The sequence below is a fragment of the Salinimicrobium terrae DSM 17865 genome (genome assembly GCF_000424665.1).
GTDB classification, from domain to species: Bacteria; Bacteroidota; Bacteroidia; order Flavobacteriales; family Flavobacteriaceae; genus Salinimicrobium; species Salinimicrobium terrae.
Window position 1 is genome coordinate 1 of the sequence record NZ_KE384223.1, and the last position, 57671, is coordinate 57671.

Consider the following 57671-nt stretch of genomic DNA (forward strand, 5'->3'; position numbering starts at 1 on the left):
AGCATCTTAAGTTTGATTTCTTAACTTTTACTAACTAATCAGAAAGAACAAAAGAGAGGAGTAAGGTTATGTTAAGCATAGGAATATTAAATCCGTAAACATTGAAAACCCCCTCTCTTTTCTACTTCAATTTCGTTCAGTTCTATGAGACTTTGATCTCGTTTTTAAGATGTTGAAAGCAAAGTAGGCGTCCTTTCCAAATCAAGTATCTATGAATAAATGTAACCAAATTTATGGAGTAGACATCAGTAAGAATGTATTTGATGTTGTGGACTCTAAAGGAAATCATTCTCAGTTCAAGAATGATGCTAAGGGATTCAAAGCTTTTCAGAAAGCACTTCCTGGTGATGCCTTAGTTGTAATGGAGGCTACAGGGTATTATCACTACCGGCTGGCTCAATTCCTTTATGAACAAGGTGTAATGGTCTCCGTTGTAAATCCGCTGTCAGTTAAGAGATTTATTCAAATGAAATTATCTAAGGTAAAAACAGATAAATCTGATGCTAAAGCTATCTGTGAATATGCCACGGTAAATGAGGTTCCATTATATACTGCAAGAGACAAGAACCAGGCAGAATGCCTACAGCTCCTGCGCCTGATCGATACTTACTTAAAACAAAGCACAGCTATCAAGAATAAGCTGCATGGAGAGAAAACCCTGGGAAAACCATCTAAAACAGTATATCATTCTTTAAACCGCTCTCTAAAAGCCGTGCAGAAAGAAATCCAGATCCTAGAGGACCGCCTATTGGAGATCGTTAAAGAAGAACAACAGAAACAGTTAACTCTACTTAAAAGCATTCCGGGTTTAGGCAAAAAAACTGCTATTATGTTAATCGTTTTGACTGATGGTTTTTCCAACTTTGAAAACGCCAGCCAACTCTGTAGCTACACCGGAATTACTCCTACACTACGCCAATCAGGAAGCAGCGTGAGGGGTCGAAGCCGAATAACCAAAATAGGCAATACAAAGCTCAGAAACCTTTTGTTTATGTGCAGTTTTTCAGCTAGTAAACACAACAAAGCCTGCAGGGAGATCTATGAAAGAATTATAGCAAAAGGGAAAAGTAAAAAACTGGCTCTAATCGCTGTATGTAATAAATTACTCAAGCAGGCATTTGCAATTGCAAAATCAGGTTTGCCTTACCAGGAAAATTTTGTTTCGAAATTAGCTTAGAGAACCTTGTTTTTTAACTCAGTTCTTTGTTTTTATATGCCGGGGTGTGTAGTTTTTTCAGTAAAAAATAACCAATTATTGAAGCCAGAACTGTTGCAATAATATCTTTCAAATCGAAAGTTCTGGCTGGAATGAATTTTTGTAAAATTTCATATCCAATGACAAATCCGGCCACCGTTAGACACCATTTGAAAAACTCTTCAGGATTATATTTTTTTTCAATAAAGTAGAAAATTTGCATTGCTATTATCGGGAAAAAATTTGGGCTATTTGCAGAGAATCCATAGTCATTAATATTATTTTCAGATATATAAGCCCTGTAAGATAAATTTTCAAATGTAATGGTCAGGATAGTTAATAGAACGAACGCAATCCAATACCATTTTACATCTTCATAAGGTCTCGGCGACCAACTGCCAAACATTCCGTGGAAAGCCATATTTTTAATTTTGGTCGGGTTTTTAGTGATCCTTAATTTTTATAAAAAATCATATTTGACTTTTATAAGACTGTCCTTTTTTTCTTCCAGTTCTAATGGCGGTAATCCAATTGAGATTCGGTTACTATCGACTTTCTTGAGGTCATCTATCATATTAGCATAACCGCCGTCTTGTGCCCCGTATGTCCCATAAATTTGTGGTTCTTCATTATAGAGATAGTACTGGTCGATCATTGTTCCCAAAGTTCGGGGCGGGGCTGTTCCTTCTTTCACAAACTCCTTTACTTTTGGCACAAAGTAGTTCATGCGGACACTGTCATCGGTGTGCAGCAAAAGCAGCCCCACATCTACCTGGTATTCCATGGTACGTGGTCCTACAATTTCGTCTGTTGGATAGCCCATACTTTCGAAAATTTCGATGAGTCTTTCTTCATGTAATTTATCAATGCTATCCTGTTTTGACGAATGGCCACTATTCTGAAATCTATACATTTGGTCGGCACTTCGCATTGCAATGAGTTCATCACGTAGCTCCAAATCGGCATTCTCGATATACTCCTGTCGCAGGCTGTCATATTCCGCAATGAACTTTTTTCCCTGATCTGAAAGCAGAAATTCCTGAAAGCTGAAGTTGTTTTCGAAGCTGTTTAATTCCTCTCCTTGCAGAATTAATTTTTTGGCGTATTCGTAGGTAATATCATATTTTTTAAGCACTGCCGAACTCTCGGTAAAATTGCTTAATTCGTTATAAGTTGCGGTATTTTTAGCTTCACAGGAATTAAAAGCATCCTGGTATAGATCAAATGCCTTGTTATAATTCCCCGTCATATATTCTATGTCGGCCTTATAGATTGTAGGGTAGTAATCGGTAATGTAATTGCAGGCAGTCTCTTTCTCTGTCGCACACCCCCACATGACTAATGACAGAATAGGTAAAATTTTTTTTCATAATACGTTTTTAATGTGGCAATCCGGTTATACTGAGATGCTCACATCTAAATAATTAGCAATAATAAAGATTTATCTACCGGCCAATATAGGGGAAAGAGCAGCAGGATCTTCCTGCTAATATATAGTTAATTTCTTACGGGCTGCACGGGAAGCCATAAAAATGCCTAATTCAAAAGATGGAGGCTTAAAAATGTCATTTATGAGAAGTAAAATATCCTTCTGAATATTTGTTCCTGCCCTATTAATGAAGGTGATAATTCTGGGAACCATACCTCCCGTTGAAGGTCCGCTTTGGTTTTATTGGTTTTTGATTACCGTATTAGGCTATCGATCTTATGAATAGCTTCGTCAGGATGTTCCTTTAAAGTCATTATATGTTTTGTGTCAGTAATCCAGAACTCTTTCGGTTCTTTAGCTGCTTCGAACAAATTTTCTCCTTGTATAAACGAAACATCACGATCAGATCGGCTATGAATAATTAATTTTGGAGTATTGTAAATTTCTTTAATATCCCCAACAGCAACATATTTCTGATTAAAATCCTCCGGATTCTTCTTTGCTTTTTCCTTCAAAAAGTCCACCGGGGCATAATCGATTGCCATCTGTTGAGCAGACATAATACTTCCATCTAAAACGAGCGCATCTACATAATTCTCGTTGTCTTTCGTTATTTTGACAGCTAGTTGTCCACCAAGAGAGGTGCCGTAAACAATAGTTTTCAAACTATCAGCTTGGGTTTTCTTTTTGAAATCGACAAAAGCCATCTCTGTATCTTTTAAAACTCCTTTATAATTCGGTTTTCCTGTTGAATTCCCATATCCTCGCCAGTCCGCTGCATAAACTCTATATCCATTTTCCACAAGTGGCTTAATAAGGCCTTTATACTTACTTACATTTCCACCTGCACCATGAATAAAAAAAATGTTTCCTTTTGGCTCTTCCGTTGTCGGCTGGAAGAAGTATGTGTAAATATCCAGGGAATCTTCTACCTTGATAACGGACTCAGAATATTTTAAATCATGCATGTCTTCCATTTCTTTCACCGGGAAATAATAAAGCTTTGATTCATCATTCTCAACTATGGCTTTTATCATTGGATCAGTTTGATAAAAATAAAATCCTGTACCAGCTGAGAATAAGACCAGAATGAGAATTATTATCCCAACAACTTTTAATGCTTTTTTCATTTTTGGGTGTTAATTTGTATAGTAGCCAACATAATGTATAAAAAAGATGTGAGCTGCTGAACTTTCCCGACGTCTTGGGAGTCCGCAGGACAATCCAGCGAAACTAGCCAGCATTATGTTGGAATTAAAGACTGAACTAAACAATTTTTTTACTGTTAGCAATAATATCACATCATTAAAATTAAGATTACCATCATCGGAATGAAAATTAAATAAAAAACGTGGATACTCGGAACATCCGTTTCTTCATTGCGTACAATAGTGCCCTTTTCTGAAAGAACTAGAAGAATTTTAAATAATTTAAAACGGGATTTTAAAGTATAGGTTTTACAGTTTATATTGAATAAATGTTTGCCGCCCAAAGGAGATTTGTTTACGGAAACAATATTTCCGTTGAGAAATAAGGTCTCTTTTCCCGTTAAGTCTTTGTGGAATTCTAACAAATAGCCATCAATTTTTAGGTCTGTATATATCATGAATTTTATTGTCAACGTCTCAAATAACGCAAGTTGCGACTTAGAAACTCAAATTTTTCGTTTAAAAATCATTTTAATGGAAGTAAAAAATGCCATTTTTGAGAAATATTTCGCCAGTTACATAATTATTGTTGGGTGTAAATTAATATTCTACCTCTACATTAATCGATTGTGCCCCCTGCACTTCCTCCCATTTTCCCTGACTACTTTTTCTCATAAAAGCATCCCCTTTAGTTAATATTGCGCCCAAAAATAATTCGAAGGGTTTAATTGAACCTGGGATGATTTCGACTCCAACAAAGAAATCTTCTTCAAGATAAACAGAATGTTTTGTAAGGTCAATGTTTACCCAACCCTGTTTAATAAGATTACGTTGAATAATATCTTCGAAGATTATTTTATCGCCGGGTCGGTCGTCTAAATTTTCGTAAAAATTTATTCTTATAAAAGCACTATCTGTCTCAAATCCCCGTCTTAAATAAAAATTCACATCCTTAACCCAAACTGTTTTATTATTTGGAATTTTAATTTGTTTTGCACTTTCGACGATGTCCATTTCTTTTGAGGCTGTACTGGCCCATACCAGTGGATTATAACTTTTAACCCCAATTTTTCTGTTTTTTTTCTTTTTGTTACTAACTACAACCTCAGATAAATTATTTTCATTTGGTTTAAGTTGAATGAGTAAGTCTTCCGAATCTTTAATGGGAATTTTTACAGTTTTGTAAACTACATGACTAATTGTGAGACTGTCACCTGTAAACTCTTTTGAAAATTTAATACTGAATTTTCCATCGAGATTAGAAACTGTCCCCTTATTTTTATTGACTACACCCATGTTCGCAAATTCAACTGGACTTTTTGTTTCTGAGTCGACAAGTAATCCGCTCATTACAATTTCTTGCGAAAAGGTTATAATACCTATTAATTGAAACAGGATAAAAGTGGAGATGGTTTTTTTCATTTTTAATTTTATTTCCGCACAACGCCCCGTGTAAATCAACGAGCACTGGCTTTTGAATTGTATCTTATTTAGTTATGGTTTTAAATGGAAAATATACTGTCATTCTTTATCCAGATGCATAATCGTCAGAACAAATCAGGCGTTGCAAGTGAGCACGGAATTTAGATTTGAGACTGGTTTAAGCATTGGTTTTATAAATTGTCAGGCCCTTTTTTTGTCTTATTGCAACCCTTAGACTATCCTTTCCCGTTTTAGCACCTTCAGCGCCGGGATAACCAGTTTTTGATCTGTAACTGTATAGGGGAAAGAGCAGCAGGATCTTCCTGCTAATATATAGTTAATTTCTTACAGGTTGTAAGGGGAGACATAAAAATGCCTAATTCAAAAGATGGAGGCTTAGAAATGCCATTTTTGGGAGGTAATGGTAAAGGTTCTATAATTTTCTAAACTATTCCCAATGCCAGCAGGACAGAGAACAACAGGAGCATTATCCCAACTACCCGGTGAAGGATTTCTATAGTTATCTTTTTCAGGATGCTATTGCCAATAACTGCACCTGCGAAAGCCGAGAGCGTAGCAGCAATTAGGAGCGGGTAATCGATCTCCGATTTTATTTCAAGGATTTCTGCGGAATACACTGTGAGCCGCGAGATGTCGATAAGGATTGAAATTGCAATTCCCGTTCCTATAAAGACTTCTTTGGTAAGGCCGGCCCTGATGAGGAAAGCAGTCCGTAAAGCTCCCTGGTGTCCTGATAGTCCGCCGAAGAAGCCGCTCAGGAGCCCGCCCAGGGGCAGGTATTTGGGATCGAAATTCAGCTTCATTAGTCTCGGTACAATATCGAACAATGCAAAGACGAACAGCAGGAAGGCGATGATCAGTTTTAGCGGAGTAATATAAAAAGTAGTCCCTGCGAGGGAATAGCTGATCAAAGCCTCAGTTTCAGACAGCAGGGTAAGCAGGTAAGCTCCGGCAAAAGCAGCAAGAATAGCCGGAATTCCAAACTTCAGGATTACTTTTTTATCGGCTTTTCTACCAATGAGGCTGAGCTTGAAAATATTGTTCAGGAAATGCACAATGGCCACCAGGGCGATGGAGATATCGAGGGGAAAGAACAAAGCAAAAACCGGTAAAAGAATGGTCCCGAGCCCGAAGCCGGAGAAGAACGTCAGCCCCGACGCCAGCAGGGCAAACAGGCAAATGATAATGTATTCCAGCATAAAATTTCAGCGTGTTCTACGACTACTGCAATCTAAGGAGTAGATTTCTGGCTAATGTAATTTTTAAATTAAATCTTTGGATGAAATGAAAAAGCCCCTCGCGGAAGAGGAGCTCAAAAATGCCATTTTTGGGAGATTCAGAAATTATACCTTCGCTGTTCAACAAAAAACCACCTCTTTCAAAGGTTGCTTTTATAGAAATGGAGCTCTTCTTTATAGATTTTCGACTGTTTCGTATTGCAGTTGAATTATTGATGGGTCTGCATTGGTTATTTCCTGTACGGCATTATTATAATCCTCGGCAGAATTTATCACCACTCCATTCCGGTGTTCTTTTAGGGTCGAGAAGAACTTTGCTTCAAACCATACTTTATCAAGAATTTCCTGCTCTTCCGCAGTGATGCCGCTGGCACCGTGAAGCAGTGACTCCATATGCCTGCGGGCTATATTTTTTATTTCATTGGCTGCTTCGTCATTGGTAGGCAGGTTGCGAATTGCCCCAATTACAAAAAAGGTCTTTCCATACCCCACTTTTTTGATGTACTCATTGCCGTATTTCAGCTTGTACAGCTCCGGATCCTCATGGTAAACTTTGGCCAGGGAATCCCGTACTTCCCAATTGTTGGAAAAGGATTCGAAACCGTCCTCGTGCTTGCCCCCACCGATCAACACGCCGTTTTCGGTCACCGGATATTGCTCAATAACCGACTGGTACAAATCGGTGCTTACAGCAAACCTTGTGGCAAAATAATACCCGGGATTGTAGAATTCATCGAACAGACGATAAGGATACATAAATTCAATAGGATCCGCATCGTGCTGCCAGGAAAGGCTTTGAGAAGACGAGTGGTTAAGTTTGTTATAGGAGGTTTCAATAGCACTAAAAGGATTGGCTACCGGCACATCATTACCCGCGTAAATTCCTGCGCCAACCTGCTCCCGGTAGGGATAATTTTCATTCAGAATGATTTTTCCGTTACTGGTAATGATTACATTCCGGGTTCCGGCTGCAGAATTGTAGGTCGTGATGCTGGTGTGGCTATCATCAGCCGAAGTAAACTCTACCGAACTCAGCTCCCCATCAATGTAGTTGTGAATTGCCGTGCCTTTTTCGCTATATACTTTTTTTATCGAGGAAAGTCCGTTCGTATATTCTGTTTCAAACCATAATTCTCCGTCAGGATTGTAATATTTAGACCAGAGAGGTTTATTATCCTCACTGCGGCTTACTTCCATATACAGATGCTGCTGCGGATAATTTGCATATATTTTTGCCGACTTAATGTAGCCGTTTTCGTAGTATTCGAATTCTTCTGTAGGCTCTCCGGAAAGCTGATACCGACCTTGTTTTATCCAGCCATTCTGGTGCATACTGATGAGTTCAAAACTTGAAGTAGACTCTATAGAATAGTTGGTTTGGGGAACATTCTCTTCTTTTTCGCAAGAAGACAATAGTACTGTAATTAACAGAAGCAGAATTAAAAAAGGATTTTTGAGCACTGTACAGGTGTTTTAGCAATTCTCAGTGGATTCGGCCGTAGTCGTATCCGACTTTATTGCGGTTTGGTTATAATGTGAATTTATTCCATTGTTCAGGTGTTCTTTAAAACTCCTTAGTAAGTTATTTTCCTCATTTCTGATTATGTTCAGGTAAACAAAAATTGTTAGGGGAAAAATTATTAGAGTGATTAAGAATATTTGGAATTCTGTTTTCATTATTATTTGAAGAACCAGAACCATCAACGGTAAAACAATCGATAGAATAGCCAGGAAATACTTGCTTCTTGTTTTCAATTGAATTTTTGTTTTTGACTCCTCTATTTCAGTCACTTTTCCATAAAATATAATGTCACTTTTGGTGTTTGGATGTTGCACGTCAAACAGCAAGTTGGTCCCGATGGAAAAATTCATACTTATCACAAAACTATTGTCAGTCAACCATTTGAGATGGAATTTTCTCTCTCCGCGATCCATTATTTTTTTTAAATCTGTGGGTTTGATTTCTACACCGAGATTTTCAATTCTGGATTCATAAAGCGACCGAAATTTCATTTTATATTCTGAAAGTAGCAGCAGGTTCTTCCAGCTAAATTAATTTTTATTTTTTAAAGCTTTTACAGGAGGCTAAAAATATACCCATTCAAAACAAGAGGCTTCTAAAATGTCATTCCGATAGGGATTCCGTTGAAAATTACCCGGATAGGGGAACGGGTTAAAATTCTCAATTCTGCCTCATTCCTTATTCGTAACATAATATTGGACATTTACAAGTTTATAGGAGTCGATACTTACGACATCCAGGGATTCCTGCTGATCATAAGTCAGGATACAACTTGAATTGGCAGCAATTTCATAACAGGGTACTGAGGCATTGTTAGAAAAACTACTTTTTGTTTGAAGTCCGTCTACATCCATAGTTAGCATCGGTACTCCCGAAACAGCGTGATCATTAGGATTGGTTAGCTTGATTTCAAATTGCAACCTGGAGGTATTGTTTCCAGTATCAGGTGTAAACTCAAACTTCAAAACTTCGTATGAAAAATCTTCTAGTTTGGGCGGTTCAATTTGTGTAGGTTCTGTGGGTTCGGGAGTGTTACAGGAAACTTTTTGGGTGACGTCATAGCTGTAAGATTGACCGTTCACGTAATAAAATTGAGGGATAGTAATGGTTTTCATGCAATCCTCATCACTGTCATCTGAAGAGCATCCAAACAATAAAACTGCAGTTAAAAACAGTACAGGAAATTTCAATATTTTCTTCATTTATGAGGTGTGTTAATTACAATTATCCAAAAATAACCTTGCGGCGGGTGAAGTTTACTCAGGTGTAGGGAAAATAAAATTATTAAAAAACCTGGCATCTTCGGCATATTTTTTTTACCATATCTGAAATTTTTTTGGAAGATTTTTTTGATTAAAGAAATGGAAAAAAATAATTTAAGCTTGTCTGCAAACAATCACTCTTAGTAGATAAAAAAGCCCCTCCAAAAGAAGGGGCTTAAAAATGTCATTTTTGAAAGGCCTTACCAGATCTTCACCCGGTTTTCAGGTTCTACGTACATTGGGTCACCGGGTTGAATATCGAATGCGGTGTAAAAAGCGTCGATGTTCTGTAACGGTACGTAAGCACGATATTGTCCCGGAGAATGCGGATCTGTTTTGATCTTATTTCTCAAGGCTTCTTCTCTCATCTTCGTTCTCCAAACGGTAGCCCAGCTCATAAAGAACCGCTGCTCTGGAGTGAAACCGTCAATCTCACCAGGGTTTCCATGTTCATCAAGGTGAATTTGAAGTCCGTCATAAGCGGCACTTACTCCTCCAAGATCTCCGATGTTCTCTCCTAAAGTGAATTTTCCGTTAATGTAAACTGAGTCAAGTACTTCGATAGCGCTGTACTGATCGGCCAGTCTTCCGCCAAGGGTTTCGAACTGCTCTAAATCCTTTTCACTCCACCAGTTGTTCAGGTTTCCGTCGGCATCAAAACGTGAACCGCTGTCATCAAATCCGTGAGAGATTTCGTGACCAATTACGGCTCCAATTCCGCCGTAATTCACAGCAGCATCGGCTTTATAATCGTAAAATGGCGGCTGAAGAATAGCTGCGGGGAATACGATCTCGTTATAAAGCGGATTGTAATAAGCGTTCACGATTTGTGGGGCCATAAACCATTCGCTCTTGTCTACAGGTTTTCCAAGTTCTGCTATGCTTTCCTCTACATTCCATTTTGCGGCATTAAGCATGTTCTGGAAATAAGAACCACCATCTGCAGGTTCTTTGATATCTACGCTGCTGTAGTCTTTCCACTCATCGGGATATCCTACTTTAATCTTTGTAGTTGCTAATTTCTGCTTCGCTTTCACCTTGGTGCTGTCGCTCATCCAGGTAAGCATTTCAATTCGGTTTTCGAATGCCTGTACCACGTTTTCGATCATTTCTTCAGCTTTCTGCTTGGCTTCAGCAGGGAAATGTTCTTCTACATACAATTTACCCAGGGCTTCCCCAATTGTACTGTTGATTGTTGCAAGGGCGCGCTCATTCCGTGGTAATTGTTTTTGTGCACCGCGAAGGGTTTTTTCATAAAAATCCCAGTTCGCATCCTCGATCTCGGTAGTAAGCATTCCTGCCGCATCATTGAAAAGTGACCATCGCAAATACTCTTTCCACTCCTCTACATTCTGAGAAGCGAAAGTCTCCTGAACCGTTTCCATATAACGCGGCTGACTCACAATGATCGTATCCACATTGGGAGCACCAACAGATTCAAAATACCTGTTCCAGTCAACTGCAGGAACTTTATTCTGAAGTTCGGCAACGGTCATTGGATTATAGGTATTACGGGCATCACGACGCTCAACTTTGTCCAGCATTGGCTGCGCAAGGGTGGTCTCGAATTCAAGAATAGTCTGCGCTTTTTCTGCTGCCTCTTCTTCAGAATCTCCAAGAAACTGGAGCATCCTGGTCACATGTGCAACATACTTTTCACGTTTCTCTTCTGAATCTGCATCTTCAGCAACGTAATAATCCCTGTCTGGCAGGCCAAGACCACCAGGTCCAAGATAAGCAGCATTCATGTTGGAATTTTTGGCATCGGCACCTACGCCAAAGCTGAAAAATCCGCCGCCGCCATACATTTGCATCTCCTGAAGATATTCCTGAACATCTTCTTTGGTTTCTATTGCTGCGATCTTGTCGAGGTAAGGACGAATAGGTTCGATTCCCTGCTCGTTACGCGCCACAGTGTCCATAATAGTTTTGTACAGATATACAGCTTTTGCCTGATCGCTGTTCCCGTCCAGGCTGTCGCTGTTTGCCGCAGCTTCAAGAAGCGCAAGGGCATCGGCATCTGTTTTTTCGCGGAGTTCATTAAAACTTCCCCATGTTGTTTTGTCTTCGGGAATCTCATTAGTGTCCAGCCAGCGGCCGTTCACATACCTGAAGAAATCTTCCCCGGGGGCCACAGTAGTGTCCATATAGGCAAGATTGATCCCGCGTGGTTCTTCGGCTTCAACTTCCTTGTCATTCTTACACCCGGTGAAAACCGCTGTTGCTAAAAGAGAAAGAAGAAAACCTTTACTAATTCTGTTCATATATTTGTTAAATTTTAATTGTGGCGAAAATTAGTGAAAAGGAATGACTTTACCACCTAAGCCACAGTTGCTTATTTAGATTTTAAATGAGAAATAAATTCCTTGTCAAAATCTGCTTTTAGAGAGGTGACTGCATCTACGTTTGCATTGGGAATGGCAATGGAAAGCACGTAGTGTTTTATTTTCCAGTTTCCGTCCTCCTTTACCACTACGCCACTCCCGCGGCAAATGCCCATTTGGGTGTCCAGCAGTTCGTCATACCACGCGATATCTCCCTCTTTGGAAAAGAAAATATTACGGTCCAAAGTTGAAAAGCTCCAGGCTTTCCCACGGTCAAAATAAGGTTTTGCCCACTCCATGAATTCCTGTTTGTTCCAGTTCTCGGTAGGGTCTGTTCCAATAAAAACCGATTCATCTGCCATTAAGCTGAAGTATTCATCATAATTAGCTTCGGCGGCGGCTTTATGCCACTCTTCGAGAAGACGGTTTACGCGAGGCTCTTCAGCCTGACCGAAGGCGAAGCCCCCGACAAGAAGCAGGAGGGCCAAAAAAGGGATTTTTTGCATGTGTTTTGATTTTTAGGAAAGATAAGGAATTTTGAAAGTCGTTAGTTGGGAGCCTGTAGTTGTTAGTCAATAGTCTGTAGTTGATAGACCGGTGACGGTGCATGTTTATTGTTCAGCATATAATCATTGGGCTAAAGCCCTTTTCTTTTGACAAACCCTTTATCCCCCACCTGAAGGTGTGGCAATTCATCTTCCTTTCCACCTTTAAAGGATATTCTAAGGATACGACGAACATAAAATTACCTTCGGTTTTAGCCGGAGGATTGATAAAGTAACCAAAAAGGCTTTTAGGTCAAACTGAGCCAACTTGGAACTTCAAATCTTGTAAGCTCTCTTATTACAAAATTTGACCTTTGGAAATTAAAATCCTATAGTTATTCCTCACCTGTATCCAGTGCGACGAAGCTTTTGATCGCAGCATTGGGTTCAATAATGTTGTGGCCGCTCCAAAATTCGGGGTTGTAGGCCTCAAATTTCTGGTACTCGAAATCTTCGGCTTCAGTAAGTTTTTCAAAAGAATCGGCCGGTATGGTCTCGCTCTCAAAAACTACCAGTTGCAGCTTATTTACCTGGCTAATCCTGAAGTTTAAATCCAGGTCCAGCTCATTTTGCTTGTTGCGGCCGGGCACGTGCTTATTTTTCTCAATAATAGTCAAAGGGCGATTGATTCCAACCGATTCTCCTGTTTCGCGCTCCATATAGCTCAGATTGTATTTCCCCGCTTCGTCCTTTACAAAGAACATTTTGCCACGATAGACATCATCGGCCGTGCTTATACCAAAAAGACCGAATTTGCTAATTGGCTTTGTATTCTCATATTCCAGCCGGTGTACCCCGTAATCTGTAGTACTCACGTAAATTTTTCCTTTAAAATCAGATCGCCATCTGGGGGTGAAATCGATCACATAAACTGTTTCATTGTTTATCCAGGCATAGCCACTGAGTTGATATTTATATTTATTGGTCTTTTCAAAAAGGTTAAAAGTGAGATCTTCTTTCCAGAACATGCCATCCATTAGTCTCTTTACCCTTGAGTTCGAACCTTTTTGCAGGTTCTTTTTACTTTCGGCGAATTCTTTTTCTTTTTGTTCGGGAGTTTTTTCTTTCTTCTTCTCTTCTTTTACCACAAATTCCTCTTTCAATTCATCTTCATCGATCTTCACGCCAATAATTCCCGAACGCACCTTAAGATAGGAGCGGTCTTTAAGGGTATTCATAAAAAGGGAACTTAAGTGTTCTGTGAGTTGATCAAGAGATTGAGTGCTTTGTGGATTGTGAAGATTGGCGGCTTTAATGATGCGCAGTTGCTGGCTGTCGAAATTCCCATACATATCGGCCAGGACTTCTTTATAAGAATCTGAAACTTTTGGGACCCTAACAGTAATTTGGTTCATAAGTGCCTGGTCAATTCCCGCGATAGTACTTTTATCTACCTCAATATCAAATTTGCGTATGTAGCTAAAATCTGATTCTCTTAAAAAGATTCTCTTTTTGCTGTGATTGAAATTGTAATTGTTATTTATTTCCTCCTTTACTTTTTTGATGATCTCTTTTGCTGAAAGATTTTTATTTGAAAGGAATACCTCGGGCAACTCGATTGAAGCAGGTTTCAGGAAAATTATTCCTTCTGAAATTTCTGTGGGTGCGATCTGAATTAGTTCATATCCCAGGGAAGAAATCTTTATCAATTTCGGAAGTTTTTCTTTTTCGGGATTATAGCTGAAGTAGCCTTCTTCATTGGTAACGAGTCCGCGGTTTTCAGCAAAGATTACATTTGCGTAAGGAATGGGTTGTTTTGTGGATGCATCCAATACCCGCGCTTTTATTTCCTGGGCTTGTAAAAAATCTGCCTGTAGGAGAAGAAAAAAGAAAAGAAAGATTCTCATCATGAATGTTTAGTTTTTAAGACGAACTTCTTTTAAAATTGTTACACTATTTCTTCTATTGGTCAAGGATTAACAAAAAACTAACGCAAACGACTTTGTCACTGCTGGTTACAATGATTAACTTTAAAAATAAACTACACCAGCTATGTCTAGATCTATATGGAATTCTGTTGCGCCTAAAACCAATTTTCCCACCTTAAAAGAATCTCTCGTGGTAGATGTTGCCATTGTGGGAGGAGGTATAACCGGGATCACCAGCGCCTATTTACAGGCAAAATCCGGAAAAAAAGTAGCCGTGCTGGAAGCAGGGGAGGTGAGTGGCGGAACTTCGGGATATTCCACCGGGAATTTGTATTCCATGATCGATAAGCGTCTCCACCATATACAAAGCAAGTGGGACAAGGAAACCGCAGGAGCCGTTGCCCGTTCCAGGACCGCTGCTGTAAATCTGGTGGAAGAGCTGGTGAAGGAGCACAATATCGACTGTGATTTTAAACGGGTCCCGTGGTATCTCTTTAGCGAGAGCAACAAAAAGGATGAGACCATTGAGAAGGAAATTGCCGCGGCAAAAGATTATATGCTGCAGGTGGAAGAGGTGGATTACCTGCCATTGCCAATGCCGGTTAGCAAGGCGATAAAAGTTGAAAATCAGGCGCAGTTCAATCCTTCAGCATTTGTAAGGGGACTGGCGCAGAAGGTAGATAGTACCAACTGCCGCATTTTTGAAAACTCTCCTGTGTATCACATAGAGAAGGAAGAGGAACTTACGTTATCCACACCGCAGGGAACAGTGACTGCCAAAAAGGTCATTTTAGCGACTCATTCCCCAAAAGGAATTTATGCAGTACAAACTGCTATTTATCCATACCGGGAATACGCCATGGCCGCAAAACTGAAGTCCGGAGATTTTCCTGACGGAATCTTCTGGGATACCGAAGCCGACTTTCATACTTCCATGAGGACCTATAGAAGTAACGGGGAGAATTACGTACTTATGCTGGGAGGGCACCACAAGGTAGGACAGGAAGATGACTATTCCAGGTTCTATGACAAGCTGGAGAAGAACATCAGGAAGTATTTTGATGTTTCTTCCATAGATTACAAATGGAGTGCTCAGCATTACAAACCCGCCGACGGATTACCTTATATTGGTGAAAGTATTGATGAAAATATCTATTTCGCCACCGGATTTTCTACAGATGGATTGACTTACGGAGTTCTCTCGGCTATGATCTTCAACGATCTGTTCAACAACAGAGAGAATGAATGGGCAGAGTTATATAAGGCCAAAAGATTTAAACCGGTTAAATCTGCCAAAGAATACATCAAAGGAAGTTTAAATGTTGCCAAACAATACCTCAAAAATATTTCCGGAACTGCAGATGACGAGGCTTACAGTGAAATCCCTGCGGGGGAAGGAAAGGTGATAGATCACGGAACAGAGAAATGGGCAGTATATCGCGACCAAAGCGGAGTTGTTCACTGCAGGTCGGCACTTTGTACCCACTTGCAATGTGTGGTAGACTGGAATGACGCCGAAAAATCCTGGGATTGTCCCTGCCACGGAAGCAGGTTTGAACCCACGGGGGAAGTGATCGAAGGACCAGCATTTAGTCCGCTTGCGCCTAAAGATCCTGCTTCGAGGAATAAAGAGTGACCGGTGAGCAGTCATGGCTTATCAGGAGTGGGCAGTGTTCAGTCTTTAGTAGGCAGGCGTTTAAGAGTGTTAGCAGTGGAAAACCGTAAACAGTAAACAGACGCTTTATTTAAATCTCCCTCTCCCTGAAGAGCGGTATTGTTCCGGTACTGTCCGGCTGGAGGGATTCTTCAAATTCCTCATCCAGTTCCGTTTCAAAATTCTCCGGAGTTTTAAGAAAGAGTTCGTTTAGCTGTAGTTTAAAATTATCAAATTCTACAATAAGATCATTAGCGATTTTAAAGATCTCGTCCGGGTTTTTCTGTTTTTTGGTGGAGAGCTGGTGCAGCACCTGAGACTTTGTATAAAGAACATTAGTACGTGCTTCCACGGCCTTACTGCGAAGGGTATCCGGGAGCGTGGTTTGAAGATTCTCCATGATCTGTACAAGATTGTTAGAAGAATTCATGATGTCCAGTCCTGTACTATTTTCCAGGTTTTGGATTTCATTTTGTGCAGTAGCATAAGCCAGCCATTCTCCTGCGACCTGTCTTGCTTCGGGCAATAGATTAACTGTACGGTTACTGTTATTTTCCAATCGGTCTGAAAATGATCTTTCAGTTTGTACAGCAGGAACCTTTGCCTCCTGTTTTTCTGTACAGGAAAAGAAAGTGATAAATGAAATTAACAAAAAAATTCTTCTCATTTTCTAAAGGTATGCTTTTAGGGCATTTTAATATCAGTAATGATCATGTTTTAAGACTGCGGAATTCCTCATCTTTCCCGAATTGAATATCTTTGCTTTTACTTAGAAACAGAACATTTATGGCTTCAAAGATATTGATAATTGGTGCATGCGGACAAATAGGAACCGAATTAACTATGGCCCTTCGGGAGAAACGGGGGCAGGAGAATGTAATTGCCTGTGACATTCGGGAAGGAAACAGGGAATTAATGGCTTCAGGACCTTTTGAAATTGCCGATGCTACTAATTACAACCAGATCGAAGACCTGGTGATACAGTACGAGATCGATCAAGTATATCTCATGGCAGCCATGCTCAGCGCCACTGCCGAGAAGTTTCCTATGAAAGGCTGGGCCCTAAATATGGATTCTTTGTTCCACGTTCTAAACCTTGCAAAAGAGGGAAAAGTGAGTAAAGTTTTCTGGCCTTCGAGTATAGCCGTCTTTGGGCCTACAACTCCAAAGCAGGACACGCCGCAAACTACGGTTATGGAACCAACAACGGTGTATGGAATAAGTAAACAGGCAGGAGAACGCTGGTGTGAATATTATCACAGGAAGTTTGGGGTAGATGTACGCAGCATACGTTACCCTGGCTTAATAAGTTACAAGACGTTGCCGGGTGGTGGAACCACAGACTACGCGGTGGAGATCTATCATGAAGCTTTAAAAAATGGAAAATACACATCCTTCCTTAAAGAAGATACGGAGCTGCCAATGATGTTTATGGATGATGCTATAAGAGCTACGATATCTTTAATGGATGCTCCTTCAGAAAAGGTGAAGATTCGGTCCTCTTATAATCTTTCTGCTCTTAACTTTACTCCTAAGACCCTTGCAGCTTCTATTAGAAAGTATATTCCTGAGTTTACAATCTCTTTTGAACCCGATTTCCGGCAGGCTATAGCAGATTCCTGGCCGTCCAGTATTGACGACTCCAGAGCAAGGGAAGACTGGGGCTGGAAACATGAATTTGATCTGGAGAAAATGACTCTGGAAATGCTTGAAGGCATCAAGGAGGTCCATCATGTATAAATATAAAAAGTCCTGCACATCGTGCAGGACTTTTTGATTGAACTAAAAACTAATATGATTAGTTGATCACGCGCACTCTAGTTGCGGTCAATCCTTTTCTTCCTTCTTCTTCGACGTATTCAACTTTATCACCTTCGTTAAGTGTTTCACCATTTAACCCGGTAACGTGTACGAAGATGTCTCTTCCTGTGTCGTCGTTGGTAATGAATCCGTAACCTTTTGATTCATTGAAAAATTTAACTGTACCTTCCATTGTAAAAAAATAATTATTATTAAAGTACAAACATAATCTAATAATTGAAAAAGGGTGTAATCAAATTGTTATTTATTTCTAAAAATTTTAAAACGTGGCAGTTACTTCCTTTTCTGTTCCTTCATTTTATCTAAATTTTCCTTGGAAAGAGTGTAATCTTTTAATTTTTTTCCCCGCCAGCGCAATACCAGGAACATAGGCAAAAGAATGAATACACTAGCCAAAACCGTGAGGCCAATTATCCTGTTTCCTAAAACTTCGTCACTTTGCACCTGCATTACATAGAATCCTATAAGAAATGATATTCCAATTAGAATGGCTACTATCTGGGTAAGAGTTGCTAGGGTTTTCATATTGTTACTTCTATTAATTTTTGTCTGTAGGCGGTCAGTAATTTTGATTTGGACACGAATCCTACGTATTTATCCTCTTTTACAACCGGTAAGTTCCAGGCTGTACTTTGCTGAAATTTGTTCATCACATCACTCATCCTGTCCCTGTCAAGATAGATAATTTCTGGCGCAACCTGCATAATTTCACCCACTTTTACTTCGTCGTACAGGTTCTGCTGAAACATAATAGGGCGCAGGTCGTCCAACAAAATAATTCCTTTAAAACATTTTTCATCATCAATCACAGGAAAAATATTTCGTGAGGACTTAATCACCCCCTCCTTAATAACATCCCCCAGGGTCATATTAATGTTTAGCGGAATAAAGTTTTTTTCTATTACCTGATTTATATTAAGAAGCGTCAATACAGCCTGATCCTTGTTATGGGTGATCAATTCTCCACGTGAGGCCAAATCCAGGGTATAGACCGAATTTGACTGGAATTGATTGGTAATTGCAAAAGATATTGCAGCAGTGATCATAAGCGGAACAAAAAGGTCATAACCACGGGTAAGTTCGGCAATAAGGAAAATCGCAGTTAGAGGGGCATGCATGATCCCCGCCATTAGCCCCGCCATTCCCACAAGGGTAAAGTTGCTCAACGAAAGCGGAGTTTTCAAAAATCCTAAATGGTTAATAATAAGTGCAAAGCAATGTCCCATCGCGCTCCCCATGAAAAGTACAGGTGCAAAGATCCCTCCAACACCCCCGGCACCAAGAGTGAAAGCCGTGGCAATGATCTTGAAAATTACCAGACCTGCCAGTAGCGCAATGACTACCCAGATATTGTCCAGGTATTCATTAAAAAGATTGCTTCCCAAAGCCTCGAGGTAATTTCCTTCCAGTAAGTTATTAATCACATCATAACCTTCCCCGTATAGCGGAGGAATGAAATACACAAGAATTCCAAGGCCGGCACCGCCAACCATAAGCCTGAAAAAAGTGTTACCCATTTTTTCAAACTTCCCGGTAAGTCGAAAATAAATTTTTGTAAAATAAATCGAACATAAAGATGCTACTACTCCCAGTAGAATATAAAAGGGAACTTCAGAGATATCAAACTCATCGGTTAAAGTATAGTGCAGAATGATGTCATTTCCGAAGAAAAAATAGGAGGTCAAAATAGCCGATACCGATGCCAGTAACAACGGGATCATTGACACCAGAGTAAGATCAAGTGCAAAGATCTCTATAGCAAAAATTATAGCAGCGATTGGGGCTTTAAAAAGTGATGACATTGCCCCTGCAGCGGCACAACCAATCAACAGCGTCCTTGTTGCCTGGTTCATTTTAAAAAGCCGGGAGAGGTTGGAACTTATAGCAGCTCCCGTAGCTACAGTTGGTGCCTCTAATCCAACCGAACCTCCAAATCCTACTGTTACAGGAGCGGTAAGGAGAGAGGCATAAGATTGAAATCTCTGCATGAGTCCTTTTCTCTGAGCAATAGCGTACAAGGTGGTAGGTATGCCATTCCCGATTTTATTCCTTATCCCAAACCTGATGATGAGCAGCGTGAGTGCCAGACCCATGAGTGGGAAAATAAAGTAAAAGGCATCATGATAATTGACAATGAGCTCCCCCTCAAGAAGTAATTGAATAAAGGCGGTAAGGTTTTTTATAACTACAGCCACGAGGCCGGCGAGGAAACCAATTACCGCAGCCAGCACCATTAAAAACTGGCGGTGAGAGACATATTTGGTCCTCCATACCAGGAACTTGAGTAAAAACGGATTTCTCTTTATGCCCGGCATAGGTGTGGATAAAATAATCCTGCAGCCGTAGGATTATAAATTAGCAGTAATTTCTAAATTTAATTCTTTAAGCTGATCCTTTCCAATTTTCGCAGGAGCATCGATCATTACATCTCTTCCGGAATTATTTTTGGGAAATGCAATGTAATCGCGAATGGTTTCCTGGCCTCCTAAAATAGCTACCAGCCTGTCGAACCCAAAGGCTATTCCTCCGTGTGGAGGTGCTCCATATTGAAAAGCATCCATTAAGAATCCGAATTGTGCTTTAGCTTCTTCGGGAGTGAATCCCAGGTGGTCGAACATCATCGCCTGCGTACTTTTGTCGTGAATCCTGATCGAACCTCCTCCTATTTCATTGCCATTCAATACAAGGTCGTATGCGTTTGCACGCACATTTCCTGGATCTGTATCCAGTAATTTAATGTCTTCAGGTTTTGGAGAGGTAAAGGGGTGGTGCATTGCATGGAAGCGTTTTGTTTCTTCATCCCACTCTAAAAGGGGAAAATCAACTACCCATAACGGAGCAAATTCGTCAGCTTTTCTAAGGCCCAGTTCATTCCCAAGGTGCATACGTAATGCACTGAGCTGAGTCCTTGTTTTATTCGCATCACCCGCCATTACCAGAATAAGATCCCCGGCTTTAGCTCCTGTTCTTTCTGCCCATGCTTTAAGATCTTCTTCAGAATAGAATTTATCTACAGAAGATTTTAAAGATCCATCATCATTGTATTTTGCCCAGACGAGTCCGTTAGCACCGATTTGTGGACGTTTTACCCACTCGATCAATTTATCAATCTCTTTTCTAGTATAAGAAGCAGCTCCGGGAACAGCAATTCCCACTACCAGCTCCTGGCTGTCGAATACATTAAAGCCTTTGTTCTTTGCGAGGTCGTTAAGCTCCCCGAATTTCATTCCAAAACGGATATCCGGTTTGTCATTTCCGTATTTCTTCATTGCCTCGTCATAAGTCATACGGGGAAATTCGGTCACGTCTACACCTTTTATTGCCTTGATGAGGTGACGGGTGAAATTTTCAAAAGTATTGAGGATATCCTCCTGTTCTACAAATGCCATTTCACAATCGATCTGGGTAAATTCCGGTTGGCGGTCGGCCCTCAGATCTTCATCCCTAAAACACTTTACGATCTGGAAATATTTGTCCATTCCACCCACCATGAGCAGCTGCTTAAAAGTTTGCGGCGATTGGGGTAAAGCATAGAATTGTCCCTCGTTCATTCGGCTTGGTACCACGAAGTCACGTGCTCCTTCAGGCGTAGATTTGATCAAAACCGGAGTCTCCACTTCAATAAAGCCTTTTTCAGAAAGGAATTTCCGCACCTCCATGGCAACCTTGCTCCGGAAGATCAATTTATTCTTCACTGGATTCCGGCGAATATCAAGATATCGGTATTTCATACGCAGGTCTTCGCCACCGTCGGTTTCATCTTCTATTGTGAACGGAGGAAGCTGTGCGGAGTTCAAAACTTTTAATTCGGTTACCAGGATCTCCACATCCCCGGTGGGCATGTTAGGATTCTTGGATTCCCGCTCTATCACTTCTCCTGTAACCTGAATCACAAATTCACGACCCAGTTGAGAAGCTTTATCTATCATCTCCTTTGGAGTACGTTCTTCATCAAAAATGAGCTGTGTGAGGCCATACCGGTCCCGCAGGTCCACCCATACCATAAAACCTTTATCCCGAATTTTTTGCACCCATCCGGAAAGGATGACTTCTTTTCCTTTGTCTTCCAATCTTAATTCCCCGCAGGTATGGCTTCTGTACATAGTCTTCTTGATCTTTTAAGAGGAGCAAAAATAAGAAGTTATCACGGGATTGAGGAAGGATTGGAAAAAGTTAATGGTTAAAAGTTGATAGAATGTTGGGTCGAAATAAATTTTTTGCCACGATGGCACGAATCTTTTTGTGTTTTAAGCTTTTGGCTATTAGCTGTTGGCCGTTGGCTGAACCCGATTGCCGGCCATTAAATCTTTCCGGCTGATTATGGCAGATCTTTTTTTCCCGAGGGATGTGAGCACAGATTTGTAATCTGTGCCGATTCCTAATATTTGTCGTCCCTATGGATATCTGCGGGAAAGATTTTTCTGCCAGGAATCCACAAATATATTTTAACCAAGCTTACGTCCCCACGGGACAATTATTTAAGGTTGGTTTTATATTCTACAAATATCCTGTCCCTACGGGACATTTTTGGAGAAAATATTTGGAATTTTGATGCTTGGAATTTGTTATTAAAAATGAAAAAGGCTGCACATTTCTGCACAACCTTTTTATATTTCTATAATCCGGAATTAAAACCTAATGACCAATCTTGGTAAAATGCACCTTGTCATTAATAGCATTCAGGATGAAATTATCATCCAATCCATTCACAATCCAGGTTTCGATTTTAGCTTTTTGGGTGATGGCGGCAGCCGAAACTTTCGATCCCATTCCGCCGGTACCGTGAGCAGATTTTGTTTCGCTCATTACCTCCCTTTTCAATTCTTCAAGATCATTGACCCTTCTAATGGTTTCAGGAGTTTTTGCTTCAATAGTACCTTTCTTGTATACACCATGCGTGTTTGTCGCGATAATAAACAAGTCTACATTTAGAAGTGCTGCGGTTTGCGCCGCCAGATTATCATTATCTCCAAACTTTATCGCATCTGTAGAAGAGGTATCATTTTCATTGATGATTGGGATATAATCATTTTCCACCAGGACATTCACCGTGTTAATGATATTTTGTCTTGACTCTTCATTGTTAAAGTCATTTGGCGAAAGTAGACATTGTCCTATCAGTAATCCCAGTTCTCTAAAGTTCTCCTGGAAAATACGCATCAGGTGCGGTTGGCCAATTGATGCAAGGGCCTGCTTTACGTCGATATTCTCCCCACTGCGTTCCAGGTTTACAAACTGTTTAGCCACTGCTACAGCACCCGAACTAATGATCACGAATTCATAATCATCCTTTAGAGTAGCGATCTGCCGGCCTATATCCTCTATTTTTCCTCTTGAAATATGGTCGGTTTCTTTAGTTAATGTATTAGAACCTAATTTTAAAAGTATTCTCTTCTTCTTTTTTGGAGTTTCCATTCCTATATTATTCTGTTCTAAAATTTTATCGAGTTTGTCCATTTCCGTGTATGTACCATTTATTGGTTACTAAATGCTGCAGACCAATTGGCCCGCGTTGGTGTAATTTGTCTGTGCTAATTGCAAGTTCGCCACCAAGTCCTAATTGCCCGCCATCTGTGAACCGGGTGGAAGCATTATGATATACAGCTGCATTGTCAACATTCTCCATGAAGTTTTGCGCTGTTTTATCATCTCTTGAGATTATAGATGCGGAATGACCTCCTGAATATTTGTTGATCTTTGCAATAGCTTCTGTGGTCGAATCAACTTCTCCAATCAGGGCTTTATAGTCCAGAAATTCTTCATACCACTCATCTTCACTCTGCACCGGTCTGCTTCCTTCCATTGCTTCAAGAGACCTGTCGGCAATGATTTCTACATTATTGTCTGCAAGCGCTTTCTGAAGCTCCTTCAAAAATTCCTCTTTGTTCGGAAGAGCTGAATCAATAAGTATTTTGTCTACTGCATTACAGGCAGAGATCTTTCCGGTTTTTCCATTAAGGATTACGTCCAGAGCGATATCTGTATCTGCATTTTTTTCTACAAAGACAAAATTATTACCCCGACCGCTCACGATCACCTGTGCCGAAGAATTCTCTTTTACGAATTTAATAAGACGCTCGCCACCTCTTGGCACTACAAGATCAACCTGCTGACTTGGATTTGCAAGGAACTCCTGGGTTTGTTTTCTGTCAAACTGAAGGTATTCTACCCAGTTTGGAGAAATGTTATTGTCCTCCAGGGCTTTGTGCCATAGCTTTACAATTTCGAGGTTGGAATTGAGGGATTCTTTTCCGCCTTTTAGAAGGATTTTATTTCCTGATTTGAAGGCGATTCCCGCAGCTTCCACGGTAACATCGGGACGAGATTCGTAAATGATCATCACTGTCCCAAAGGATGCGGTCCTGTTATAAACCTGCATTCCGTTGTCATGCTTAAAACTGAACCTTTCCACTCCCACAGGATCTTCCTGGGAAGCTAAATGTTTTAATGAAGCGATCATTCCTTCTACCTTGGAATCATCAACTTTTAGCCGGTCTTCCATAGCCAGATCTTCACCCGAATAATTGTCGAGATCGATCTTATTTGCTTTTAAAATGTTATTCTTTTCTTTTTCCACAAGATTTGCCATTGAGACCAAAACTGCGTTACGTTCTTCAATGGTTAACTGAGTGTTCATTCTTTGAATTTTAATTAATATTAAATTATCCTGTCCCGTCTTGTCCAAACACTTTGCCATTGTGCGGAATAAAAAAGAAAACCTCCGGATAATTCCGAAGGTTTATCAATAACAGGTGTCAAAAATGCCCTTTTAGGCAAGTCTTCTTTCTCTTTTATTTTTCATTTTCACCCTTCCCCGGTTTACCAAATAAAGCATAGCCGGCACAACCACAAGGGTTAAGAAGGTTGCGAAGATGAGTCCGAAGATCACTGTCCACGCCAGTGGCCCCCAAAAGATCACGTTGTCTCCTCCAATATAAACCTGAGGATCATAATCTGTAAAAAGTGAGAAAAAATCAATATTAAGGCCTATCGCCAAGGGAATTAATCCTAAAACTGTCGTAATGGCAGTTAAAAGTACAGGACGCAATCTTGACTTACCGCCTTCCACGATCATCTCAAAATACTGGCCTTTTGTCAGGAGATCATTGTCCTCAATTCCCAAACTATCCTTTTTACGGTCAATAAGGATCTGGGTATAATCAACCAGTACTATGGCATTGTTTACCACGATTCCCGCGAGAGAGATAATTCCCATCATGGTCATGATAATGATAAAATCCATCTGGAAAACCACTAAGCCCAAAAACACTCCTGCCAACGAAAGGAACACCGCCATAAGGATGATCAAAGGTTTTGGAATTGAGTTAAATTGAGCAACAAGGATGAGTAGAATTCCTCCCAATCCAATGATAAGTGCTTTCAACAGGAATGACATATTCTCCTCTTGTTGTTCCTGCTCCCCTGTGAACTCCAAAGAAATATCTTGTGGTAAATCATAAGAGGCCAGTTCGGTTTGAAGTTGCTCTACAATAGCATTTCCATTGTAGCCTTCCAGTACGTTTGAATAAAGAGTAATCACTCTCTTCAGGTCTTTTCGTTTTATTGAGCTGAAGGCCGAAGTGAGTTCAGATTTGGTGACCGAAGAAATTGGTACCTGAACTATTTCACCGGTATTCTGATCTTTAAAGGTAATAGGCTGATTGAATAACGCATTTTCGTTGTACCTGAAGTCCTGATTAAACCTTACATTGATTGGATAATCTTCATCTCCTTCCTTAAATGTTGAAATCTCTTCTCCATAGATTGCCCTCCGTAAGGTCTGTCCAACTGCGCCGGTGGATACACCAAGTTGTCCGGCTTTTACCCTGTCAACAGTTACATTAAGTTCAGGTTTTGATTTGTTGACGTCGATCTGCAATTCCTCGATCCCGGGAATATTCATTTCCTGAATTCGTTCCCTAAGGTTTTCGGCAGTGATTAACATCTGTTCATAGTCTTCCCCTTTCAATTCCATGTTAATGGGATATCCTACAGGCGGTCCCGCGGCATCCTTTTCCACAATAATTGACGCGCCGGGAATTCCCTGTACGGCTTCACGGACTTCAGAAAGGACGTGGCTACTTCTCACTCCGCGTCGGTCTTTAAACTCTCGCATAGAAAGAGTGACCTTTCCCTTATGCGGCATATCGTTCTGCTGGCCGCCATCTGTCTGCGGATTTCCGGCGCCCTGACCTACCTGCGAGATAGCCGATTCTACCATAAAATTGTATCCGTCTTCATCTTCGTATTTTTCTATTACATCATAAACCTGCTGCTCAACCTGTTTGGTGATCTCATTGGTTTTTCTAATGTCTGTCCCTTCCGGTAATTCTATATAGGTGATGATCTGGTTGGGTTCATTTTCAGGAAAGAAAAGCACCTTTGGCTGAACAATCCCCACCAGGATAAAAGAAAGGATTAACAGGGCGACGGTTCCGAAGAAAACCAGGTAAGAATTCCTTCCGCGAAGGGAGAATCGGAGGGTGGATTCGTATTTTCTCTCAAGTTTTTTTAAGGCCCGGTACTGGAAAAATTCCACCCAGGGACTTAAAAAATACTTGTAAGCCCACAATAAAATGGCTGCAAGTATGGCGAGGTTTCCAATCGCCCGAAGACCCCCAAGATCCAGAACGAAGCCGGCAATAAGTATGATTATTCCTGTCCCCGCTAAAATAGCGCTTATACGGATTAGTTTTTTCTTTGTTAATTCCTTCTCCTCAGTCTTCATGAATTCCGATGTAAGCATTGAATTGATGATCAATGCGACGAACAGCGATGATCCAAGAACTACCGAAAGCGTGATTGGAAAGTAGATCATGAACTTCCCTATAGTTCCCGGCCATAATCCCAGCGGGAAAAAAGCCATAAGGGTAGTCGCGGTAGATGCGATAATGGGCCAGGCTATCTCACCAACTCCCTGTTTCGCAGCTTTCATACGCGGCATTCCCTGGTCCATAAGACTGTATACGTTCTCTACTACTACAATACCATTGTCCACTAACATTCCCAGTCCCATAACCAGGGCAAAAAGCACCATAGTATTAAGGGTGAAACCTATACTGGAGAGGATAATGAAGGATAGGAACATAGACAGCGGAATTGCAAACCCCACAAAAAGAGCATTTCTGAAGCCTAAAAAGAACATCAAAACAACCACCACCAGGATAACTCCAAAAATAATGTTGTTCACCAAATCGTCCACCATATTCTCTGTAGTGGTAGACTGGTCATTGGAAAAGCTTATTTGAAGATCGTCCGGAAAATAAGTTTCCTGTTCTGTGTTTACGATCTCCTTAATATTATTTATGGCTTCGATCATATTCTTCCCACCACGCTTTTTAATATCGAGCATCACCACGGGCTCCCCATATTCACGGGCAAAGGTGGTAGGTTCCTGTTCCTGGAATTTTATCTCGGCTATGTCTCTCAAAAAGACATTTCCGTCTTCTCTTTTTACGATCACATTCATCAACTGGTCGGGATCTGTGATTTCTCCCAGGATGCGAATGTTTTTCTGAATACCTCCTGTGATCACGTTTCCTCCCGATATGGTCTGGTTTTCCATGCTCACAGCACTAATGATATCCTGAAAGCTCACTTTGGAAGCGGTCATCTTGTAAATATCTACGGCGATCTCCACTTCTTTTTCTTCGGCTCCCCGTACAGATGCCTCTTTTATCTGTGGCAGCAGTTCGATCCTGTCCTGCAGGTATTCAGCGTATTCCTTCAGCTTTTGCACAGGATAATCCCCGGTAAGGTTCACGTTGAGGATAGGCATTTCTTCTGAAATATTAAGGTCGAACACATTTGGTTCTACCTTGGCTCCATTGTCCAACGTGGGCCAGGTAGTTGCAGCTTTTTGCTGATCAACTTTATCTTTCACCTTTTGTTTTGCCGCATCGACCGAAATATCTTCATCGAATTCCACGATCACGAGAGAGTAATCCTGAAGGGTAGTGGAGGAAATGTCCTGTACCCCTGCAATATTATTGAATTCCTCTTCGAGAGGCTCTGTGATGAACTTCTCGACATCTTCAGCCGAGTTCCCTGGATTTATGGAACTTACATATATTTTTGTCTCAATTACTTCCGGAAATGACTCGCGCGGCATACTGTAGTAAGACATCAACCCACCAATAAAAATGATGGCGATGATGACATATACGGTCATACGGTTCTCAATGGCCCAGGAAGAAAGTTTAAAATCTTTATCTAATTTCATTTCAGTTCAATACGTTGCTGTTATAGATCTTTACCTGTTCTCCTTCCTGAATGCTGCGGGCCCCACTTGTTATAAGCATATCACCGGGCTGCAAACCAGAAAGTACTTCTACCGCATTATCATAGGCCAGGCCTGTTTCCAGAATTCTTCTCTGCGCTACTCCCGTAGTGTCGGTTTCCTGGTTTACTACATAAACCACATTTTCTCCTGCGGAATTCTTCTGGATCACATTCTCTGGTATTATAATGGCTTCTTCTGAAGTGTAATCGTTAATTCTTACAGTAGCTATGAGATTAGGTTTGATCTGTTCATTATTTGAAGGCACTGCCACCTGTATTTCGAAGGTCCTGTTATTGGGATTAATGAAATTGCCCACCTGTCGCACGGTGCTGGTAAAGGAAGTTCCGGCGGCCGGAATTTCCACCATAACCTCAGTTCCTTTTTCTACACTTGCGAGGTAGGATTCCGGTACCGCTGTGGTGATATACATATCCGAAAGATTGATCAACCTGAATAACCTGCTTTGTCCCGGCACAACTACTTCCCCTTGCTCTGTAAAGATCTCATCAATAACTCCGCTAAAAGGTGCCCTAACAACAGTTTTTGCCAATTGAGATCGCAGTTGGTTTACCGAATTTTGAATCGCTTCGTAATTTGTTTTGGCTTCAAGAAATTGTATCTCGCTGCCTATATTTTGTTCCCAAAGTCTTTGTTGCCTTTCAAAGGTTGTTTTTGCAAGAGCTTCCTGGGCTTCCATTTGCGCCAGCTGACTTGCTAATCCACCTTCGTCAATTCTTGCCAGAATTTGCCCTTTTTGAACCCTGTCACCTTCATCCACGTTCACATTTCGAAGAATACCTGAATATTCTGGGTAAATGATGATATTTTGTTTGGTTTCCACATCTCCCGGCAACTCGACATAATGCTTAAACAGGGAATCTGACACTTTCTTAACACTTACAAGAGTGAATTCGTTGTTGATGTCAAGCTTCTCGATTGCGGCATCCAATTGACTAATCCGGGAAGATAGTTCACTTTGCTGAGCACTTAATTCGGCCTTTTTGGCCCTTATTTCACTGAGGTCTCCATTATCAATGACTTCATCAACAGATTCATTTTTTCCACAGGAAATAAGGATCAGGAGACTTACTATTATTAAGTTTATTTTTTTCATCTTTTTAGGATTCGTAGTTTGATTAGTCTTCTTCAGAATAAGTTTTCGTGCTTAGCGCATTTTCAAGTTCAACTTTATCATTTATCACCTCAAGCATAGCCTGTAACAAATTTTGCTGAGCAGTGTATAGCTGTCTTTGTGCCTCGCTGAGCTCAAAACTACTGGCAAGACCTTCAAAGAATTTGATCTGGTTCTTATTTTCAATTCTCTTTGCCAGTGCCAGACTTTCCTGCTGAGCTTCTAAGTTTTCAAGGCTAAATCGATAATCGGCCCTGGCAGCATCTATTTCGAGGGAGACCCTGTTCCGGGTTTCCTGAAGATCCAACATTGCCTGCTCGTATTCCAGTTGTCTTTGTTTGGTGCGGGAATTTCTCATCCCACTGCTAAATATTGGAACATTAAGACTTATTCCAAGAATAGATTGCTGGAAATACTCTTGATTATCATTAAAGAATGTGAAAGAGTCACTGTGGCCGGTGGTCCCATAATTGAGGAAACCAGTAAGTTGTGGTAAGGCTTTAGCTTTTTCAAGCCTCACGTATATACGTGCAGCCTCTGCAGAATTCTCAGCTATTCGTACGTCTATATTTTCCTCAACAGGGATACGCTCTTCCAGTAGCTGGAGGTCATAAAATTGTAGCGCAAGGGTATTTAGATCATCTGTGGGGATTACCTCCCTGTCTACCGGGATTCCCATTGCCATGTTTAACAACTGGTACGAGATCTCTAACATGCGCCGACTGCGGTTGAGGTTGTTTTCAAGACTTAATCGAGTGATTTTCAGTTGCTCCACGTCTTCCTCTTCTGCCAGACCACTCTCGAAGATCTTCTGAGTGTCATTAAGATTTTCGGTTATATTTTCCAGATTGTTTACAAGAATTTCCACACTCTCCTGAGCCATAAGTACATTTCCATAAGCATTGATAACCGCCTTTCTTACCTCAAGATCGGTCTTGGTCTTGGCGTTCTTTGATATTTGCAGTAAGGTGCGGGCAGATTGAACACCAACTATATAAGAGCCATCAAAAATGAGCTGAGACCAGGTGGCAGTGGCGCTGAGATTCTGCTGAGTCCCAAACCTTACCGGAACAAAAGTTCCGGGTTCGCCCCCTGCAATTTCTCCCGGAATTAGAGTGACAGGTTGTTTCAGGAAATTCTGGTAATCAACATTTCCATTGATTTGCGGTAAACCCTGGGAAATAATTTCCCATTTTTGAGCCAAAGCTTTTTCCACTTCTTTTTCCGATTTTAAAGAGGAATAGTTATTCTCCAGTCCTAGAACAATAGCCTCTTCGAGAGATAGGTTCAGAATTTCCGGATCGGATTCCTGTGCCCAGGCGCTAAAGCAGAAAAAACTGCTGAGTAGGAATATAAATATTTTCATTTTGTGCTGCTTGTGGTTAAATAGGTTTCCAGTTTTTTCAATCCTTTTGAAGTTACAATGGCTCGTAAATGGTACTCGAGGTGCATTTCTGTGAGTAGGTGACTTGAAAATTCCGGTTCTGGAAAAAGGTCATCATCTTTGATTCCCAGAATACCTGTAAAATAAATCCTGCTGGTAAATTCAATTGGTAAGTCACTGCGATAAACTCCTTTTTCGATCCCTTTTTTAAGGTTTTGAAGAGTTATTTCGTCCAGGATCTTACGTTGTTTTTTTCTTATGCTGGAGTAAACTTTTGGGTAATATTTTTGAAGTTGGTACTGTGGAGAAGATTTCTCATCTTTTAAATGTTCACAGGCAAAATCTTTAATGGCATAAAGTTCTTCTATAGGATCCTTTTTCTCTTCTTTAATTTCTTCTATTCCCAGGGATATTTTTTCAAACACAAAACTTGCAGTTGCATCTATTAATTTTGTTTTAGTAGGGAAATGTGCGTAAATGGTCTTCTTGGAAATCCCCATTTCCGAAGCAATTTCATCCATAGTCACGCTTTTCACTCCCAGGGTGAGAAACATTTCGGCTGCTTTTGCTAAAATTTGATCTTTCAAACTATTATTTTTTGAGCGGGCAAAGATACAAATGGAAACTTAATAAACAATAAAAGTTTCTTTAGTTTTTATTTCGCTTTTTATTAGTAATGAAAAGGGTAAATTTTCTTCCTGTTTTGGTATTTTAGCGCAAAATTTTTTTATGCTCTCAGTAGACCGGTACCGCGAAGAATTTGAAGAATACCTTTCCCGGAAGGTGGTAAAAAAGGAACCTGCTAATTTGTACGAACCTATGGTTTATATTCTTGGCCTTGGAGGTAAACGGGTGAGGCCGGTTCTTGTTTTATTGGCAGCAGAGATCTTTGGAAGCGACTATAAAAAAGCCCTTGATGCTGCTTTGGCTATTGAAGTTTTTCACAATTTTTCCTTAGTGCATGACGATATCATGGATGACGCACCATTGAGAAGGGGAGAGCAAACAGTGCATGAACGTTGGGATATCAACACCGGTATTCTTTCGGGTGATGCCATGCTCATCAAGGCATATCAGTTATTCGAGAATTATCCCGGAGAAACTTTCCGGCATTTGGCAGAGTTATTTTCGAAGACCGCTATTGAAGTTTGTGAAGGTCAGCAGTATGATATAGATTTCGAATCCCGGGAGAAGGTAACTATCGAACAATACCTCAAAATGATAGAATATAAAACTGCAGTACTAGTAGGAGCCTCACTTAAAATGGGTGCTATAGTTGCAAATGCTTCCGAAGAAAACTGCAACAGGATCTATGAATTTGGTCGCTTACTGGGAATTGCTTTCCAATTGCAGGATGATTACCTTGATGCTTTTGGCAATCCGGATTCCTTCGGAAAACAAGTCGGTGGTGACATAATTGAGAACAAAAAAACCTTTTTATATCTCACTTCCTTAGAGGAAGCAGCTTTGGGAGAAGCTAATCAGCTTGAGGATCTATATTCCATAAATCCGCCAGATCCTACTGCAAAGATAGAGACTGTAAAAGGGCTTTTTGAGAGCAGTGGTGCGGCAGAACTCACCCGCCAGGAAATTAAGAAATACACACAAAAAGCCTTTGCAGTGCTGGATGAATTGCAGATTGAGCAAGACAGAAAAGAAATCCTTTACAACTTTGGAAAGGGGTTAATGAACCGACAGGTTTAAAAATAAATACTCACAAAAGGCATAAAAGCATTGGCATAAATGCTTTTTTCACTATCGTACAAGACATCATATCGAATCCCAATAGTCATTGGGCCGGTGTTGTAACCCAAACCCAGGAACAGGGCAGGATACCAGTAAGAGTCTGATATGTTGGCTCCGTCCAGTTTAAAATCCCTAGAAACGTAGTGTTCCTCAAATTCTGCTGAAAGCTGCAAGGGATTGAAAGGCCGTAGCAATCCAAAAACACTTCCTCCGGCAGTATAGGAAGAGTAGCGGGAGGTGTTGTTGTAAGAACCTGCAAGACCAACACCTGCAGATGTATATTTGTTAAAATCGTAGACTGCTTTTGGCGCTAGAAAGCCACCGAAGTAGCCATTACTAAAATTAACTCCAACACTACCACCAAAGCGAACATCTTCCCAAAATGCCTTTTTTGACACCTGTCGCTCCTGTGCAACCAAATATGAATGAGGGAAATAAAGTGCTGCAATTAAAACTATAAGGTTTATTTTTTTACTAAAAAAGATGTGCATGATGTTAAAAGTTTTCGAAGTATAAGGTAAATATATTAAATGCTCCTATCCTTCTTTTTTAAAAATTGTACTTTTGTAACGTTTTACAAAAAAGAAACAGGTAGTTTCATCTTATGGACAAATATTCATTTTTAAATGCCGCACATACAGCCTATTTCGCTGAACTCTATGATCAATACCTACAATATCCCGACAGTGTAGAACCTAGCTGGAGAGCTTTTTTCCAGGGATTTGATTTTGGCCTGGAGACCTCCGGAAATGGTCAAGCCGTTGTTCAACATCCCGAAAAAGGAGAACCGATAGAAATGTCAGAATCGGTTCGAAAGGAGTTTCGGGTAGTAAAATTGATCGATGGATATCGTACCCGTGGTCATCTTTTTACAAAGACGAACCCGGTAAGGGAGCGTAGAAAATATAGCCCTACCCTTGACATACAAAATTTCGACCTTGAGGAGAGTGATCTGGATACAGTTTTTAATGCAGGTGACATTCTTGGATTAGGACCATCAACGCTTAGGCAGATAGTAGAGCACCTTCAAAAGGTGTATTGTGATTCCATAGGGGTTGAGTATATGTTTATCCGAAATCCCAAACAGGTAAAGTGGATCCAGGACAGGCTGAACATCAACGAGAATCAGCCTGCTTTTAATGCAGAGCAGAAAAAGCACATTTTAAAGAAACTAAATGAGGCAGTTTCTTTTGAGAACTTTTTACATACCAAATACGTTGGGCAAAAACGTTTTTCTCTTGAAGGGGGAGAAAGTTTAATTCCGGCGCTGGATGCTATTATTGAAAAAGCAGCCGATCTTGGGGTGAAGGATTTTGTAATGGGAATGGCTCATCGAGGTCGTTTAAGCACACTGACCAATATCTTCGGAAAAAGTGCAAAAGATATCTTTACTGAATTTGACGGAAAAGATTATGAGGAAGACATTTTTGACGGGGATGTTAAGTATCACCTGGGTTGGACTGCCTGCCGTAAAACCGACAGCGGAAAAGAGATCAATATCAATATTGCTCCAAACCCGTCTCACCTTGAGACTGTTGGAGCTGTAGTGCAGGGGATCACCCGTGGAAAACAGGACCGGCACTATCAGAATAAGACTGATGCCGTTCTACCCATAATTGTACATGGAGATGCGGCCATAGCAGGTCAGGGAATAGTTTACGAGATCGTACAAATGTCGCAGCTGGAAGGTTATACTACCGGCGGTACCATACACATAGTGGTAAATAACCAGATAGGTTTTACCACAAATTATTTAGATGGACGTTCTTCTACTTATTGTACAGATGTGGCAAAGGTCACTAAATCTCCGGTGCTACATGTAAATGCCGATGACGCCGAAGCTGTTGTACACGCGGTGTTGTTTGCACTTGACTTTAGGATGACCTTTGGAAAAGATGTTTTTATTGACTTGTTAGGCTATAGAAAGTACGGGCATAATGAAGGGGATGAGCCAAGATTTACACAGCCAAAACTTTATAAAGCTATTGGAACTCACGAGAATCCAAGAAATATTTATGCCGAAAAACTTAAAGCTCAGGGAGTAATTGATGATGGCTATGTTGAGAAGCTGGAAGAAGAATACAAGGCTAAACTGGAGGAAAATTTAGAGGATTCCCGTAAGGAGGAAAAGACGAGGGTCACACCTTTTATGCAGGATGAATGGGAGGGATTTGACCACGTGGACGAATCCAGGATGATGGAAGAAGTAGACACCACCGTAGATATGGAGGTGCTAAAAGAAGTTGCCCGTGCAGTTTCAAAACTTCCCGAGGACAAGAAATTCCTTAGAAAAATTAAGAAACTGGTAGACCTTCGTCATACTATGTTCTTTGAGGATAATAGTCTTGACTGGGGCATGGCCGAGTTATTGGCTTACGGTACTCTTATTAAGGAAGGATATTACGTGAGAATGAGTGGCCAGGATGTGGAACGGGGAACATTTTCTCACCGTCATGCCGTGGTTAAAGTTGAGGACAGTGAAGAAGAGATCATCCTGTTGAACCAGATTGAAGGAACAGTTTGTGACGCTAAGGAAGGCTCGTCGTGTGACTTCAAAATATACAATTCTCTTTTATCTGAATACGGGGTGGTAGGTTTTGACTACGGTTATGCCATGGCAAGCCCAAATTGTCTTACCATCTGGGAGGCACAGTTTGGAGATTTCAGCAATGGAGCGCAGATCATGATCGACCAGTATATCTCGGCCGCCGAAGATAAATGGAAACTTCAAAACGGGCTTGTTCTGTTTTTACCACATGGATATGAAGGCCAGGGAGCAGAACATTCTTCAGGAAGAATGGAAAGATACCTGCAGTTATGTGCCAAAGACAACATGTTTGTTGCCGATGTCACTACACCGGCGAATATGTTCCACCTGCTTAGAAGGCAGATGAAGGTGAAATACAGAAAACCCTTAATTATTTTTACCCCAAAAAGTCTGCTAAGGCACTCTAAAGTAATATCGACAAAAGAAGAATTTGCAAACGGTTCTTTCCAGCCACTTTTAGATGATGCAGAGGCCGACGCTAAAAAGATTAAATCGCTGGTATTTTGTACAGGAAAATTCTATTACGACCTGCTGGAGCGCAGGGAAGAGCTGGAGCGTAATGATGTGGCACTAGTGAGAATTGAGCAATTATTTCCATTGCCTTCTGAACAAATAAAGCAGGTTATAGAAAAATATAAAAATGCCGATGATATAGTTTGGGCACAGGAAGAACCAAGAAATATGGGTGCATATAGCCATTTGTTATTACATTTGGAAGTGGCAAAAAGCTTCAGGATTTGCAGTAGAAAATTCTATGGATCTCCTGCAGCAGGTAGCTCGACGAGATTTAAAAAGCGTCACGAAAAGGTAATTGAATCTGTATTTGACAAAACTGTTGAGGTAGTTTAAAAATTATAAATTTTTCGCCGGTATAAATTTTCGGCATTTAAATAAAAAAAAGAAATCATGGCTTTAGAAATGAAAGTCCCTTCTCCGGGAGAATCGATCACCGAAGTAGAAATCGCCCAGTGGCTGGTTGCAGACGGAGATTATGTAGAAAAAGATCAGGCAATTGCCGAGATAGACAGTGACAAAGCTACTTTGGAACTTCCGGCAGAGGCAAGTGGAATTATCACGTTGAAAGCAGAAGAGGGAGATGCCGTAGCTGTAGGTGATGTGGTTTGCTTAATCGATACCGATGCTCCCAAACCCGGAGGTGGTGATAAGGATTCCAAGGAAGTGGTGGAAGAGGAGAAAGAGGCAACTTCGGGCAAAGAAGAAGAATTAGAATCTTCGAAAAAAGATAACAAAAAAGCTGAAGCGAAAACTCAGGCTCCCTCAAAACCAAGCACTCCGTCTCAGCAAAAAGAGACGTATGCAACGGGAAGCCCTTCTCCTGCAGCGAAAAAGATCCTTGATGAAAAAGGGATGGATGCCAATTCTGTAAAAGGATCTGGTCGTGACGGCAGGATTACCAAAGAGGATGCTACTAATGCAAATCCTTCAATGGGAACTCCCGGACAGGGAAAACGCGGAGAAGAGCGCAAAAAAATGTCTATGCTGCGTCGCCGTGTGGCCGAACGTTTAGTGGATGTAAAGAACGAAACAGCAATGTTGACTACCTTTAATGAGGTTGACATGTCTGCAATCTTTTCGCTTCGAAAGCAGTATAAAGAAGAATTTAAAGACAGACACGGAGTAGGTTTAGGATTTATGTCATTCTTTTCTCTTGCAGTTGTGAGAGCTCTTGACCTTTTTCCCGGTGTAAACTCTATGATCGATGGAGATTACCAGGTAAAGTATGATTATAAAGATATTAGCATTGCGGTATCGGGTCCTAAAGGTTTGATGGTGCCGGTAATGAGGAATGTGGAGAATATGAGCTTCCGTGGAGTGGAAGCCGAAGTAAAACGTCTTGCCATTAAGGTGCGCGACGGGCAGATCACTGTAGATGAAATGACAGGAGGAACTTTTACCATTACCAATGGTGGGGTTTTTGGTTCTATGTTATCAACTCCAATTATTAACCCTCCTCAAAGTGCAATTCTGGGAATGCACAATATTGTAGACCGGCCTGTAGCTATTGATGGTCACGTTGAAATACGTCCTATCATGTATGTAGCACTTTCCTATGACCACAGAATCATTGATGGAAAAGAATCGGTAGGATTTCTTGTGGCTATAAAAGAAGCTCTGGAAAATCCAGAAGAACTGCTCATGGATAATGACGTGAAGAGGGCTTTGGAATTGTAGAGGTACTAGAAAGGACAAAAAAGAAAGGCAGTGATTTCAGGATCACTGCCTTTCTTTTTTGTTCTAGTACGCAAGCAAAGTGTAGATGTTGAGTACAAGAACAAAAATAATCAACAAGGCCATTAAAGCCGGAAACACCGGCAGGTGTTTTAGGTTAAAGAAATTCATAGCGGCAGATTTTTTGGTTAACCTCAAGGTAGTTAAACCTGTGCCACTGTAAAATGGGGGGAATCCCCCATTTTTAAAAATTATTTAAGGTAAAGGTTCATGGACTTATAATCAATAATGGCTTTACCCTTTTTAAGGATGTCAGCTCCAATTATACCCTGTACTTTTTCAGCCTTATGTTTGACCAATGCATCATTTACATGTTTAAGATCAAAAAGTACCAGGTCCACTTTTTTACTTTTCCAGCCTTTGATCTCAATAATGTTCTTCAGGGCTATTTGAGTCAGCATATTAGTTGCCCCGGCGCCTGCAGCTCTAACATCACTGTCTTCTGCGAGAAGTTCAAAATGAGAAACCGCATCCAGACCTACACACGTACTGGAGGCCCCGGTATCGAGGATAAAATTGCCTTCAATTTTATTTATTTTGGCTTTTAACTCCAAATGTTGAGTGGCGGTATAGGTGAGAGGAATTTTGTTATATCCTTTTTCTTTAAGTAACTTCTTAAGAGATGCCATTCTTTTCTTTTTTGCCAAAGATAGCTGTATAAAATAAATTATTTTTGCATTTATGATAATTACAGATACTCATACTCACCTCTACAGCGAATCATTTAATGAAGATCGCGAGGAGATGATAAAAAGGGCTATAGACGCCAATATTAAACGATTTTTTATTCCGGCAATAGATTCAACGTATATTGAAGACATGTATGCTCTGGAAAAACAATTCCCGGAAAACATTTTTTTAATGGCAGGTCTTCACCCAACTCATGTAAAGGAGAACTTCCGGGAGGAGCTGGCTATAGTTGAAAAACAACTCAACGAAAGAAAATTTTATGCAGTGGGAGAGACAGGAGTCGATCTTTACTGGGATAAATCTACCTTAGACATTCAGCAGGAAGCTTTTGCATATCAAATTCGGCTTGCAAAGAAACATAAGTTGCCAATCGTAATCCACTGTCGGGACGCTTTTGATGAAGTGTTTGAAGTCCTGGAGCAAGAGAAAGGAGAAGGTCTTTTTGGCGTTTTTCATTGTTTTACCGGAACATTCGAACAGGCTCAACAAGCACTTTCCTATAACATGAAGCTGGGAATCGGAGGCGTTGTTACCTTTAAAAATGGCAAAATTGACAGGTTCTTGGGTCAAATCCCGTTAAGCGAAATTGTTCTGGAAACCGATGCACCCTACCTTGCACCGGCGCCTTACCGGGGGAAACGCAATGAAAGTTTGTATCTTGTTGAAGTTTTAGAGAAAGTAGCTGCAGTTTACGGCTCCACTCCCGAAGAAATAGCTAAAATTACTACCCGGAATTCCCGAGATATTTTTGGGGTATAACGGAAGTAAGTGCTTATAATTTTGTTTTTTTGCTAACCCAAATGATGAAATAGTGACAAATTACGATGATATTCGGTTTTATGAAGATGCAGAAGTGCAGGAAGCCTTGAAGGATTATGTTAAGCATCCCATGATTAAGGGCCTTCTATATTATACCTTTCCGAATGTTCCTTTTGATAAGATAAAAGAGAAGGTATTTGCCTGTGAAAGTATTCGTGATTTCCAGACCAAAGTTATTTATCACACTGTACAGAAGGTGCTTTCCAAGAGCAGTGAAGGTCTGTCGTATTCCGGTTTTGACCGGCTTGATAAGGATGAATCCTATCTTTATATTTCAAACCATCGCGATATCGTTCTCGATACCTGTCTCCTCAATGTGGTTCTTTACGAATCTGAACTTAAAATGACAGCTTCGGCCATTGGCGATAATCTGGTTCAAAAGCCGTTTTTACTTGCACTTTCCCGCCTGAATCGCAATTTTCTCGTGAAACGCGGTTTAGGACCAAGGGAAATGCTGAAGAGTTCTCAAAAGCTTTCAGACTACATTAGGAAACTTCTGGTTGAAGAAAAACGTTCGGTATGGATGGCACAACGTGAAGGAAGAACTAAAGACGGAAACGACCATACTCAGCAAGGCGTACTTAAGATGCTGGCGATGGCAAAGCAGGATGATTCTATAGCGGAATATTTTAGCAGACTCAAAATTGTACCGGTAGCTATTTCGTACGAATTTGATCCGACAGATGTTCTGAAGTTGCCTGAAATCCTTGCAAAAAGAATGGAAACGATCTATATAAAATCGGCTAATGAGGATTTTAAATCTATTCTTAAAGGAGCTCTTGGAAGTAAGGGACGAATACATTTAACTGCGGGAGAAACAATAAGTGCTGAAGCCCTGAAGCAAATAGAGGGGAATTCCGGCTCAGTAAATGAGCAGATTCAAAATTTAACTGCCAGTATTGACCGAAGAATACATAGAAATTATAAGCTTTGGCCTGCAAACTATATTGCTTTTGATTTATTAAACAACAGCAGCATGTTTGAAGAGCACTATAATATCAAGCAAAAACGACAATTTGAGAGGAGACTTACGCGTCGGGTAGATTTTAAAAATTCCCTAGAAGTGAACAGCTATCTGCTAATGTATGCCAATCCGGTAATAAATCAGAATAATCTGAATGAAGAGCAGCGCTAATATTCTTTTAATCTATACCGGTGGAACGATTGGTATGGTGAAGGATTTTGAAACGGGAGCACTTAAGGCTTTTAATTTTGATGAGTTACTTCAAAATATTCCTGAATTAAAATTGCTGGAACATCATATAGACACGCTGAGTTTTGAACGTCCTATTGATTCATCAAACATGAATCCTTCTTATTGGCTTCAAATTGCCGAAATTATTGATGAGAAGTATGAAGCTTATGACGGTTTTGTCATTTTGCATGGGAGTGATACCATGTCTTACAGTGCCTCGGCTCTCAGTTTTATGTTCGAGAACCTCTCAAAACCGGTAATTTTCACCGGTTCCCAATTACCTATTGGGGATCTGAGGACAGATGCCAAAGAGAATCTTATAACCAGCATTCAGATTGCGGGGCTGCAAAAGAATGGAAAGCCGGTAATATCTGAAGTTGGTGTTTACTTTGAATATAAACTGTACAGGGGAAACCGCACTTCCAAGATCAATGCCGAACATTTTCAGGCTTTTGCGTCACCTAATTATCCGCCACTGGTGAATTCTGGAGTTCATCTTGCTGTTAACGATGCTTATTTATGGCAGCCAAACCACCGGCGCAAGATGAAACTTCATAGAGGTCTTAATGATGAGATTGCTTTGATAAAGATCTTTCCGGGGATAAACAGGAGTTTGCTGGAGCATATTTTAGCCAAAGAAGGATTGAAGGGTGTGATTCTTGAAACCTACGGCAGCGGAAATGCTCCAACCCAGGACTGGTTTGTTCAATTACTGAAGAAAACAATTGCTACAGGAGTAGTCATTGTAAATGTGACGCAATGTACCGGAGGCAGCGTTGCAATGGGGCAATATGAGACAAGTACCCAATTAAAGAAAATTGGAATTGTTTCGGGAAAAGATATCACTACAGAGGCAGCTGTGGCTAAAATGATGTATCTCCTGGCCAAGGAACTTAGTCCAAAAGTTTTTAGAACTATTTTTGAAACTTCCCTACGCGGGGAAATGTCGTAAATTTTGGGGCTGTTACTTGACCAGCTTCTCTTTTTTTTCGTTATTTGGCGAACTGTTCAGAAATAGCTAAAAAAAAGCCCTAGTCAGAATAGATTTTTAGAGAGGTGGCCGAGTGGTCGAAGGCGCACGCCTGGAAAGTGTGTATACCCCACAAGGGTATCGAGGGTTCGAATCCCTTCCTCTCTGCTAGTTTTTATTTGAATAAATATTTATATCTTTAACCCGTTAACTAATTAAATTAAGACAAAAAGTAATGAAAAGATTATTTTCAATTTTGGTGATCGCTACAATTATGGTGTTCGGAGCCGTAGATGTGAATGCGACAAATAACGTGAATGCCTTGCCGGCTACCATGGTGAACTTTGTTCAGGATGAAGATCAGGCAATAGCTGAAGAAACTGAAGATGTAGGATTTCACCAGGAGCTCAAAAGACGCTTCATCGAAGGTGGTCCCGGTTTTATGGGAATCGTACTTCTTTGTTTGATCTTAGGTTTGGCGATCGCGATTGAAAGAATTATATATCTTAACCTTGCTACTACCAACACTAAGAAGTTGGCGCAGGATGTTGAGGACGCTTTAAATACTGGTGGAATTGAAGCTGCCAAGGATGTTTGTCGTAACACAAAAGGTCCTGTTGCTTCTATCTACTATCAGGGTCTTGACCGCGCCGATGAAGGTACAGAGGCTGCTGAAAAAGCAGTTGTAGCTTACGGTGGGGTTCAAATGGGACTTTTGGAAAAGAACGTATCATGGGTATCACTATTTATTGCCCTGGCTCCTATGCTTGGGTTCATGGGTACAGTAATTGGTATGATCGAGGCTTTCGATAGAATTGAAGCAGCTGGAGATATGCAGCCTTCACTTGTTGCAGGTGGTATTAAAATCGCCCTTTTGACGACAGTATTTGGTTTGATCGTGGCTATTATTCTTCAGATCTTTTATAACTACATTATTGCTAAGATCGACCGAATCGTGAATGATATGGAAGATGCTTCTATCACTTTGATGGATATCCTTGTAGAGTACAAGAACAAAAGAAGAGTATAACATTACCAAGACTATATTATGACCTTACATAAAATATTAAAATATATAGCGCTCGTTATCGGGGTTATTGGACTCATCCTTTGGGGTAGAGTTCTAATGGCCGGTGATGATGCTATAGAAAATTCGGCCGATGTACAGGCAAGTGTGGTAACTCCATTTCTATATGTGGCATACCTAGTGTTTGCAATAATTGTGCTCCTGGTGTTGTTCTATGTTATCAAAGGACTTTTCTCGGGAGATATTAAGAAAACACTTATATCTGTTGGAGCATTTATTGTGGTTATAGCAATTGCTTATGTACTTACAGATGGAACAGAAAAAACGCTTAGTGACGGAACTACGCTTTCAGCCACTGCAGACCACTGGGTGGGAGCAGGTTTAGTAACCTTCTATATCCTTGCGGCATGTGCAGTATTGCTAATGTTGCTTTCGGGAGCAAGAAAACTTATAAAATAAATTAACTATGGCCAGACGATCTACACCTGAAGTAAATGCCGGTTCATTGGCCGACATCGCCTTCTTGCTTTTGATCTTCTTCCTGGTGACAACAACTATTGAAACAGATAGCGGTATCAGCAGAAAGTTGCCTCCAATGCAGGATGAAGAGGTTGAACCTCCAATTATCAAAGAAAAAAATATTTTTAAGGTAATTGTTAACCGTAACAATGATCTGTTAGTGGAAGATGAGCTAATGGAATTGAGTGGTTTGAGGGAAGCAGCTATTGCCTTTTTGGACAATGGTGGCGGAGTAGGACCCGAAGCTTGTACGTACTGTCAGGGAGCCGGAGATCCAACTTCTTCAGATAATCCTATTAAAGCAGTTATCATGCTTGTGAATGACAGGCAAACCGAATATGGAACCTATGTTGCAGTTCAAAATGAACTGGTAGGTGCATATAACGAATTGCGTAACCGTTCTGCTCAAAGATTGTACGCAAAATCGTTCTCTCAAATGGAGGCAGATTATGACAACATCAATTATACAGGAAATAGAGAAAGATTAAAGGAGCAGATCGAGGAAATAAGAGATATGTGGCCTCAGAAACTTTCTGAAGCAGATCCTAAAAATTAATCGCGAAAAACTTTAGATTATGGCAAAATTCAATAAGAAAAAGAGTAGTGAGCTACCCGCGATAAATACTTCGGCTTTACCCGATATTGTATTCATGCTGCTTTTCTTCTTTATGGTTGCTACGGTAATGCGTGAGAATACCCTAAAGGTGCAAAATGTTTTACCATATGCAGATCAGGTAGAAAAGCTGGATAAAAAAGACCTTGTAATGTATATCTATGCGGGGAAACCTAGTAGTAGATACCAGCAAACTATGGGTACCGAGGCTCGTATACAGCTAAATGACAACTTTGCTGATGTTTCCGACATTCAGCGGTTTATATATGCTGAAAGGGAAACTAAAAGGGAAGAGTTAATTCCTTTCCTAACAACTGCACTCAAAGTTGACAATGAGACCAATATGGGATTAGTATCTGATATTAAAATGGAGTTGAGAAAAGCCGAGGCGCTAAAGATCAATTATACCACGCGTACCGGTGAAGCTGCACAAAACTTTGAATAATTAAAATTTATTACTTTTTGAAGATCCCCTTTCAACTTATTGTAAGGGGATTTTTTTTTGAATGCTGTTTTTCTTCGCATTATCTTTGATCAAAATTCCAACATGTACCGGTTGCAAAAATGGCATTTAATTTTCTTATTTTTCTCTCCCCTTTTTTTACAGGCCCAGGAAAGAAATGAAATTCCTGCGGTGATCGACAGCTTGTACCGTGAAGATCAAATATATTTTAGTTTCACGTACAACATCCTTACCGGGTCCCCGTCAGAAATTAGGAGTTCCCAGTTTTCGGGAGGTTTTCACACCGGTTTTATAAGAGATTTTCCTATAAACCAGCGCCGCAATATAGCTTTGGGAATTGGGCTTGGCTGGTCAATTGATACTTACGGGAATAACCTCTTTATAGGAGAAGCTGTAGAAGGAGAGGGAACCTATTTTGCCGTCCTGGATAGGAATAGAGTTGATTTTGATGCTAACCGGTTTACAACGCAGTCTATTGATGTTCCTGTTCAGTTTAGATGGCGCACTTCCACCCCCTCGAGCTATAAGTTCTGGCGTATTTATACGGGGATTCGTCCTGCCTATGTTTATTATTTTCAGTCAAAATTTGTGCAGGATGGCAATACCTATAAGGAATCAAATGTTCCCGAGTTTGAGAAACTGCGATTGGGTGCAACCTTTACTTTTGGATATAATACCTTTAACTTCACTTTTTATTATAGCCTTAATTCCTTTTTTAAAGATGCTACAGTTAATAATGTAGACCTTGATCTACAGACTTTTCAGGTAGGTCTTACTTTTTACTTGCTATAACCACACAAATGCTACTCCCACCTGAGGAATAAAGCCCAGCATTAGCCCGATTCCTAATTCACTATAAGAGTGTGCTCCATAATGTAAGCGGGAAGAGGCGGTGAGACCGGTAATGGCTATTAAAAAACTGATTGTGTAAATCAGGTTGAGATCAAAATGTAGGCTTAAAAAAATCAGGAAGAGGGTGAGCCCCCCCAAACCCATCATGTGGAGGCTAACTTTAATGTTAGCGAGGAGAAAGAATAAAGCTAATAGTGCAGAGAACATTATTCCTAGAAAGAAATAATACAACGCAGAGTAATCAAAGGTGTTCAGGACATATCTTAGTACCACTAAATCAAGTACGGCATAAAATAATAAGGGTAACTTTCTCTCCCCTATCTCTTTTAAATGATGGTCATTTACCTTGCCCAGGGTTTTAAGCATATAAACAAAAACTACTGGAATGAAAATGGTCATTATGGCAATTGCCAAAAGCTTGGCTTTAACGATCTCCAGAGGGAAGAACCGGGGTGTAACCAGAAAATATATCAAAGTTCCCGCAAAAGGCATCCAAATGGGGTGAAACAGAAAAGAAGCAGACTTAAGAAGTAACTTCATTAAATTTCCTTTCGAAGGCGGGCAACGGGAATATCCAGTTGTTCCCTATATTTTGCTACAGTACGGCGTGCAATGGGATAACCTTTTTCCTTGAGCATTTTTGCCAGCTTCTCATCTGTAAGTGGTTTTCTCTTGTTCTCGTCTTCAATGGTCATTTCCAGGATCTTTTTGATCTCTTTTGTTGAGACGTCTTCTCCCTGGTCATTCTTCATGGATTCCGAAAAGAAATCTTTAATAAGTTTTGTGCCGTAAGGTGTATCTACATATTTGCTGTTGGCTACCCGCGAAACTGTAGAGACATCCATGTCGATCTCGTCTGCAATGTCCTTAAGGATCATTGGTTTCAAATTCCTTTCATCTCCTGTAAGGAAATATTCTTTTTGATAATTCATAATTGAGCTCATTGTTACAAACAAGGTGGTTTGCCGCTGTTTAATGGCCTCTATGAACCATTTTGCGGCATCCAGCTTTTGCTTTATGAACATCACCGCATCTTTCTGTGCTTTGCTCTTTTCCTTCGATTCCTTATACCCCTTCAGCATTTCACTGTAATCCTTAGAGACATGCATTTCAGGTGCATTTCTGCCGTTAAGGCTTAGCTCCAGTTCCCCTTCTGCTATTTTGATCGTAAAATCGGGGATCACGTGTTCTACCGCCCGGGTATTTCCGGCATAGGCTCCCCCGGGTTTGGGGTTAAGGTGTTCTATTACATCAATTGCATTCCTAAGTTCTTCTTCGGAAATATCATGCTTGGAGAGCAATTTCTGATAATGTTTCTTGCTGAACTGATCAAAGGACTTTTCGATGATATCCTTAGCAAGGCTTACAGATTTTGTTTGCTCCTTTCGGTTTAGCTGAATTGACAAACACTCCTGAAGACTTCTTGCGCCTACTCCGGCGGGATCCAGTTCATGCACATATTTAAGCACTTTCTCAACAGTATCTTCATCGGTATAAACGTTTTGAGTAAAAGCAAGGTCATCAACAATATCCTGTACAGATCTTCTTATATAGCCGCTTTCATCTACACTTCCTACCAGGAATTCGGCAATTTCTTCCTCAGATTCATCCAGGCGAAGGGTACTTAACTGAGTTTTTAAATATTGAGTAAAAGAGGTACCCGAGGCATAAGGCACTTGTCTGTCTTCATCATCTGCACTGTAATTATTGGCCTGCAACCGGTAATTTGGTATCTCATCATCGCTTAAATACTCGTCTACATCAATATCGGCTTCAATACTCTCGTTGCCCGGATCCTCATCCTGATAGTCATCCCTTTCGAAATCCTCCTCGTACTCTTCATTATCTTCTTTTCCGCCTTCAAGTGCAGGGTTCTCTTCCATCTCTTGCTTAAGCCTCTGCTCAAAAGCCTGCGTAGGAAGCTGGATAAGCTTCATCAACTGAATTTGCTGAGGGGAGAGCTTTTGAGATAACTTAAAGTTTAACTGCTGTTTTAGCATATAGTTTCGGGCTTTTTATAAAAATAAAAAAAACAATCTACAAACGTAAACGAACGTAGATTGTTTATGAGTACTTTAGGATGTGGAAAATTTTAAAATTCGGCGTTAAGCGGAGTTCTGGGATAAGGAATTACATCTCTTATGTTCCCCATTCCAGTGGCGAACTGCACCAGTCTTTCGAATCCAAGCCCAAAACCACTATGGACACATGTTCCAAATCTACGTGTATCAAGATACCACCAAAGCTCCTTTTCATCGATATCAAGAGCCTGCATCTTTTTTTGCAACACCTCAAGACGTTCTTCCCTTTGTGAGCCACCTACAATTTCTCCTATTCCGGGGAAGAGGATGTCCATGGCCCGCACGGTTTTTCCATCTTCATTTAAACGCATGTAAAAGGCCTTTATATTGGCAGGATAGTCAAAAAGGATCACCGGGCACTTAAAGTGCTTTTCTACCAGGTAGCGCTCGTGTTCACTTTGTAGATCGGCTCCCCATTCTTCTATAATATAATTGAATTTCTTCTTTTTATTTGGTTTTGAATTCTTCAGAATATCGATAGCCTCGGTATAGCTTACTCTTTTAAAGTTGTTTTCAATAACAAACTTCAGCTTTTCGGTAAGGTTCATTGGGCTTCTTTCTGCTTCCGGCTTTGACTTGTCTTCATTGGCCAGGCGCTCTTCAAGAAATGCAAGATCATCTTTGCAGTTGTCCAAAATGTATTTTAGGACATATTTTATAAATTTTTCGGCTATGTCCATGTTTCCGGCCAGGTCACAAAAAGCCATTTCGGGCTCCACCATCCAGAATTCTGCGAGATGTCTGGAAGTATTCGAATTCTCTGCCCTAAATGTAGGTCCAAAAGTATATATCTGTCCCAAACCTAAAGCGTAAGTCTCTCCCTCAAGCTGCCCGGAAACTGTAAGGTTAGTTTCTTTTCCGAAGAAATCTTCCCTGTAATTTACAGATCCATCTTCGTTCCTCGGAACATTGTCAAGATCAAAAGAAGTGACTTTAAACATTTCCCCGGCCCCTTCGGCATCACTTCCGGTAATGATCGGAGTATTTACGAAATGAAAATTATTTTCCTGAAAATAGCTGTGAATAGCGAACGCCAGTTTGGACCTTAGTCTCATCACTGCACCAAAAGTGTTTGTCCTGACTCTTAAGTGAGCCTGTTCTCTAAGCTTTTCAAAGGAATGTCTTTTTGGAGAAAGAATTGTTAATTTAACTTCTTCCGGATCTGCATCGCCAAGAATTTCTACAGAATTTGCCTGCACTTCAACTTTTTGTCCGCTGCCCTGGCTTTCTACCAGCGTTCCCTTCACCTTTATGGCAGCACCAACTGTGATACGTCTAAGGGTATCTTCACTTAATTTTTCGTAGTCAACGACACATTGGAGGTTGTTAATGGTAGAGCCGTCATTGAGGGCGATAAACCGGTTGCTCCTAAAGGACCTAACCCACCCGTTGACTACTACTTCCTGTAAATACTGAGTGCTTTCTAAAAGTTCTGCAACTTTTCCTGTAATCATTTTTTTCTATTTGAAGGACAAAGATAATTTTTCCGCACTTGCCTTACAAGTAATTAAATGCAGGTCCCCGGCAAAAAAGAAGAATGAAAATTACCTTTTTGGATACTTTGCGGGGTTGTTATAGTATTTTTCTGGAAACCCACCAATTTGGTAGTTATAGTGAGGACAGAGATTATAAATAGAGAATCCCGAGCAGAAAAAAAGCGGCTGAAAAAGCCGCTTTTTGAAAGGTATAAAAGATATGATTCCTGAGTTAAACAGTCATGATCTCTTTTTCTTTTACTGCCAGAATTTTGTCAATTCTTTCAATATAGGTGTCGGTGAGCTCCTGAATCTCAGCTTCAGCAGATTTTTGAAGATCTTCAGAAATATCGAGTTTTTTGATCTCCTGGTTGGCGTTCTTACGATCGTTACGCACCCCAATCTTTGCGTCTTCAGCTTCAGCTTTTGCCTGTTTAGCCAGTTCGCGGCGACGTTCCTCTGTTAAAGGGGGAACATTAATGATCACACTGTCTCCATTATTCATGGGATTGAACCCAAGGTTTGCCTGCATGATCCCTTTTTCAATAGCGGTAATCAGGCTCTTCTCGAACGGCTGAATGGTAAGGGTGCGGGCATCTGGCGTATTTACATTGGCCACCTGGTTTAGAGGAGTCTGGCTTCCGTAATAATCCACTCTTACACTGCCAAGCATAGCCGGAGTTGCTTTTCCGGCCCGAATATTTAAAAGTTGTTTCTCCAGGTGAAGAATGGCTTGATCCATTGCTTCTTTTGCGCTATCAATAATAAAATCTAACTCGTCGTTCATTTTAAAAACTTTATTAATCTTTTTTGTTCTAAAAATTCACTTTGGTACCTATTGTTTCTCCTGTTACAACCTTTTCAAGATTTCCAGGTTTATTCATATCAAAAACAATAATAGGTAATTTATTTTCCTGGCTAAGAGTGAAGGCAGTGGTATCCATAACTTTTAATCCCTTGGTAAGAACTTCGTCAAAGCTAATGAAATCGAACTTTGTTGCCTTCTTATCTATTTCGGGATCTGCAGTATAGATTCCGTCAACTCGGGTGCCTTTAAGGATTACATCGGCGTGGATCTCAATAGCCCGCAATACTGCTGCTGAATCTGTCGTGAAATATGGGTTTCCTGTGCCACCTCCAAATATTACCACCCGACCTTTCTCCAGGTGACGCATGGCTTTTCTTCTAATAAAAGGCTCTGCTACTTCATTGATCTTTATTGCCGACTGAAGTCTTGTCTGGATACCTGCATCTTCAAGAGCAGATTGTAGTGCCAGCCCGTTTATTACGGTTGCCAACATCCCCATATGATCACCGGTTACCCGATCCATACCGCGACTAGCGCCTGCTACACCTCTAAAGATATTACCGCCACCAATGACAATGGCCACTTCAACTCCTTTATCGGTAACTACTTTTATTTCCTGTGCATATTCGGCTAAACGTTCGGGGTCGATCCCATATTGGCGGTTGCCCATGAGGGCTTCGCCCGAAAGTTTTAGTAAGATTCTTTTGTAATGCATCTATGTGATTTGATGGGTTGTGCAAAACTAAGGAATTTATTAATGTGATGGGAGCGACAAAAAAGATTATTGAAGCGGGCTAACAGTGAGGATCAATTTTTTATATTTTTATTAACTGTAATTATATTTCATAAGCACAACTGCAATGAATAGAGCCGCTATTTTGAAGACTTTATTAATTCTGGTCCTGTTTGCTTCAATTTCCTGTGACAAGGATGAACAATTGGAAGGATCCCTGTCTGGAGAATGGAGTGAGGTGGAACCGGTGAGGGACCGTACTACATTAATTTTTACATCCGGGAACAGACTCACACGAATAGACGGAGAAGGTAATGAGGAATATTTAAAATATGAGATCAAAGATGACTCCATCCTTTTAAGTTTGGCCAGTGGGCAGGAGGGAACCAGCGAACTATTTTTTCAGAAGCCGGAGCAGGGAAGATTGAGGATAGGAAATCTTTACCCTTCCATTCCGGAAAACCAAGAAGTGATTCTGGTGTTCGAAAGAGTAAAATAATAACCCTTTCAGGGTTCAGAACCCTGAAAGGGTGGAGAACAAAAAACCCGCTCCTTTTCAGAAGCGGGTTCTTAATTTTTATTAGGTAAGTGCTTATCCTAAAGCAACTCTTTCAAAACCTACAACTTTAAGGTTAGCATCTTCAGACTTCACATATTCAGCAACAGACATTTTGCTGTCTTTGATGTAATCCTGGTTAACAAGAGTGTTGTCTTTGAAGAAACGCTTGATTTTACCTTTTGCGATATTATCCAACATTTCTTCCGGCTTACCTTCCTGTCTCAATTGATCTTTAGCGATCTCGATCTCCTTCTCAACAACAGATTGGTCAACACCTTCTTCGTTAAGCGCAACAGGATTCATTGCAGCTGCCTGCATAGAAACGTTTTTCGCAACTTCTTCAGCGTTATCAGTCTTTTGTGAAAGTCCTGTAAGAACCGCAATTTTGTTACCTGCGTGGATATAAGAACCTACGAATGGTGCTTCTAGAGTTTTAAAGGCACCTATCTCAATCTTTTCTCCAATAACTCCGGTTTGCTCAGTCAATTTATCCTGAACAGTGATCCCTTTGTAATCTTTAGAAAGTAATTCCTCTTTAGAGTTTACATTCATAGCAAGATCAGCGAAGTCTTCAGCCAACTGTATATAAGATTCGTTTTTAGCAACGAAGTCAGTTTCACAGTTAAGAGAAATGATAACTCCTCTACTGTTGTCTGCATTGACCTTTGCGATAGCAACACCTTCAGATGATTCTCTGTCGGCACGGTTTGCAGCAACTTTTTGTCCTTTTTTACGAAGGATCTCGATTGCTGAATCAAAATCTCCATTTGCTTCTACTAGTGCTTTTTTACAATCCATCATTCCGGCACCGGTAGCTTGTCTAAGTTTATTTACTTCTGCGGCGGTTATATTAGCCATAGTTTAAAATGTTTTTTATAAATGAATAAGTCGTCTAGTTCAATTCAGGAGAAAGAAACCAAACGACTCATAGATTAATTTATGAAATTCTATTCTTCCTCGCCTTCGTTAGAACGTGCATCGGCTAAAGTCTCTTTTTTAGACTCTAGTTTTACATCTTCCTGAGCTTCCTTCATGTCTTTTTTATCCTGTGGATCTGTAGACGGAACTTCAGTTTCTAATTTTGGTTTTCTTGGCTTAGGAGTTCTTTTTGCAGGTTTTTCTTCTGAAGAATCTTCTTCTTTACCTTCTTTTCCTGAAGCTTTTCTTTCAGAAAGACCTTCTACGATAGAATCAGCAACGTAAGAAACAACTTTACTAATTGATTTTGAAGCATCATCATTTGCAGGGATCACATAATCCACATCTCTTGGATCTGAATTGGTGTCAACCATTGCAAAAATTGGAATGTTTAATTTTTGAGCTTCTTTAACCGCGATGTGTTCACGAGTGATGTCTACTACGAATAGAGCACCCGGAAGGCGGCTCATTTCTGAAATAGAACCTAAGTTTTTCTCTAACTTAGCTCTTAAACGATCTACTTGTAAGCGTTCTTTCTTAGAAAGAGTGTTGAAAGTACCGTCTTTCTTCATCCTGTCGATAGAAGCCATTTTCTTAACAGCTTTACGAATAGTGATGAAGTTAGTCAACATACCACCAGGCCATCTTTCGGTGATGTAAGGCATGTTAGCTCTTTCGGCTTGTTCAGCAACAATTTCTTTTGCTTGTTTCTTGGTAGCTACGAAGAGTATTTTTCTACCACTGGCTGCAATTTTGCTAAGCGCGTCTCCGGCTTCCTGCATTTTAGCAGCACTTTTATAAAGGTTGATGATGTGAATCCCGTTGCGCTCCATGTATATATAGGGAGCCATGTTTGGATTCCATCTTCTTGTGAGGTGACCAAAGTGTACACCTGCATCAAGTAATTCTTTTACTTCTACTTTGTTTGCCATTTTTGTAATAGTTTACGTTCTGTTGAGATAGCAACAACCAGGTGGCGATATAAAATCTGGCCCTGATCGTTTAGATGCTAAACTAACCACCGGCACTTCTTCAAATGTAACTCCGGAGTAACAACAAAAATCTTATGATTTATATGAACTTTTTGGTGCTTTCAACACCAAATAATATTAACGTTTAGAGAACTGGAATTTCTTACGAGCTTTCTTCTGACCGAATTTCTTACGTTCAACCATTCTTGGGTCTCTTGTAAGTAAACCTTCGGGCTTAAGAGTGCTTCTGTTCTCGGCATCCAACTCTACCATAGCTCTGGAAAGGGCAAGGCGAATAGCTTCTGCCTGTCCTGTGATCCCGCCACCGTAAACGTTTACTTTGATGTCAAAGCTTTCGTTGTTTCCGGTCATGTTAAGTGGTTGTCTTACCTTGTACTGAAGCGTGCTTGTAGAGAAGTAATCCTTAACGTCTTTTTTGTTTACAGTGATGTTACCGCTTCCTGTAGAAACGTACACACGTGCAACTGCCGTTTTTCTACGGCCAATTTTGTGAATAACTTCCATTACTTAAGATCGTTTAAGTTAATAGTTTTTGGTTTTTGTGCCTGTAGGTCATGTTCTGATCCTGCAAAAACTCTTAGGTTACGGAAAAGATCTGCACCAAGTTTGTTCTTTGGTAGCATTCCTTTTACTGCATTTTCCACCAGTCTCTCAGGACCTTTGGTGAATAATTCCGAAGCAGTTAAACTTCTTTGACCCCCAGGATAGCCGGTGTGGCGAATGTACTCTTTAGAGTCCCATTTCTTTCCTGTTAAGTTGATTTTCTCGGCATTAATAACAACTACGTTATCACCGCAATCAACGTGTGGGGTAAAATTAGCTTTAAACTTTCCTCTTAGTAGCTTTGCTACTACAGAAGAAAGGCGGCCAAGGGCCTGTCCATCAGCGTCTACAACAACCCACTCCTTATTGACAGTGGCTTTGTTGGCAGAAACCGTTTTGTAGCTTAATGTGTCCACACTAATTAAATTTACTTAATAATTAAACATTCCATTCCCTGCATAAAACAGGGGTGCAAATGTACAATTATAAATTTATATTACAAATGGCATTTTCATTAATTTAAATGGAGTAAAAGATCTGATTTTCAGGCTGATTTGTTTTCCATACTGGCTTCCTTTTTTTTCCTCTGTAAGAAACGTACAGGATTCTTTCTTTTTGTCGAATTTACTCCTCAAAACTGCCGATTTTCCTCAAATCTAGCCTCAATCTTTCACGACAGCCAATCGATAAACTGCACTAAATCACCGACTAAAGGAAAAATAAGTGTTAAAAAATTATTAAAATAGATTCCCCGAATATACATTTGCAACTGCTTTGAAAAGAAAAGGAAAATATGAATAGACTATTACAAGTATTGATGTTAGGTGGAGTAGGAGTAAGCATGCTTGTTGCCTGTTCTGCCAATAGTATAGAGGACGAAAGCCTTTCGCTTAATGCGACAACTACAACTGTACAAGCCCAGGACCTAACGATGAATGATCTTTTGGGGACCTGGAATATGTTTTCCATGACCTCTGTACCTCTAGAAGAGGGTGGTACAGCAACAGCAGTTGATTTTGATCAGGATGCTAATTTCACTTATAACTTGTTAGAAGAAACAGATTGTTTTGATCCTATGTTTTTTGACTTTAAAAGTAGCGGAGAAGTAACTACCTTCCAATCAAGATTGTTTTTTAGTGAAGTAACAGGTGCCTTTAATTGCCAGACTACCGGGAATTATGCTGCTACCTATTCAGTTAGTGGAGATCAACTGACGGTGACTTTTACCATTGACGGACAGACCTACACCGAGACTAAAACTGTTAACCGGTATAGTGAAAACGGTTCGGAATTCTTAAAAGTGAAATTAACAAAAGAAGAAACAAATACGGCTGTTTATGTAGCTAAAGATCCAGGAAATACCGTTGCTTCAGATATTCAGAAAATTGATATAATCTACAAGAAGCAGTAAAAGACCTTTTTTTGCCCCCTTTTCAAATGAATCCCCCAAAGAAATTCGGGGGATTTTTTATAGATTAAAAAAGTCTTGGCTCCTGGTTCTTGATTCTTTTGGCAAAGTGGTTTTTTAATGAGCTTCCAGCCAATTCTCTCCCAGGCCGAGTTCCACTTCCAGGGGAACGTCCATGACAAAGGCATTTTCCATTTCATGCTTTACCATCTTTTGGATATCCTCTAGCTCGGGGCGGTAAACATCGAATACTAATTCATCATGTACCTGGAGCAGCATTTTGGTTCTGTAATTCCTTTCCTCCAGTTTCTTGTGAATGTTGATCATGGCCAGCTTTATAATGTCAGCTGCACTTCCCTGAATGGGAGCATTGACGGCATTTCTCTCGGCAGCACCGCGTACCATTTGATTCCGTGAATTAATATCCCTTAGATATCTTCTTCTGCCGAGTACCGTTTGAACGTACCCGTTTTCACGTGCAAAATCTACCTGTTCACCAATAAAGTTCCGAAGCTTTGGGTAAGTTTTATAATAGGTATCTATAAGATCTTTGGCTTCACCTCTCGAGAGATTTGTTTGATTACTGAGTCCAAAAGCCGAAACTCCGTAGACTATTCCAAAGTTCACAGTTTTGGCAACGCTACGCTGCTCCCGGTTGACTTCCTCCATAGGCACATTAAATACTTTGGCGGCTGTGGAGGCGTGGATGTCCTGATTTTGCTGAAAGGCTGAAATCATATTGTCTTCCTTGCTCAGGGAGGCGATTATGCGAAGCTCGATTTGAGAATAATCGGCAGCTAACAAGATGTGTTCTGCATCTCTTGGCACAAAAGCCTGCCTTACCTGTCTTCCCCTTTCAGTCCGGATGGGAATATTCTGGAGGTTTGGATTGGTTGAACTCAATCTTCCCGTAGCCGCGACGGTCTGCACATAATCTGTATGAACCCTTCCGGTTTTTTCATCCACCTGTAGAGGTAAAGCATCAATATATGTATTCTTCAGCTTTACCAGTCCGCGGTAATCCAATACCTGTTGTACGATCTTGTGTTCGGGGGCAAGGGCAGAAAGGATTTCTTCCCCTGTAGAATATTGTCCCGACTTGGTCTTTTTCGGTTTCTCTACCAGGTTCAGCTTTTCAAAAAGGATAATTCCAAGTTGTTTTGGAGAACCTATATTAAATTCTTCGCCGGCGGTTTCATAGATATCCTTTTCAAGCAGTGCGATGTCTTTTTCCATTTCTTCTGAAAGACCTGCAAGGAAATCTTTATCCAACTTAATTCCTTCCAGCTCCATATCGGCCAGCACCTTCACCAGCGGAATCTCAATCTCATTAAAAAGTTTTTCTGTGTTGGCTTCCTTAAGCTCCGGAGTGAAATGCTGTTTTAGCTGCAGGATAACATCGGCGTCCTCCACGCTGAATTCCGTTTGCTGTTCCAGGGAAATGTCACGCATAGATTTTTGATTCTTTCCTTTCCCCAGCAATTCTTCTACAAAAACCGGAGTGTAGTTAAGGTATGTTTCCGAAAGCACATCCAGGCTGTGGCGCATATCGGGATTAATAAGGTAATGTGCGATCATGGTGTCAAAAAGGGGACCTTTGAACTTAATGTCATATTTCGCCAATACCTTAATGTCATACTTCAGGTTTTGGCCTACCTTTTCAATATTTTCAGCTTCAAAGAAAGGACGCATTTTTTCCATCACCTCCTGTGCTGCTGTGCGATTTTGGGGCACAGGGAGGTAAAAACCTTTACCCGTTTCCCAGGAAAAAGCCACTCCAATGATCTCCGCAGTAAATGGATCAAGATCGGTCGTTGTGAATTCAAAGCACACGCACTTCTGCTTCATTAAATTCTGAAGGAAGAGTTGCATTGCCATACCTGTCGCAACATTCTGGTAGACGTGCGGCATATCTTTTATAGTTCTTCTGCCTGAAAAATTTTCCACACTCTCGGCTGCTTCGGTCCCAAAAAGGGAAAACTGACCTGCTCCTGCCGGTTGAGCCTGAGCCTTTCCGGTATCTGTACTCGTCACTTGAGTGGGTCGGGCTGTTTCCTCTCCTGAAAATAACTTTAAAAATTGCTCTTTTAGGCGCCGGAACTCCAGCTCCTCAAAGATCTCCTGCACCTTCTCTGCATCGGGCATGGAAAGCTCGTAATCTTCAGCATGAAACTTTACATCGCAGTCGGTCATGATGGCGGCGAGTTGTTTGGAGATCATACCCTGCTCGGCATGTGCCTCTACCTTTTCCCGCATCTTACCTTTTAATTTATCGGTGTTGGCCAGCAACGCTTCCATGCTACCAAATTCCTTCAGAAATTTTTTAGCGGTCTTTTCTCCCACTCCGGGTAGTCCCGGAATATTATCAACGGCATCGCCCATCATTCCAAGGAAATCGATCACCTGCTCGGGACGTTCTACTGCGAATTTCTTCTGAACTTCAGGAATTCCCCAAATCTCGATCCCATTGCCCATCCGGGCGGGGCGGTACATAAAAATATTTTCAGAAACCAGCTGTGCAAAATCCTTATCGGGGGTAACCATGAAGACTTTATAGCCTTCTTTTTCGGCCTGTTTTGCCAGCGTTCCTATAATATCATCGGCTTCACAACCGGGCAGCACGACCACCGGAATGTGCATTGCCTTGAGAATTTCCTGTATATAGGGTATGGCTTGTAATATCGGTTCGGGGGTTGCATCCCTGTTTGCTTTATATGCCTCAAACATTTCGGTGCGCGCCACGCTTCCTTCTTTATCAAAACAAACCGCGAGATGATCGGGGCGTTCCCTTCTTATTACGTCAAACATGGAATTCATGAAGCCCATAATGGCCGAAGTATCCAGACCCTTGGAATTTACAATTGGATTGTTTATAAAAGCATAATATCCCCTAAAAATAAGGGCATAAGCATCAAGAAGGAATAAACGTTTTTGGTCGGCCATTAGCGGAATTTTTTAAGTTCATAAAACTACGAAACTAAAGGCTGTCATTAAAATTCAATTTCTTATTTTAAGGGAAGAAGTATGGGTCTATGTCGGCTCAGGACGATCCAAAATGAGAAATTCAAAAAAGAAATGACAAACGAACAGAAATATTCAATAGCCATACATGGAGGTGCAGGGACTCTTCTACAGGGACAAATGACTGTTGAAAAGGAAAAGGATTATCGCAATAGTTTAGAGCAGGCGCTTGAAAAGGGATATGATTTACTGGAAAATGGAGCACCTGCAATAGACGCAGTAGAAGCGGCGGTGAAGGTGCTTGAAGATTCTCCACTGTTCAATGCCGGTAAGGGTAGTGTATTTACAGCAGACGGGACCCACGAAATGGATGCTGCTATAATGGAAGGAAAGGATCGTCAGGCCGGGGCTGTGAGTTTAATTACAGGAATTAAAAACCCAATCTCCCTTGCCCGGGATGTTATGGAAAAAAGCGGTCATGTATTTTTAGCCGGGGAAGGCGCTCTGAAATTTGCAAAAAGCCTGAATTATACTCTTGAGGAGGAGAATTATTTTTATGAAAAATTTCGCCACCGGCAATGGCTGGAAATTAAGGATTCAGATAAATTTCAGTTGGATCATAGTAACGCAAAAGATTCCAAATTTGGAACAGTGGGTGCTGTAGCTTGTGACAAAGAAGGGAATTTAGCCGCTGCTACCTCTACCGGTGGAATGACCAACAAAAAATTTGGGAGAGTAGGAGATAGCCCTATGATTGGAGCTGGAAATTATGCAAACAATAAAACCTGCGCTGTTTCCTGTACCGGCAGCGGGGAATACTTTATTAGGGGAGTGGTTGCTTACGATGTTTCTGCTTTAATGGAATATAAAGGTTTGTCTTTGGAAGCAGCTGCAAACGAGGCGGTTCACGGCAGACTGCTTAAAATAGGTGGTGACGGCGGACTTATTGCCGTTGATGCCACAGGAAATTTAGCATTACCGTTCAATACTGAAGGAATGTACCGGGCTTTTAAAACCTCGGGTGGCCTTCGGGAAATAGCAATTTACAAATAATTACATGTACCGGGGCGAATTTTCTGTCCCCACCAGCACCTCTACCTGCCGGTCTGCAATATTATATCGATCTCCATGGGAAAGGATGTGGGTTACCAATTTTCTCATTGTGAGAGGGGTTCCCTCCTTCAGGTTTTTATAGTTATTGTGAGTAAGTTCCCCCGGGTCAAAAATAATTACCATTCCCGAACCAATAGTTTC

At 40.7% G+C, this 57671-nt stretch carries 51 protein-coding genes and 1 tRNA gene (1 of these 52 running past the window's edge); 18 read left to right on the plus strand and 34 right to left on the minus strand.

Annotated features, from left to right (window positions below):
• Positions 1-211: 211 nt before the first annotated feature.
• Positions 212-1177, plus strand: a complete 966-nt coding sequence (locus H148_RS0116195) for an IS110 family RNA-guided transposase (protein WP_029034523.1) — start codon at positions 212-214, stop codon at positions 1175-1177.
• A 13-nt stretch (positions 1178-1190) separates the two neighbouring features.
• Here the strand turns inward: H148_RS0116195 and H148_RS18160 are convergent, their stop codons facing one another.
• The 10 genes from H148_RS18160 to H148_RS0116265 form a co-directional block, all read right to left on the minus strand.
• Complete coding sequence (locus H148_RS18160) at positions 1191-1616, minus strand: VanZ family protein (protein WP_051286572.1); 426 nt, start codon at positions 1614-1616, stop codon at positions 1191-1193.
• A gap of 39 nt (positions 1617-1655) precedes the next feature.
• A complete protein-coding gene (locus H148_RS0116205) occupies positions 1656-2531 on the minus strand; it encodes a DUF6624 domain-containing protein (RefSeq protein ID WP_037325525.1) in 876 nt (291 codons plus the stop codon).
• A gap of 347 nt (positions 2532-2878) precedes the next feature.
• Positions 2879-3754, minus strand: a complete 876-nt coding sequence (locus H148_RS0116215) for an alpha/beta hydrolase (RefSeq protein ID WP_029035728.1) — start codon at positions 3752-3754, stop codon at positions 2879-2881.
• A gap of 618 nt (positions 3755-4372) precedes the next feature.
• Positions 4373-5194, minus strand: coding sequence for a carboxypeptidase-like regulatory domain-containing protein (locus tag H148_RS0116225; protein WP_029035730.1), 822 nt, complete (start codon positions 5192-5194; stop codon positions 4373-4375).
• A 443-nt stretch (positions 5195-5637) separates the two neighbouring features.
• A complete protein-coding gene (locus H148_RS0116230) occupies positions 5638-6414 on the minus strand; it encodes a TSUP family transporter (RefSeq protein WP_342663263.1) in 777 nt (258 codons plus the stop codon).
• A 213-nt stretch (positions 6415-6627) separates the two neighbouring features.
• A complete protein-coding gene (locus H148_RS0116235; RefSeq protein ID WP_211223004.1) occupies positions 6628-7914 on the minus strand; it encodes a hypothetical protein in 1287 nt (428 codons plus the stop codon).
• A 732-nt stretch (positions 7915-8646) separates the two neighbouring features.
• A complete protein-coding gene (locus H148_RS0116245; protein ID WP_029035734.1) occupies positions 8647-9177 on the minus strand; it encodes a hypothetical protein in 531 nt (176 codons plus the stop codon).
• A 260-nt stretch (positions 9178-9437) separates the two neighbouring features.
• Entirely contained in the window at positions 9438-11501 is a 2064-nt protein-coding gene (locus tag H148_RS0116255; RefSeq protein WP_029035736.1) for a M13 family metallopeptidase, read from the minus strand.
• Between the two features lie 71 nt (positions 11502-11572).
• Positions 11573-12067: a nuclear transport factor 2 family protein gene (locus tag H148_RS0116260; RefSeq protein ID WP_029035737.1), complete on the minus strand. Its 495-nt coding sequence runs from the start codon at positions 12065-12067 to the stop codon at positions 11573-11575.
• A gap of 374 nt (positions 12068-12441) precedes the next feature.
• Positions 12442-13956: a carboxypeptidase-like regulatory domain-containing protein gene (locus H148_RS0116265; RefSeq protein ID WP_029035738.1), complete on the minus strand. Its 1515-nt coding sequence runs from the start codon at positions 13954-13956 to the stop codon at positions 12442-12444.
• Positions 13957-14098: 142 nt separating this feature from the next.
• On the opposite strand from H148_RS0116265, the gene H148_RS0116270 reads away from it, so the two are divergent.
• Positions 14099-15610, plus strand: coding sequence for an FAD-dependent oxidoreductase (locus tag H148_RS0116270; RefSeq protein WP_037325530.1), 1512 nt, complete (start codon positions 14099-14101; stop codon positions 15608-15610).
• Positions 15611-15719: 109 nt separating this feature from the next.
• On the opposite strand, the gene H148_RS0116275 is transcribed toward H148_RS0116270, so the two are convergent.
• Positions 15720-16295, minus strand: coding sequence for a hypothetical protein (locus H148_RS0116275; protein ID WP_029035740.1), 576 nt, complete (start codon positions 16293-16295; stop codon positions 15720-15722).
• 119 nt (positions 16296-16414) lie between these two features.
• On the opposite strand from H148_RS0116275, the gene H148_RS0116280 reads away from it, so the two are divergent.
• Complete coding sequence (locus H148_RS0116280; RefSeq protein WP_029035741.1) at positions 16415-17368, plus strand: NAD-dependent epimerase/dehydratase family protein; 954 nt, start codon at positions 16415-16417, stop codon at positions 17366-17368.
• A gap of 58 nt (positions 17369-17426) precedes the next feature.
• On the opposite strand, the gene H148_RS0116285 is transcribed toward H148_RS0116280, so the two are convergent.
• The 10 genes from H148_RS0116285 to H148_RS0116330 all read right to left on the minus strand — a co-directional run bounded on the left by H148_RS0116285 (position 17427) and on the right by H148_RS0116330 (position 30834).
• Complete coding sequence (locus H148_RS0116285) at positions 17427-17621, minus strand: cold-shock protein (RefSeq protein WP_029035742.1); 195 nt, start codon at positions 17619-17621, stop codon at positions 17427-17429.
• Positions 17622-17722: 101 nt separating this feature from the next.
• Entirely contained in the window at positions 17723-17974 is a 252-nt protein-coding gene (locus H148_RS0116290) for a hypothetical protein (protein ID WP_029035743.1), read from the minus strand.
• Positions 17971-19764: a chloride channel protein gene (locus H148_RS0116295; protein ID WP_029035744.1), complete on the minus strand. Its 1794-nt coding sequence runs from the start codon at positions 19762-19764 to the stop codon at positions 17971-17973. Before H148_RS0116295 ends, H148_RS0116290 begins: the two co-directional genes overlap by 4 nt.
• Before the next feature lie 33 nt (positions 19765-19797).
• The gene (gene aspS / locus H148_RS0116300; protein ID WP_029035745.1) at positions 19798-21552 is read right to left on the minus strand and encodes an aspartate--tRNA ligase; all 1755 of its coding nucleotides are present in this window, start codon (positions 21550-21552) and stop codon (positions 19798-19800) included.
• A gap of 532 nt (positions 21553-22084) precedes the next feature.
• Positions 22085-22906 (minus strand): glutamate 5-kinase, encoded by an 822-nt coding sequence (gene proB, locus H148_RS0116305; RefSeq protein ID WP_169578594.1) that lies wholly within the window; start codon positions 22904-22906, stop codon positions 22085-22087.
• Positions 22890-24086, minus strand: a complete 1197-nt coding sequence (locus H148_RS0116310; protein ID WP_029035747.1) for a glutamate-5-semialdehyde dehydrogenase — start codon at positions 24084-24086, stop codon at positions 22890-22892. The genes proB and H148_RS0116310 overlap by 17 nt, the downstream gene beginning before the upstream one ends.
• 132 nt (positions 24087-24218) lie before the next feature.
• The gene (locus tag H148_RS0116315) at positions 24219-27671 is read right to left on the minus strand and encodes an efflux RND transporter permease subunit (RefSeq protein WP_029035748.1); all 3453 of its coding nucleotides are present in this window, start codon (positions 27669-27671) and stop codon (positions 24219-24221) included.
• Position 27672: 1 nt separating this feature from the next.
• Positions 27673-28845: an efflux RND transporter periplasmic adaptor subunit gene (locus tag H148_RS0116320; protein ID WP_029035749.1), complete on the minus strand. Its 1173-nt coding sequence runs from the start codon at positions 28843-28845 to the stop codon at positions 27673-27675.
• Positions 28846-28867: 22 nt separating this feature from the next.
• Entirely contained in the window at positions 28868-30229 is a 1362-nt protein-coding gene (locus H148_RS0116325) for a TolC family protein (protein WP_029035750.1), read from the minus strand.
• Positions 30226-30834: a TetR/AcrR family transcriptional regulator gene (locus H148_RS0116330; RefSeq protein ID WP_029035751.1), complete on the minus strand. Its 609-nt coding sequence runs from the start codon at positions 30832-30834 to the stop codon at positions 30226-30228. Before H148_RS0116330 ends, H148_RS0116325 begins: the two co-directional genes overlap by 4 nt.
• Before the next feature lie 142 nt (positions 30835-30976).
• Between H148_RS0116330 and H148_RS0116335 the strand changes: the two genes are divergently transcribed.
• Entirely contained in the window at positions 30977-31951 is a 975-nt protein-coding gene (locus H148_RS0116335) for a polyprenyl synthetase family protein (protein WP_029035752.1), read from the plus strand.
• Here H148_RS0116335 and H148_RS0116340 read toward each other — a convergent pair.
• Positions 31948-32484 carry a hypothetical protein gene (locus H148_RS0116340; RefSeq protein ID WP_029035753.1) on the minus strand — a complete coding sequence of 179 codons (537 nt, stop codon included), beginning with the start codon at positions 32482-32484 and terminating at the stop codon, positions 31948-31950. The two genes, H148_RS0116335 and H148_RS0116340, sit on opposite strands and share 4 nt — an antisense overlap.
• Positions 32485-32597: 113 nt before the next feature.
• Between H148_RS0116340 and H148_RS0116345 the strand changes: the two genes are divergently transcribed.
• Both H148_RS0116345 and odhB read left to right on the plus strand, forming a co-directional pair.
• Positions 32598-35390: a 2-oxoglutarate dehydrogenase E1 component gene (locus H148_RS0116345; protein ID WP_029035754.1), complete on the plus strand. Its 2793-nt coding sequence runs from the start codon at positions 32598-32600 to the stop codon at positions 35388-35390.
• Positions 35391-35447: 57 nt separating this feature from the next.
• A complete protein-coding gene (gene odhB, locus H148_RS0116350; protein WP_029035755.1) occupies positions 35448-36734 on the plus strand; it encodes a 2-oxoglutarate dehydrogenase complex dihydrolipoyllysine-residue succinyltransferase in 1287 nt (428 codons plus the stop codon).
• A 248-nt stretch (positions 36735-36982) separates the two neighbouring features.
• Here odhB and H148_RS0116360 read toward each other — a convergent pair whose 3' ends face one another.
• On the minus strand, positions 36983-37420 hold the full coding sequence (locus tag H148_RS0116360; RefSeq protein WP_029035756.1) for a retropepsin-like aspartic protease: 438 nt from the start codon (positions 37418-37420) through the stop codon (positions 36983-36985).
• 52 nt (positions 37421-37472) lie between these two features.
• Between H148_RS0116360 and H148_RS0116365 the strand changes: the two genes are divergently transcribed.
• From H148_RS0116365 to H148_RS0116405, 9 genes are all read left to right on the plus strand, one after another.
• Positions 37473-38240 (plus strand): TatD family hydrolase, encoded by a 768-nt coding sequence (locus tag H148_RS0116365; protein WP_029035757.1) that lies wholly within the window; start codon positions 37473-37475, stop codon positions 38238-38240.
• Between the two features lie 52 nt (positions 38241-38292).
• The gene (locus H148_RS0116370; protein ID WP_029035758.1) at positions 38293-39435 is read left to right on the plus strand and encodes a 1-acyl-sn-glycerol-3-phosphate acyltransferase; all 1143 of its coding nucleotides are present in this window, start codon (positions 38293-38295) and stop codon (positions 39433-39435) included.
• Positions 39419-40447, plus strand: coding sequence for an asparaginase (locus H148_RS0116375; RefSeq protein ID WP_029035759.1), 1029 nt, complete (start codon positions 39419-39421; stop codon positions 40445-40447). The genes H148_RS0116370 and H148_RS0116375 overlap by 17 nt, the downstream gene beginning before the upstream one ends.
• Before the next feature lie 98 nt (positions 40448-40545).
• Positions 40546-40633, plus strand: a tRNA-Ser gene (locus H148_RS0116380).
• Between the two features lie 67 nt (positions 40634-40700).
• Entirely contained in the window at positions 40701-41495 is a 795-nt protein-coding gene (locus H148_RS0116385; protein WP_029035760.1) for a MotA/TolQ/ExbB proton channel family protein, read from the plus strand.
• Between the two features lie 18 nt (positions 41496-41513).
• Positions 41514-41951 carry a hypothetical protein gene (locus tag H148_RS0116390; RefSeq protein WP_029035761.1) on the plus strand — a complete coding sequence of 146 codons (438 nt, stop codon included), beginning with the start codon at positions 41514-41516 and terminating at the stop codon, positions 41949-41951.
• Positions 41952-41958: 7 nt separating this feature from the next.
• Positions 41959-42567 carry an ExbD/TolR family protein gene (locus H148_RS0116395; protein ID WP_029035762.1) on the plus strand — a complete coding sequence of 203 codons (609 nt, stop codon included), beginning with the start codon at positions 41959-41961 and terminating at the stop codon, positions 42565-42567.
• A gap of 19 nt (positions 42568-42586) precedes the next feature.
• Positions 42587-43069, plus strand: a complete 483-nt coding sequence (locus H148_RS0116400; RefSeq protein WP_029035763.1) for an ExbD/TolR family protein — start codon at positions 42587-42589, stop codon at positions 43067-43069.
• Positions 43070-43171: 102 nt separating this feature from the next.
• The gene (locus H148_RS0116405) at positions 43172-43879 is read left to right on the plus strand and encodes a porin family protein (RefSeq protein WP_037325535.1); all 708 of its coding nucleotides are present in this window, start codon (positions 43172-43174) and stop codon (positions 43877-43879) included.
• On the opposite strand, the gene H148_RS0116410 is transcribed toward H148_RS0116405, so the two are convergent.
• From H148_RS0116410 to pyrH, 5 genes are all read right to left on the minus strand, one after another.
• On the minus strand, positions 43874-44479 hold the full coding sequence (locus H148_RS0116410; RefSeq protein WP_029035765.1) for a hypothetical protein: 606 nt from the start codon (positions 44477-44479) through the stop codon (positions 43874-43876). The two genes, H148_RS0116405 and H148_RS0116410, sit on opposite strands and share 6 nt — an antisense overlap.
• Positions 44479-45939, minus strand: coding sequence for an RNA polymerase factor sigma-54 (gene rpoN, locus H148_RS0116415; RefSeq protein WP_029035766.1), 1461 nt, complete (start codon positions 45937-45939; stop codon positions 44479-44481). The genes H148_RS0116410 and rpoN overlap by 1 nt, the downstream gene beginning before the upstream one ends.
• A 92-nt stretch (positions 45940-46031) precedes the next feature.
• Positions 46032-47474: an asparagine--tRNA ligase gene (gene asnS, locus H148_RS0116420; protein ID WP_029035767.1), complete on the minus strand. Its 1443-nt coding sequence runs from the start codon at positions 47472-47474 to the stop codon at positions 46032-46034.
• Between the two features lie 253 nt (positions 47475-47727).
• Positions 47728-48282 (minus strand): ribosome recycling factor, encoded by a 555-nt coding sequence (frr, locus tag H148_RS0116430; protein WP_029035768.1) that lies wholly within the window; start codon positions 48280-48282, stop codon positions 47728-47730.
• A gap of 28 nt (positions 48283-48310) precedes the next feature.
• Positions 48311-49018, minus strand: a complete 708-nt coding sequence (gene pyrH, locus H148_RS0116435; protein ID WP_029035769.1) for a UMP kinase — start codon at positions 49016-49018, stop codon at positions 48311-48313.
• A 145-nt stretch (positions 49019-49163) separates the two neighbouring features.
• On the opposite strand from pyrH, the gene H148_RS0116440 reads away from it, so the two are divergent.
• Entirely contained in the window at positions 49164-49535 is a 372-nt protein-coding gene (locus H148_RS0116440; RefSeq protein ID WP_029035770.1) for a hypothetical protein, read from the plus strand.
• A gap of 93 nt (positions 49536-49628) precedes the next feature.
• Here the strand turns inward: H148_RS0116440 and tsf are convergent, their stop codons facing one another.
• The 4 genes from tsf to rplM all read right to left on the minus strand — a co-directional run bounded on the left by tsf (position 49629) and on the right by rplM (position 52464).
• Positions 49629-50453, minus strand: coding sequence for a translation elongation factor Ts (gene tsf / locus H148_RS0116445; protein ID WP_029035771.1), 825 nt, complete (start codon positions 50451-50453; stop codon positions 49629-49631).
• An 89-nt stretch (positions 50454-50542) separates the two neighbouring features.
• Positions 50543-51445 carry a 30S ribosomal protein S2 gene (gene rpsB / locus H148_RS0116450; protein WP_029035772.1) on the minus strand — a complete coding sequence of 301 codons (903 nt, stop codon included), beginning with the start codon at positions 51443-51445 and terminating at the stop codon, positions 50543-50545.
• A 177-nt stretch (positions 51446-51622) separates the two neighbouring features.
• The gene (rpsI, locus tag H148_RS0116455; RefSeq protein ID WP_029035773.1) at positions 51623-52009 is read right to left on the minus strand and encodes a 30S ribosomal protein S9; all 387 of its coding nucleotides are present in this window, start codon (positions 52007-52009) and stop codon (positions 51623-51625) included.
• Positions 52009-52464 (minus strand): 50S ribosomal protein L13, encoded by a 456-nt coding sequence (gene rplM, locus H148_RS0116460; protein WP_029035774.1) that lies wholly within the window; start codon positions 52462-52464, stop codon positions 52009-52011. The genes rpsI and rplM overlap by 1 nt, the downstream gene beginning before the upstream one ends.
• Before the next feature lie 377 nt (positions 52465-52841).
• Between rplM and H148_RS0116470 the strand changes: the two genes are divergently transcribed.
• Complete coding sequence (locus H148_RS0116470; RefSeq protein ID WP_029035775.1) at positions 52842-53459, plus strand: hypothetical protein; 618 nt, start codon at positions 52842-52844, stop codon at positions 53457-53459.
• Positions 53460-53573: 114 nt separating this feature from the next.
• On the opposite strand, the gene polA is transcribed toward H148_RS0116470, so the two are convergent.
• Positions 53574-56399 (minus strand): DNA polymerase I, encoded by a 2826-nt coding sequence (gene polA, locus H148_RS0116475; protein WP_029035776.1) that lies wholly within the window; start codon positions 56397-56399, stop codon positions 53574-53576.
• 132 nt (positions 56400-56531) lie between these two features.
• On the opposite strand from polA, the gene H148_RS0116480 reads away from it, so the two are divergent.
• Positions 56532-57470 (plus strand): isoaspartyl peptidase/L-asparaginase family protein, encoded by a 939-nt coding sequence (locus tag H148_RS0116480; protein ID WP_029035777.1) that lies wholly within the window; start codon positions 56532-56534, stop codon positions 57468-57470.
• Here H148_RS0116480 and H148_RS0116485 read toward each other — a convergent pair whose 3' ends face one another.
• Positions 57471-57671: the 3' end of a cyanophycinase gene (locus H148_RS0116485; protein WP_029035778.1), read on the minus strand. It continues 663 nt past the right edge of the window; the window shows 201 of its 864 coding nt (coding positions 664-864); the start codon falls outside the window, past its right edge; its stop codon occupies positions 57471-57473.

Coding starts and splice junctions, on each gene's coding strand:
- H148_RS0116195 (WP_029034523.1), top strand. CDS start 212: ATGAATAAATGTAACCAAATTTATGGAGTAGACATCAGTAAGAATGTA.
- H148_RS18160 (WP_051286572.1), bottom strand. CDS start 1,616: ATGGCTTTCCACGGAATGTTTGGCAGTTGGTCGCCGAGACCTTATGAA.
- H148_RS0116205 (WP_037325525.1), bottom strand. CDS start 2,531: ATGTGGGGGTGTGCGACAGAGAAAGAGACTGCCTGCAATTACATTACC.
- H148_RS0116215 (WP_029035728.1), bottom strand. CDS start 3,754: ATGAAAAAAGCATTAAAAGTTGTTGGGATAATAATTCTCATTCTGGTC.
- H148_RS0116225 (WP_029035730.1), bottom strand. CDS start 5,194: ATGAAAAAAACCATCTCCACTTTTATCCTGTTTCAATTAATAGGTATT.
- H148_RS0116230 (WP_342663263.1), bottom strand. CDS start 6,414: ATGCTGGAATACATTATCATTTGCCTGTTTGCCCTGCTGGCGTCGGGG.
- H148_RS0116245 (WP_029035734.1), bottom strand. CDS start 9,177: ATGAAGAAAATATTGAAATTTCCTGTACTGTTTTTAACTGCAGTTTTA.
- H148_RS0116255 (WP_029035736.1), bottom strand. CDS start 11,501: ATGAACAGAATTAGTAAAGGTTTTCTTCTTTCTCTTTTAGCAACAGCG.
- H148_RS0116260 (WP_029035737.1), bottom strand. CDS start 12,067: ATGCAAAAAATCCCTTTTTTGGCCCTCCTGCTTCTTGTCGGGGGCTTC.
- H148_RS0116265 (WP_029035738.1), bottom strand. CDS start 13,956: ATGATGAGAATCTTTCTTTTCTTTTTTCTTCTCCTACAGGCAGATTTT.
- H148_RS0116270 (WP_037325530.1), top strand. CDS start 14,099: ATGTCTAGATCTATATGGAATTCTGTTGCGCCTAAAACCAATTTTCCC.
- H148_RS0116275 (WP_029035740.1), bottom strand. CDS start 16,295: ATGAGAAGAATTTTTTTGTTAATTTCATTTATCACTTTCTTTTCCTGT.
- H148_RS0116280 (WP_029035741.1), top strand. CDS start 16,415: ATGGCTTCAAAGATATTGATAATTGGTGCATGCGGACAAATAGGAACC.
- H148_RS0116285 (WP_029035742.1), bottom strand. CDS start 17,621: ATGGAAGGTACAGTTAAATTTTTCAATGAATCAAAAGGTTACGGATTC.
- H148_RS0116290 (WP_029035743.1), bottom strand. CDS start 17,974: ATGAAAACCCTAGCAACTCTTACCCAGATAGTAGCCATTCTAATTGGA.
- H148_RS0116295 (WP_029035744.1), bottom strand. CDS start 19,764: ATGCCGGGCATAAAGAGAAATCCGTTTTTACTCAAGTTCCTGGTATGG.
- aspS (WP_029035745.1), bottom strand. CDS start 21,552: ATGTACAGAAGCCATACCTGCGGGGAATTAAGATTGGAAGACAAAGGA.
- proB (WP_169578594.1), bottom strand. CDS start 22,906: ATGGACAAACTCGATAAAATTTTAGAACAGAATAATATAGGAATGGAA.
- H148_RS0116310 (WP_029035747.1), bottom strand. CDS start 24,086: ATGAACACTCAGTTAACCATTGAAGAACGTAACGCAGTTTTGGTCTCA.
- H148_RS0116315 (WP_029035748.1), bottom strand. CDS start 27,671: ATGAAATTAGATAAAGATTTTAAACTTTCTTCCTGGGCCATTGAGAAC.
- H148_RS0116320 (WP_029035749.1), bottom strand. CDS start 28,845: ATGAAAAAAATAAACTTAATAATAGTAAGTCTCCTGATCCTTATTTCC.
- H148_RS0116325 (WP_029035750.1), bottom strand. CDS start 30,229: ATGAAAATATTTATATTCCTACTCAGCAGTTTTTTCTGCTTTAGCGCC.
- H148_RS0116335 (WP_029035752.1), top strand. CDS start 30,977: ATGCTCTCAGTAGACCGGTACCGCGAAGAATTTGAAGAATACCTTTCC.
- H148_RS0116340 (WP_029035753.1), bottom strand. CDS start 32,484: ATGCACATCTTTTTTAGTAAAAAAATAAACCTTATAGTTTTAATTGCA.
- H148_RS0116345 (WP_029035754.1), top strand. CDS start 32,598: ATGGACAAATATTCATTTTTAAATGCCGCACATACAGCCTATTTCGCT.
- odhB (WP_029035755.1), top strand. CDS start 35,448: ATGGCTTTAGAAATGAAAGTCCCTTCTCCGGGAGAATCGATCACCGAA.
- H148_RS0116360 (WP_029035756.1), bottom strand. CDS start 37,420: ATGGCATCTCTTAAGAAGTTACTTAAAGAAAAAGGATATAACAAAATT.
- H148_RS0116365 (WP_029035757.1), top strand. CDS start 37,473: ATGATAATTACAGATACTCATACTCACCTCTACAGCGAATCATTTAAT.
- H148_RS0116375 (WP_029035759.1), top strand. CDS start 39,419: ATGAAGAGCAGCGCTAATATTCTTTTAATCTATACCGGTGGAACGATT.
- H148_RS0116385 (WP_029035760.1), top strand. CDS start 40,701: ATGAAAAGATTATTTTCAATTTTGGTGATCGCTACAATTATGGTGTTC.
- H148_RS0116390 (WP_029035761.1), top strand. CDS start 41,514: ATGACCTTACATAAAATATTAAAATATATAGCGCTCGTTATCGGGGTT.
- H148_RS0116395 (WP_029035762.1), top strand. CDS start 41,959: ATGGCCAGACGATCTACACCTGAAGTAAATGCCGGTTCATTGGCCGAC.
- H148_RS0116400 (WP_029035763.1), top strand. CDS start 42,587: ATGGCAAAATTCAATAAGAAAAAGAGTAGTGAGCTACCCGCGATAAAT.
- H148_RS0116405 (WP_037325535.1), top strand. CDS start 43,172: ATGTACCGGTTGCAAAAATGGCATTTAATTTTCTTATTTTTCTCTCCC.
- H148_RS0116410 (WP_029035765.1), bottom strand. CDS start 44,479: ATGAAGTTACTTCTTAAGTCTGCTTCTTTTCTGTTTCACCCCATTTGG.
- rpoN (WP_029035766.1), bottom strand. CDS start 45,939: ATGCTAAAACAGCAGTTAAACTTTAAGTTATCTCAAAAGCTCTCCCCT.
- asnS (WP_029035767.1), bottom strand. CDS start 47,474: ATGATTACAGGAAAAGTTGCAGAACTTTTAGAAAGCACTCAGTATTTA.
- frr (WP_029035768.1), bottom strand. CDS start 48,282: ATGAACGACGAGTTAGATTTTATTATTGATAGCGCAAAAGAAGCAATG.
- pyrH (WP_029035769.1), bottom strand. CDS start 49,018: ATGCATTACAAAAGAATCTTACTAAAACTTTCGGGCGAAGCCCTCATG.
- H148_RS0116440 (WP_029035770.1), top strand. CDS start 49,164: ATGAATAGAGCCGCTATTTTGAAGACTTTATTAATTCTGGTCCTGTTT.
- tsf (WP_029035771.1), bottom strand. CDS start 50,453: ATGGCTAATATAACCGCCGCAGAAGTAAATAAACTTAGACAAGCTACC.
- rpsB (WP_029035772.1), bottom strand. CDS start 51,445: ATGGCAAACAAAGTAGAAGTAAAAGAATTACTTGATGCAGGTGTACAC.
- rpsI (WP_029035773.1), bottom strand. CDS start 52,009: ATGGAAGTTATTCACAAAATTGGCCGTAGAAAAACGGCAGTTGCACGT.
- H148_RS0116470 (WP_029035775.1), top strand. CDS start 52,842: ATGAATAGACTATTACAAGTATTGATGTTAGGTGGAGTAGGAGTAAGC.
- polA (WP_029035776.1), bottom strand. CDS start 56,399: ATGGCCGACCAAAAACGTTTATTCCTTCTTGATGCTTATGCCCTTATT.
- H148_RS0116480 (WP_029035777.1), top strand. CDS start 56,532: ATGACAAACGAACAGAAATATTCAATAGCCATACATGGAGGTGCAGGG.